Here is a 55594-nt window from a genome sequence, read left to right as displayed (position 1 = left end):
CTATTCCGGCAACGTCGCCTGCCCCCTCGTCGGCCGCATCTCGATGGACCTGATCACCGTCGACATCACCGACCTGCAGGAGGAGACCCCCGATTTCCTCTCGCTGATGAACGAGGTCCAGGGCGTCGACGAGCTTGCCGACAATGCCGGCACCATCGGTTACGAGCTGCTGACCGCGCTCGGCGGCCGCTACATGCGACGCTACGCCGAATAGATGTCCGTGCTGCTGACCCCCCTGGCGAGGATCGGCCGCTCCGTTCTCGGACTTCTCGCGCTGATCGGCCGCGTGGTGATCTTCACCGCCAGCACCTTCTCGCACATGCTGCGCCCGCCCTTCTACGGGCGGGAGCTCCTCTCGGCCTTCATCAACATCGGCTTTCTCTCGCTGCCGGTGGTGGGGCTGACGGCCGTCTTCACGGGCGGCGCGCTCGCGCTTCAGATCTATGCCGGCGGCGCCCGTTTCGACGCCCAGGCCGTGGTGCCGCAGATCGTCGCCATCGGCGTGGTGCGTGAACTGGGCCCCGTCATGGTGGGCCTGATGATCGCCGCCCGGGTGACCTCCTCCGTCGCCGCCGAGATCGCCACCATGAAGGTGACCGAGCAGATCGACGCGCTGGTCACCCTCTCGACCAACCCGATGAAATACCTCACCGTGCCGCGGGTGCTTGCGGCGCTGATCACCGTACCGATCCTCGTCGGCATCGGCGATATCCTCGGCGTCATGGGAGGTTACGTGGTCTCGGTGCATTCGCTGGGCTTCAACCCGGCGGTCTACATCCAGAACACCGTCAACTTCATCGAACCGCTCGACGTCATCTCCTCGCTGGCCAAGGGTGCGGCCTTCGGCGTGATCGCCACGGTCATGGGCTGCTATTCCGGCATGAACTCCGGCCGAGGCGCCCAGGGCGTCGGCCAGGCCACCAAGAGCTCGGTCGAGGCCGCCGCCGTGCTGACCCTGGCCGCCAACTTCCTGCTCACGGGGGTGTTCTTCTCGGTATGATCAGGCTCGACCAGGTAGAAAAGAGCTTCGGCTCCAACCACGTGCTGCGCGGCGTCGACCTCGAGGTCCGCCGCGGCAGCTCGATGGTGATCATCGGCGGCTCGGGCACCGGCAAGTCGGTGCTGCTCAAATGCATCCTCGGCCTCGTGCACCCGGACAGGGGGCAGATCCTCGTCGACGGCAAGGATGCCACCAAGGGCGACCGCGATGCCTTCCTGGCGCGCTTCGGCATGCTCTTCCAGGGCGCCGCCCTCTTCGATTCGCTCACCGTCTGGCAAAATGTCTCCTTCCGGCTGTTGCGCGGCTCGCTCAAGCGGCCCCGCAAGGAGGCGCGCGAGATCGCCATCGAGAAGCTGCGCCGCGTGGGCCTGACGCCCGACGTGGCAGACCGCTTCCCGGCCGAGCTCTCGGGTGGCATGCAGAAACGGGTGGGCCTGGCCCGGGCCATCGCCGCCGACCCCGAGATCATCTTCTTCGACGAGCCCACCACCGGGCTCGATCCGATCATGGCAGGCGTGATCAACGACCTGATCCGCGAGATCGTCACGGAAATGGGCGCGACCGCCATGACCATCACCCACGACATGTCCTCCGTGCGCGCCATCGCCGACGACGTCGCCATGCTGCACCGCGGCAAGATTCGCTGGACCGGCCCGGTGGCACAGATGGACGATTCCGGCGATCCCTACGTGACCCAGTTCATCACCGGCAGCGCCGAAGGTCCGATCGAAGCCGTCCGCTGAAGCCGTTTGGCGCGTCCTGCGGACACGCCAGCCTCCGGCGGGACGTATTTGTCGAAAGATGAAAGGGGGCCGGTGCACCCGGAAGGCCTGATGTCGCTTCAGTTTCCCCGCCTGCTGATCGGGGCGAACCTCTCGCTCCTGCTGCTCTTTCCGCTCTCCTGGGCGGCGCCTCTCGTGCGTGCCGGCCTGCTGCCGCTCTTCGGTCTCTCCGAGATCTCGGTGCTCTCCGGCGTGGCCACGCTCTGGTCTGGCGCCCCCCTGCTCTCGCTCCTCGTGGCACTCTTCGCGCTCATCGCCCCGATGGCCAAGACCATCGCGCTGGCCGCCATCCACTTCGGCCGTGCGCCCGCCGGCTGGCTGGCCTGGATCTCGGCACTCGGGCGGCTGGCCATGGCCGACATCTTCCTGATCGCGCTCTACATCACCCTGGCCAAGGGCATCGGCGTCGGCCGGATCGAGGTGGCCTGGGGCCTCTGGCTCTTCACCTTCTGCGTCCTGGCCTCCCTTGCCTGCTCCGCCCTGACCAAGCGCACCCTCGCCGCCCGGGGCTGACCCGCCCCGTTTCCCTGTTCCAAATATCCCCGCCGGAGGCCGCGGCCCGGAGGGGCGCGAGCAATTCCTTTGACGCCCGCCCGCCCCTCGGGCAGAAAGCGCTCCATGGCAAAACCCGTCACTTCCTTCTCCTGCACCGAATGCGGCGCCAGCTTCTCCAAATGGTCGGGCCGCTGCGAAGCCTGCGGTGCCTGGAACACCATCACCGAGGACGTGCCGCTCTCCAGCGGCCCCAAGGGCAAGACCCTGGGCGCCGTGCGCGGCAAGCGCGTCGCCCTTACCGATCTCTCCGCCAAGGAGGCCCCGCCGCCGCGCACCGCCTCCGGCATGGACGAGCTCGACCGCGTGCTGGGCGGCGGGCTGGTGCCGGCCTCGGCCGTGCTGGTGGGGGGCGATCCGGGCATCGGCAAATCCACCCTGCTGCTGCAAGGCGCCGCGGCCTTTGCCCGCAAGGGTTTGAAAACCTTCTACATCTCCGGCGAAGAGGCCTCGGCCCAGGTGCGCATGCGCGCCCAGCGGCTGGGCCTTGCCGAGGCGCCGGTGCAGCTCGGCGCCGATACCTCGCTGCGCGACATCCTGACCACGCTGGATGACGAGCGCCCCGATCTCGTGATCATCGACTCGATCCAGACCATGTGGTCCGACACCGTAGAGAGCGCCCCCGGCTCGGTCTCCCAGGTCCGCGCCGCGGCCCATGAGCTCACCACCTTCGCCAAGCGCCGCGGCGCCGCCGTCATCCTGGTGGGCCATGTCACCAAGGAGGGCCAGATCGCCGGCCCCCGCGTCGTCGAGCACATGGTCGACACGGTGCTCTATTTCGAGGGCGAGCGCGGCCACCAGTTCCGCATCCTGCGCGCGGTGAAGAACCGCTTCGGCCCCGCGGACGAGATCGGCGTCTTCGAGATGACCGGCGCCGGCCTCGCCGAGGTCTCGAACCCTTCCGCCCTCTTTCTCAGCGAACGCGGCACGCCCAGCCCCGGCTCGGTGGTCTTTGCCGGCATCGAGGGCACCCGCCCCGTCCTGGTCGAGATCCAGGCCCTCGTCGCCCCCACGCCGCATTCCCAGCCGCGCCGCTCGGTGGTGGGCTGGGACGGCTCGCGCCTCGCCATGATCCTCGCCGTGCTCGAGAGCCGCTGCGGCATTCCCTTCGCCGGCCTCGATGTCTATCTCAACGTCGCTGGCGGCATGAAGATCACCGAACCCGCCGCCGACCTGGCGGTGGCCGCCGCCATTCTTTCCGCGCGCGAAGACACCTCGATCCCCGCGGATTGCGTCGTTTTCGGAGAGATTTCGCTCTCCGGCGCCCTGCGTCCAGTGGGCCAGACGGAAAACAGGTTGAAAGAGGCGCAGAAACTTGGTTTTTCGTCGGCCATAGCACCGGCCGGCGGGAAACCCGGCAAGAGCAAGGGGCTGCGGCTGATCCAGATGTCGGATCTGACCAGCTTCGTGGGCGAGATTTTCGGCGCCGGCTAGGCGCCAGGGTAACGGGACAGGCTGAAAGACTTATGGACGGTTTCACTCTCATCGACGGCATCGTGGCCGGCGTCATCTTCCTGTCGGCCATCCTGGCCTACTCGCGCGGCTTCCTGCGCGAGGTGATGGCGATCATCGGCTGGGTCGTCGCGGCGATCGTCGCCTTCATCTTCGCCCCCGCCCTGGTGCCGCTGGTCAAGGAAATCCCCTTCATCGGCGAATTCATCGGCGACAGCTGCGAGCTCTCGGTAATCACCGCCTTCGGGATCATCTTCGCGGTGGCCCTGGCCATCGCCTCGCTCTTCACGCCGCTCTTCTCCTCGGTGGTGCAGCGCTCCGTGGTGGGCGGCATCGACCAGGCCTTCGGCTTCCTCTTCGGCGTCGTCCGCGGCGTGCTGCTGGTCGCCGTGGCCTTCTTCCTCTACTTCACGGTCCTCACCACACAGGACGTGCCCATGGTCGACAACTCGCGTTCCGCCGCGGTCTTCTCCGACATGAGCCAGAAGATCGAGGACGAGGACCCCGAGCGCCTGCTGGGCTGGATTACCACCAAGTACGAAGAGCTCACCAACGCCTGCATGGCACCGACCTGATCTCGGCGGCCTGATCTCGGCGGCCTGATCTGGGCTGCGTGATCTGGACCAACCTGATCGGCGCCCCGGCCCCCTGCAGGACGCCCAACCAAGCCCCCCTCATCCTCCCCGGCCGCGTCCCGCGCGCCGGGTTTTTTCCTGCGCTCCCCCGCGCCCCGTCATCTGGCCACAAATATCCCGGGGGTGAGGGCCGCAGGCCCGAGGGGGCAGAGCCCCCTCGTCTCTCAAACGGACCTGGGGGCAGAGCCCCCTCGTCTCTCAAACGGACCTGGGGGCAGAGCCCCCTCGTCTCTCAAATGGACCTGGGGGCAGAGCCCCCTCGTCTCTTAAATGGCCCCGCGGGCAGAGCCCCTCTTGCTTTGGCTGCAAACGCCCCCCACTGCCTCTCAGGGCATCACCTTCGGGGCGATTTCCGGCGCCCGGCCGGGTCCACCCACGGCGGGATTGCGACAGTCGCCCTTTCCATGTGATCCTTTCGTGACACTCTGCGCCGAAGGGCGTAAGAGGGCCTCGACGGACGTGACCGGATTCGGAGCAACCCCTTGCCCAAGCCCTTAAGCCACCGCCTCTGCCAGACGAACCGCAAGGTTCCCTCGCTGGACCAGGCCCCGCAATTCCTTGCCCATCCCTTCGATGACGACAAGCTGAAAGAGGAATGCGGCATCTTCGGCGTGATCGGCGTCACCGATGCCTCGAACTTCGTGGCCCTCGGGCTGCATGCGCTTCAGCACCGCGGCCAGGAGGCGGGCGGCATCGTCTGCCACCACCCGGACCAGGGCTTCAACTCGGCCCGCCGCTTCGGCTACGTGCGCGACAATTTCACCTCGCAGGACGTCATGCAGACCCTGCCGGGGCCGCTCGCCATCGGCCACGTGCGCTATTCCACCGCCGGGTCAAAGGCCGCCGCCATCCGCGACGTCCAGCCGTTTTTCGGCGAATTTTCCATGGGCGGCGCGGCGATCGCCCATAACGGCAACATCACCAATGCCGAGGCGCTGCGCCGCGAGCTGATCGAGCGCGGTTCGATCTTCCAGAGCTCGTCGGACAGCGAATGCATCATCCACCTGATGGCGCGCTCGCTGCAAAAGGGCATCCCCGAGCGCATGGAGGATGCCCTGCGTCGGGTCGAGGGCGCCTTCTCCGTGGTCGCCATGACCCGGACCAAGCTGATCGGCGTGCGCGACCCGCTGGGCGTGCGCCCGCTGGTGCTCGGCCGGGTGGCCGACGGCTGGTGCCTCAGCTCCGAAACCTGCGCGCTCGACATCATCGGTGCCGAGTTCGTGCGCGAGATCGAGCCGGGCGAGATGGTTGTCATCTCCGACAAGGGTGGCGTCGAGAGCCGGCGCCCCTTCCGCCCGCAGCCGTCCAAGTTCTGCATCTTCGAACATGTCTACTTTTCCCGCCCGGACAGCATCATCGGCGGCAAATCCGTCTATGACACCCGCCGTCGCATCGGCGTGGAACTGGCCAAGGAAGCCCCGGTGGATGCCGACCTGGTCTGCCCCGTGCCCGACAGCGGCACCCCCGCGGCCATCGGCTACAGCCAGGAATCGGGCATCCCCTATGCCATGGGCATCATCCGCAACCAGTACATGGGCCGGACCTTCATCGAGCCGACCGAGCAGATCCGGAACATGGGCGTGCGCCTCAAGCTCAACGTCAACCGCGCCCTGATCAAGGGCAAGCGGGTGATCCTGGTCGACGACTCGGTCGTGCGCGGCACCACCTCGCGCAAGATCAAGGAGATGATTCTCGATGCCGGCGCCAAGGAGGTGCACTTCCGCATCGCCTCGCCGCCCACCGCCTGGCCCTGCTTCTACGGTGTCGACACGCCGCAGCGGGAAAAGCTCCTGGCCGCGACCATGTCCGAAGACGAGATGTGCAAGTATCTCAACGTCGACAGCCTGCGCTTCATCTCCCTCGACGGTCTCTACCGTGCCGCGGGCGAGGCCGCGGGCCGCGACAATGGCTGCCCTCAGTATTGCGACGCTTGTTTCTCCGGCGAATACCCGGTCGAACCCTCCGACATGATCGAGAAGGGCTTCGAACTGAAAGCCGCCGAATAACAGCGTCTTGCACGCCGATGTTCACGTGATGGATCAGGTTTTCCGGCCTGATCCTTCCCCCATTTCGCCGCCGCCACAGGCCGCTCCAGCCAGGGACGCCCGCCCATGTCCATCCTCTCTCTCGATGCCCGCTGGCGGCGTTTCAACGATCCCGATTACCGCAGCCCCCTCGACGGCCGCGCCTTCTCGGGCGTCTACGATCTCGGCTTCGACGCCCCCGATGCCTGGCCCCATGCCCCCCTGTCAGAGGCCGCCCCCGAGCTGATCGAGGTGGGCGATGACCGCCTCTCGGCCGAGCTCTGCCGCATCGGCGAGGACCGTTTCCTGCATGCCATCCTCGCCCTGCCCATCCGCGGCAGCGAGGAGGTGCTCTTCCTGGCGCCCTGGGTGCAGGTCGCCCCCGTCGACCTGCACGCCTATATCGACAGCCTCTCCGGCGCGGCCGCCTTCCCCGAGGCCCCCGGCATGCTCGCCAACCTGCTGCCCGGCTTCGAGGACGAGGGGCTGACCACGCCCCTCGCGCTCCATGCCGGCGGCGCCGGCGAACGCCCGCAGATCGAGCCGCTCGACGGCCCCCTGGCCCGGGCCCGCGCCGAGGGGATCTCCTTCGATACGCTCCTCGACATCTATGCCGCCGCCGGCGACGACATCCGCCCCCATCTCGGCGGCTGAGCGCGTCCCGCGAGCTGCCGCCGATCCCGCTTGCGGTGGCGCCCGGCAGCGGTCACAATCGCCCGATGGACACTCCCCCGCATCCTGGTGCCGCCAGCCCCCATGATCTCTACCTCGCGGACTGCCCGCCGCAGGCGCGCGCGGCCCTTCAGGCCCTGCGCCTGCGCCTGCGCGACCGGCTGCCCGGCGCCGAGGAGGTGATCTCCTACCGGATGCCCGCCTTCCGCACCGCCGGCGGCGCCCTCGTGGCCGGCTATGCCCGCTGGACGGCGCATCTCGCGATCTATCCCTTCTCCGGCGCGATCCTGCCGCAGATGGGGGATCTGCTCGACGGCTGGCCCCACACCCGCAGCGCCCTGCATTTCCAGCCCCGGCGCCCGCTGCCCGACAGCCTGCTGAACCGCCTGGTAGAGCTCCGCCTGGCCGAGATCCGCGCCGCCGAGCTGCGCCATGGCCGGCCCGCCTGAGGGGCGGTCACGGGGCGGCGCGAAACCCTCCGTGCGGGTTGCGCACCCCCTTGACCACTCGCCCCTTTCCCCGCAAGACAGGCCCATGAGTACCGACGCTTCGCCCTCCCGTCCCATCGCCCTGATCACCGGCGCCTCCCGTGGCCTCGGCGCCGCTCTTGCGGTCGAGCTTTCCGCCAGCCATCACGTGGTGGCCGTCGCCCGCACCGTCGGCGCGCTCGAGGAGATCGACGACATGATCCAGGCCCGCGGCGGTTCGGCCACCCTGGCCCCGATGGATGTCACCGTGCCCGAGGCCATGGCCCAGCTCTGCCGTTCGATCCACGATCGCTGGGGCGGTGTCGCGCTCTGGGCGCACACGGCGATCCACGCCGCGCCGCTGACCCCGGCAAGCCACGTCACCGCCAAGGATTTCAACGCCTCGGTGGCCACCAACATCACCGCCATGGGCCATCTCGTGCCCTATGTCGCGCCGCTGCTGGGCCGCGACGGCCTGGCGCTCTTCTTCGATGATCCCGCGGCGCCGGCGGCAAAGTTCATGGCCAGCTACGGCGCCACCAAGGCCGCCCAGATTGCCATGGCGCGGTCCTGGGCCGCCGAAACCGTGCGCACCGGCCCGCATGTGCAGGTGCTCACCCCGCGCCCCATGCCCACGGCCCTGCGCGCGCGCTTCTACCCCGGAGAGGACCGCACCGCCCTCACCCCCTGCGCCGAGGAGGCCACCCGCCTGCTGGCCCTGGCCCGCGCGGCACAGCCCGCCTCCTGACCAGCCACCTGACCGGCCCCCCGTAGCAATTGAAAAGGGCGCAGCACCTCAGCCGTGCCGCGCCCTTTCGCACCCGGGGAGGGTCTCAAACCCCGGTATTTCCGTCGGATCCGCCTGCCGGGGGCCCTTCAGGCTCCCGTATCAGGCTCCCATATCAGGCTCCCGTATCAGGCAGCTGTATCAGGCAGCCGTCTCGGAGGATTGCGCATAGCCGCCGTTATAGTCTTCGCTCTTCCGGCGGATCTGGGAATGCTCCACGATCCGGTCGCGCGCGATGCCACGGAAGTCCTCGATCGAGGCATAGCCCTTGCGTTCCAGGTAAACGCTCAGCTCGCTTGTCAGCTCCTGGATCATCTTGACGCCAACGCCGCCGCTGCCCTTTTCCTCCATCGCGGCGGTGCAGACCTGCAGGTTGCCGGCGCCATGGGCGATGAAGTTGAAGGCCTCGCGGAAGCCCTTGATGCCGCCGATGCCCGAGATCGCCTGATCCGGATAGGCCTTCGACAGCGAGTTCACCTTCTGCAGCGCCTGGTTCAGGATCGCGAGGCCGCCCTGGCCGCCCGAGGTCACCAGCCCATCGACCTCCACCTCGAACTTCAGGGTTTCCGGATCCATCAGCGGCAGCGACGGGAAGGTGTTGCAGAGCGAGATCGCCGAGGCGCCCGCATCATAGGCCACGCCCGCCGCCTCGACAAAGGAAGAGGTCGAGGGCGTCAGCTTGACCCAGACCGGCACGTCCACCACGTCCTTCACCGCCTTCAGCACCGAGCGGATGACCTCTTCGTCGTTGGCCACATGGGCGCCCATGTCCTTGCGGTCCATGTGCGGGCAGGACAGGTTCAGTTCCAGCGCATCGCAGCCCACGCCGATCACGGCGGTGGCCAGCTTCTGCCAGTTCTTCATCTCTTCCTCGCTGCCGGCACCGGCCATGATCGAGGCGATGACGATGCGGTCGGGATAGGTCTCCTTGATCTCCTTGAGATCGGGCAGCCATTGCTCCAGCGGCTGATCCGAGATCAGCTCCCAGTTCCAGGACGAATGCGACACCGTGTCGGGCCGCTTGTTGCGAGAGACATAGGGCGCCTCCTCGCTGGTCCGCTGATAGATGGTCTTCGGCCCGGCGACGTTTTCCACCGGGTGCAGGCCGATCGTCTTGGTGACGACCCCGCCCCAGCCGGCCTCGAAAGCCTTCAGGATCTTGCGTTTGCTCTCCGTCGGCGGCGCAGAGGCCAGAACGAACGGATTCACGAAGTCGAGACCGGTAAAGTGTGTAGTAAGATCAATCGGCATGGCGCATCCCTCCTGCTGTGTCATGTACAGGACCAAATTTTTTTACCAACAAGTCAATAATTTTCGCGAACCCCGCCCCGCGGACCTGCCTGGCAGGGCCGATTATGGCCGCTGATGATTAAGACATGAGCAACAGATGTGCGTTCGCGGCGCCTCGGCCGGCAGGCCACCTCCCGGCACCGCAGGACCGGCCGCGCGCCGCACTGCCCCCTGATCAGCCCCTGATCGGCCCCTGATCGGCCCCGTACCGGCCCGCCGCCGCCTCCCGGCACCGGCACCGCGCCCCATCTCCCCGGCCCCGGCCCGCGCCACCTTGCCCCTGCCGCCCCCCTCGCCTATGCACGGGGGGTGGAGCAGCGGAACAGGGGGCGAACCATGCGCATTCTCATTACCAACGACGACGGCATCAACGCGCGCGGCCTGCGCACGCTCGAGGCCATCGCCGCCGAGATCGCGGGCCCCGACGGCGAGGTCTGGACCGTCGCGCCCGCCTTCGAGCAGTCGGGCGTCGCCCATTGCATCTCCTATGCCCACCCCACGATGATCTCCGAGATGGGCCCGCGCCGTTTCGCGGCCGAGGGCAGCCCGGCCGACTGCGTGCTGGCGGGCGTGCACGACGTGCTCAAGGGCCAGCCGATCGACCTCGTGCTCTCCGGCGTCAACCGCGGCAACAACTCTGGCGAGAACGCCGTCTATTCCGGCACCCTCGGCGGGGCGATGGAGGGCGCGCTGCAGGGCCTGCCCGCCATGGCGCTGTCGCAGTTCTGGGGCCCCGGCAACGCCGATCTCGAGGATCCCTACGAGGCCGCGCTCACCTTCGGCCCCGACGTGGTGCGCGCCGTGCTGGCGCTGCACAATGCCGACGTCCCCGATTACCACACCTTCTACAACATCAACTTCCCCTCGATCCCCGCAGCCGAGGTCAAGGGCCGCCGCGTCGTGCCCCAGGGCTATCGCCACGGCGGGCCGGGCTTTACCGTCCAGCCCCATGTCTCTCCCTCCGGGCGGCGCTTCCTCTGGGCACAGGGCGGCGATCAGCGCCGCGCCTCCACCCCCGGTGGCGACGTGGCCGCGAACCTCGAGGGCTATGTCTCGGTGACGCCGATGCGGGCGGATCTCACCGCCCATGACCTTCTGGACACGCTCAAGAGCATCGAATAAGTCCCGCGCGCGATTGTTCCTTTCCCGCGCGCCCCGTTTCCCGCATCCTTGCGGGAAATCAGGGGGTCCGCCCCCGCCCCGCCGCCGGAACAGGACAGCGCTCAGATGAATCAGGACGAAGACTCCTCGATAGCAGAACGCAAGATGCAGTTTCTCTTCAGCCTCCGCTCCCGCGGGGTCACCGACAAGCGCGTGCTCGAAGCCATGGAAAAGGTCGATCGCGGCCAGTTCATCCGTGGCATCTTCTCCGAGCGTGCCTACGAGGACATGCCCCTGCCCATCGCCTGCGGCCAGACGATCTCGCAACCCTCCGTTGTGGGCCTGATGACCCAGGCGCTCGAGGTCAGCCCCCGCGACAAGGTGATGGAGGTCGGCACCGGCTCCGGCTACCAGGCCGCGATCCTGTCGCACCTGGCGCGGCGGGTCTATACCGTGGACCGCCACACCCGGCTGGTACGCGAGGCAAAGCAGATCTTCGACCGCGAAGGCCTGACCAACATCATCACCTTCGCCGCCGACGGCTCGCACGGGCTGCCCGATCATGCCCCCTTTGATCGCATCCTCGTGACCGCCGCGGCCGAAGACCCCCCGGGGCCGCTCTTGGCTCAGCTCAAGGTCGGCGGTATCATGGTGCTGCCCGTGGGCCAGTCGGATACGGTTCAGAGCCTGATCCGTGTCCGCAAGCTCGCCGAGGGCCTGGAATACGACGAATTGCGCCCCGTCCGCTTCGTGCCGCTTCTCGAGGGCATGGGCAAGGACGGCTGAACCGGCGACCGGTCGCAGAACCGGCGCCTTACCGCCCCCAAACCGCCACCGCGGCCCCGGGGGAGAGGAACGAGGATCGAACAGATGACCGCATCCCTGCGGGGCCTGCCCGCCCGCCAGATCGCCCGCCATACCCGCCGCCGGCCCACCTGCGACAACGCCCGTGGCCTGCCCCGGCGCGCGCCCCTCGTCCGCGTGATCGCCGCCACCAGCCTGCTGGCCATCGCCGCCGGCTGCACCAACGGGCTCGACCCGGACCTGCGCGGCGGCTTCGGCGGCTTCTCCACGGCCGAGGCGGCCCGCTCCGCCACCGCCGCCCGGCCGCAGCCCGACAGCCGCGGCGTCATCTCCTATCCCAGCTACCAGGTCGCCGTGGCGCAGCGCGGCGATACCGTCGCCATGATCGCCCAGCGGGTCGGCGTCTCGCCCGAGGCCCTGGCCTCCAAGAACGGCGTGCAGACCGGCGACATGATGAACGAAGGCGCAGTGCTGGTGATCCCGGGCCGGGTCTCCGAACCTGCCACCTCGAACAGCGATTTCGCCCAGATGGCCGGCAATGCCATCGACCGCGCGCCGGGCGGCGTCTCGGTCAGCACCCTGCCGCCCGCTTCCGGCAGCACCGCCGCCGCGGCGCCCAGCACGCCCGCCGCCCCCGCCGGCCAGGAGCCCATCCGCCACACCGTCAAACGCGGCGAAACCGCCTATACGATCGCCCGCCTCTACGACGTCTCGGTGCGCTCGCTGGCCGACTGGAACGGGCTCGACGGCAATTTCACCCTGCGCGAGGGCCAGACCCTGCTGATCCCCGTTGTGGTGGCCCAGGCCGCCACGCCGGAGGCCTCCGGCACCACCGCGCCGGGCGTCGGCTCGCCCACCCCGGTGCCGCCCTCGGCCTCCGAGCCGCTGCCCGCCGAACAGCCCGCCACCGTGGCCCAGTCCCGCGCCCAGGCGCAGGAGGCCTCGGCCACCATGGCGCCCAACCTCGGCGCCGAACAGCGCCCCTCCTCGGCCCAGATGGGCTATCCGGTGCAGGGCCGCATCGTGCGCGAATACCAGAAGGGAAAGAACGACGGCATCGACCTCGCCGCCAGCAGCGGCGCCCCGGTCAAGGCCGCCTCCTCCGGTACCGTCGCCGCGATCATCCAGGACACCGACAACGAGAGCGTCGTGGTGATCAAGCACGAGGGCAACCTGCTGACGCTCTATTCCAACATCGACGGCATCGTGGTGAAAAAGGGCGACAGCGTCGAACGCGGCCAGCAGATCGCCGTGATCCCGGGCACGGGTGAATCCTACCTGCACTTCGAGGTCCGCAAGGGCCTCGATACCGTGGATCCGATGACCTACCTGCAGTGACAGCCAAAAGTCTTCGCAACAGCCTGGGGCGGCTCCGACGGGCCGCCCCTTTTCGTTGGATCGCGCAGGCGTCACTGCTGCAGGGGGCTCTGCCCCGCCTGCCTGCGGCAGCCTCCCCCGGAGTATTCGAAGAAAGATGAAGAAGAGAAAGGTCACGCCCGGCAGATCAGGCCGCGCGGGCAGTCAAGACGCGCATCGCGGCTCTTTCACCTGGCCGGAAATATCCCCGCCGGAGGCAGGCCCCGAAGGGGCCTTCAGCCGAGCGAAACGCCGTGCCGCCCGGCCAGGTCAGTAAAGAACTGCCAGGCCACGCGCCCCGAGCGCCCGCCCCGCGTTGCCTGCCATTCGATGGCCTCGGCGCGCAGGATCTCCGGATCGACGCTCACGCCATGGGCGGCGCAATAGCCGTCGATCATTTCCAGGTATTCGTCCTGGGTACAGGGATGGAAGCCCAGCCAGAGGCCGAAGCGATCGGAGAGAGAGACCTTCTCCTCCACCGCCTCGCCCGGATTGATCGCCGAGCTGCGCTCGTTCTCGATCATGTCACGCGGCATCAGGTGGCGGCGGTTCGAGGTGGCATAGAAGAGCACGTTTTCCGGCCGTCCGGCGATGCCGCCGTCGAGAACCGCCTTCAGCGACTTGTAGTGCTGGTCATCGTGGCTGAAGCTCAGGTCGTCGCAGAAGAGCAGGAAGCGATGATCGCTGTGCCCCAGCAGCTGCAGCAGCCGCGCCACGCTGGGCAGGTCCTCGCGCTGCAGCTCGACGATCTTCAGCGGCAGCCCCTGGCGCACCACCTCGGCATGGACCGATTTCACCAGGCTGGACTTGCCCATGCCCCGCGCGCCCCAGAGCAGCGCGTTGTTGGCGCCGTGACCGCGGGCGAATTGCAGCGTGTTTGCCAGAAGCGTGTCGCGCGACCGGTCGACGCCCACCAGCAGCCCCATCTCGACCCGCGAGATCCGGGTCACCGGCTCGAGGTATTCCGGCCGGGTGTGCCAGACAAAGGCCTCGGCGCCGTCGAAATCGGGGGCCTCGAGCGGCGCCGGCGCCATGCGCTCCAGCGCCGCCGCGATGCGGTCCAGCGGATCGGTCATTTCTTCCCGTCGGGCCCGGGGCCCTCATCGGCTTCGGCTTCGGCTTCGGCCTCCGCCGCGTCCGCGGCGGCCTCCGGATCGCCCATGTGGCCAGGCCCGTCGATGTCCTCGTCCCAGAGGCCCTCGGCGCGCAGACGTGCCTCGCGTTTCTTCTCGACCCGGCGCACCAGGAATATGGAGATCTCGTAGAGGCCATAGACCACCACGAAGAGGATCACCTGGGTGATGACATCCGGCGGCGTGACCACGGCGGCCAGCACCAGGATGGCGACAACGGCATATTTCCGCATCGCGCCCAGGCCCTCGGCACTCACCAGCCCCGCCTTGCCCATCAGGGTCAGCAGCACCGGCAGCTGGAAGCAGAGGCCGAAGGCGACGATGAACTTGATCGTCAGCTTCAGGTATTCCTGCGCCGAGCCCTGGAAGGCGATCGAGGCGATGCCGCCCGTCTGCACCCCGTCATCGGTCATCAGCGTGCCCGGCTGCTGGAAGCCCAGGAAAAAGTTGAAGGCCATCGGCGTGACGACGTAATAGGCAAAGGCCGCGCCCAGCAGGAACATGAAGGGCGAGGCGATCATGAAGGGCAGGAAGGCGCCGCGCTCGTTCTTGTAGAGCCCGGGGGCCACGAACCGCCACATCTGGTAGGAGATCACCGGGAAGCTGAGGATCAGCCCGCCCATGAGCGAGATCGAGACCGCAACGAAGAACCCTTCCTGCAGCTTGATCAGGATCAGCCCGCAATCCTCGCCCATGGCGCCGCGCGCCCGGCAGAGCGGTTCCGTCAGGAAGTTGAAGATCGGGTTCCAGACGGTGAAACAGATCGCCATGCCGACCACGAAGGCCAGGACCGAGTAGATCAGGCGCGTTCGCAGCTCGGCGAGATGTTCGATCAGCGGCGCGGAGGTATCCTCCAGCTCGTCCGTATCGCTCATGCTCAGCCTTTCTTGGTGGGGGCGGATTTCGCCCGGGTCGCGGTCTTGCCGCGGCCCACGGGGCGATTGACCGGCTTGGCGGCGCGGTGACCCGAGGCCCGGCTGGCCGACGTCTGGCGCGGCTGCTGGGGCATCGGTGCGGGCGCATCGACCGGCACGGCTTGTTCAGTGGTGCGGGCCCTGGCCTCGGCCTCCATCCGCTTCGTGGCGGCCTGGGCGGCGCTTTCCTGGATCTTCCTCGAGGCCTCTGCCCGTTCGGCCGAGAGCTGGCCGGTGGCGCTGTCGGCCTTCGCAGTCCCCGCCGCCGAACTCGTCGTCGTGGCGCTGGCAGACTTGTAGGGCTTCGAGATGTCGGCCGCTTCCCTGACCTTGTCGAGCCCGTATTTCTTCGGGTTCGACAGGCCTTTCAGCGGGTCGGACAGGTTCTTGAAACTATCCGTCGCGTCCTTGACGCCGGACTGGTCGGCCGCTTCTTCCATGGCGCGGGTAAACTCGCGCGCCATGCCCTTGGCCCGTCCCATGAACTGGCCGACATTGCGGAAAAGCCCCGGCAATTCCTTGGGCCCGACCACGATCAGGGCCACGATCCCGATCAGCAGGATCTCCGTCCACCCCATTCCGAACATGGGAGATCAGACCTTGTCTTTCGACTCTTCCGGAGTCACGTCGACTGCGTTCGAGGCTTTTTCGTCCTCGATTTCCTTGCCGCCTTCATCGACGCCCTTCTTGAAGGCGGTGATGCCCTTGCCGACTTCGCCCATCAGCGACGAGATCTTGCCGCGGCCAAACAGCACCAGCACGACGACGGCGATCAGAAGAAGGCCAGGCAGGCCAATATTGTTCAGCATATCAGGTCTCCCCTAGAACGGACGGACGTCTTCCGTCCGGTTGCAGTGCGTATCTAATGGCTCGGAGGCAGGGATGAAAGACCAAAGCGCCCCGCTCCCGATATTTTGCACTTTCATATGTTTCCCTGTTGGAAATATCCCCCCCGGAGGGCCCGGCCGCCACTGGTGGCGCATTCGGCGCGATGCGCCGACCCTTCGGGGAGGATATTTGGCAACAGGGAAACAAGGGCAGATTGCGCCGGCGGCTCAGGACACCGGGAAAACAAAGCAACGGTCGCGCCGGATGGTCAGCCAGAGCGGCTTTCCGGGCCGCGGCAGGAAGACATTCGGCACCGTCGCCTTGAGGATCGAGCCGTCGTGATCCATGCGGAATTCCACCAGGCTCTCGTTGCCCATAAAACGGGCACGTTGCACCACGCCGCGCGCCGGGGTGCCGTGTTCGGGGGTCGGCAGCGGCCCCGAGCCGCTGCGATCGAAGTCGATGCGCAGGTGCTGGGGGCGGATCACGATCTCCACCTCCGCGCCGTCGGGCTGCCCCGGGGCCAGGAACTGGCCGAAGGGCGTGTCGGTCAGCGCCCCCTGCACCCGTCCGCGGATCACGTTGATGTCGCTGAAGAAGGCCACCGCCTCGCGGTCGCGCGGGGCGTTGTAGATATTGTAGGGCGCGCCCTGCTGCACGATGCGGCCGGCGCGCATCAGCGCGATCTCGTCGGCCATGCGCATGGCCTCGTCGGGCTCATGCGTCACCAGCAGCACCGCTGCGCCCTCCTCCTTCAGCACGTCGAGCGTCTGGTCGCGGATCTCGTCGCGCAGCCGGTTGTCGAGGCCCGAGAAGGGTTCGTCCATCAGCATCACCCGCGGCCGCGGGGCCAGGGCGCGTGCCAGCGCCACGCGCTGCTGTTCGCCCCCCGAGAGGTGATGCGGGTAATCGTCGATATAGCGCAGCAGGTCGACGCGCGAGAGCAGTTCCTCGACCCGTGCGCGCTGTGCCGCCTTCGGCCCGCTCAGGCCAAAGGCCACGTTCTGCGCCACCGTCAGGTGCGGGAACAGCGCGAAATCCTGAAACATCAACCCGATATGGCGGCGCTCCGGCGGCACCCGAAACACCGTGTCGCAGATCAGCTTGCCGTCAACGTGGATCTCGCCCGCGTCCTGCATCTCGACGCCCGCGATCATCCTGAGCGTCGTCGACTTGCCACAGCCCGAGGGACCCAGCAGGCAGGTCACCTGCCCCGGCATCACCGTGAGAGAGACATCGCGCACCACCTCCACGCCGCCAAACGCGCGGGTCAGGTTGCGGATCTCCAGGCGCGGCACCGGCGCCTCCGCCCCGCGATCGGCCGTACCGTCACCTGTGGCGGCAGTGGCGGCAGTTGCGGCGGCAGGCGTGCGCTCGCGCGGCCCTCCTGCGGGGGGCGTCCCGTGGCCGGGGGTCTGGGGCATGGCGTTTCCGACAGAAAGACTTGCGTTCCGCCGGATGTAACAGCCCCCGCCCACCCGCGCAATGCGGGCAGGCGGGCTGTGGCGTCACATCGTCGAGTTGAAGGCGCCACCGTCGAGCAGGACGTTCTGGCCGATCATGAAGGCCACGTATTGCGAGCAGAGAAAGGCGCAGGTCTGGCCGAAATGCTCGGGGCTGCCATAGGCATGGGCCGGAATCCCCGCCATCCGCGCCTCGCGCGCCTCTTCCATGGTGATGCCCTTCGCCTTGACCACCCCGCCGTCCAGCGACAGCGCGCGGTCGGTGTCATGGATGCCCGGCAGCAGGTTGTTGATCACCACGCCCTTCGGCGCCACCTGCCGCGCGGTGCCGGCCACGTATCCGGTCAGCCCGGCGCGGGCCGAGTTCGACAGGCCCAGCTGCCCGATCGGCGCCTTGACCGACTGCGAGGTGATGTTCACCACCCGGCCCCAGCCCTGCTCCATCATCCCCGGCAGCTGCGCCTTCATCAGCGCGATCGGCGTCAGCATGTTGGCATCCAGCGCCTTGATGAAATCCTCGCGGTCCCAGTCGGTCCACATGCCCGGGGGCGGCCCGCCGGCATTGGTCACCAGGATGTCCACCTGCCCCGCGGCCTCCAGAACCTCTGCCCGGCCCGCCTCACTGACGATATCGGCGGCCACCGCCGTCACCTCCACGCCATGGGCCGCGCGGATCTCGGCCGCCGTGGCCTCCAGCGCCTCGGCGCCCCGCGCGTTCAGCACCAGGTCCACACCCGCCTCGGCCAGCGCCATGGCACAGCCCTTGCCCAGCCCCTTCGACGAGGCCGTCACCAGCGCCCTCTTGCCGCGAATTCCCAAATCCATCTGTCTCTCCTCTGCCATCCTGCCGGCCGCGCCCGGGGCCTGCCTCGGCACCGGCCCCGCAACCGCGGCGCGGCTGCAACTTTTGCACGCCACCGTCGTAACTGGTTTGTAACCGGCATCAAATAGCGGTTAGAAAAAGATATCTTTCCGGGCTGTCCCGCCCCGCCACGAAGGAATTGGCGCCCCGCCATGGCCAGCGACCCGATCCAGAGCTCCACCGCCGTGCCCGTGCTGCCCTCGGCAGCCTTCCGCGTCGTGCATGGCGTGAACGAGGGCGATTCCCTCTCCCATGCGGCCGAGCTCGAGCCGGGCGACTGCTATGCCCTGGAGGACGGCGCCCGCCCCTGCCCGCTCACCGTCGACATCTACGGCGAGCGCGATGCCCGCGTCGGCCCCGACAGCCGCGCCGGCACGCCGGGCGCGCGGCTTTTCCTCGACAGCTGCCTCACCTTCATGTCGCCCGACGGCGCCACCACCGAGGCCCTCGTGCTGGTCGAGGTTGCCCCCGAGGACAGCCCCGATGCCGGCGCCCTGCTCGACATCTACCTGCTGCCCCTCGTCGCCATGACCCCGCGCACCGATTACGAGCTGGTGGGCATCGACACCGAGAGCGCCTATCGCAAGCTGGCCGAGGTCACCTGCGTCTCCTTCTCGCGCGGCACGATGATCACGCTCGCCGACGGCGCACAGCGCGCCATCGAGGACCTGCAGCTGGGCGACATGGTGCTGACCCGCGATGCCGGCGCCCAGCCGATCCGCTGGATCGGCGAGACGACGATCCGCGCCCATGGCGAGATGGCTCCCATCGTGATCACCGCCGGCGCCCTGTCGAACACCAACGACCTGATCGTCAGCCCCGATCACCGGCTCTTCATCTACCAGCGGCAGGATACCCTGGGGCTCGGCCGCAAGGAGGTGCTGGTGCGCGCCCGCCACCTGGTGAACGGCACCACCGTGCACTGGCTCGAGGGCGGTTTCGTCGATTACTTCCAGCTGCTCTTCGACAGCCATCAGATCATCTATGCCGAGGGGATCGCCGCCGAGACGCTGCTCGTCGATGCCCGCACCCGCGCCGCCCTGCCCATCGAGATCAGCGCCCGCTTCGCGTCCGGCGCCAACCCCTCGCCCTTCCTGCCGCAGGAATTCGAGCTGCGTCCGCGCGACCTGCAGCGCCGCGATGCGCTCGAGCTGCTGCGCTCCGCCTCCCGCAACAGGCCGCGCCGCCCGCAGGGCTGACACCGCAGCTGCAGGTTTGTCCACCTGCCTCCCGGCCCGCTCGGCCCAAAGGCGGTTTCGCGACCGGCCCGGGCACGCCCCCCACCTCCCGGCACCCCCTTTAACGCGCCGTTCACGGCGTGCGCCCTCTTTACCACCTGGTGCGAGTCGTTAACGCAGGACCCCGGGTCAAGTCGCACCGTCGCGATACCGACGTGATACCGACGCGATACCGACGTCGAGAGCGTTGCGTTCAGACATTCCTTACCCCAGCGTACGCTTGCCCTTTTTTCGGGTGGTGGTATACGCCGCCACATGCTGGATTCCGCTTCAAACCGCCCCGAATTGCCGCCCGAAATCGCGCGGCGCCGCACCTTTGCGATCATTTCGCACCCGGATGCGGGCAAGACCACCCTGACCGAGAAGTTCCTTCTCTACGGTGGCGCCATCCAGATGGCTGGTCAGGTGCGGGCAAAGGGCGAGGCGCGGCGCACGCGCTCGGACTTCATGCAGATGGAAAAGGACCGCGGCATCTCCGTCTCGGCCTCTGCAATGTCTTTCGATTTCAAGACCTTCCGCTTCAATCTCGTCGATACACCCGGCCACTCGGACTTCTCCGAGGACACCTATCGCACCCTGACGGCGGTGGATGCGGCGATCATGGTGATCGACGGAGCAAAGGGCGTGGAAAGCCAGACGCAGAAGCTCTTCGAGGTCTGCCGCCTGCGCGATCTGCCGATCCTGACCTTCTGTAACAAGATGGACCGGGAAAGCCGCGATACCTTTGACATCATTGATGAAATTCAGGAAAATCTGGCCATCGACGTGACGCCGGCCTCCTGGCCCATCGGTGTGGGCCGGGATTTCCTCGGCTGCTACGACATGATCAACGACCGGCTCGAGCTGATGGACCGCGCCGACCGGAACAAGGTGGCGGAATCCATTTCGATCAAGGGGTTGGACGATCCCAAGCTTGACGAGCACGTGCCCGCCGAGCTGCTGGAAAAGCTCCGCGAAGAGGTCGAGATGGCCCGCGAGCTGCTGCCCGCCTTCGACCAGCAGGCCCTGCTGGATGGCACGATGACGCCGATCTGGTTCGGCTCTGCGATCAACTCCTTCGGGGTCAAGGAACTGATGGACGGCATCGCCACCTACGGCCCCGAGCCGCAGCCCCAGAGCGCCAGCCCGCGTCAGGTTTCGCCCGAGGAAACAAAGGTTTGCGGCTTCGTCTTCAAGGTGCAGGCCAACATGGACCCCAAGCACCGCGACCGCGTGGCCTTTGTCCGGCTGGCCTCCGGCCACTTCAAGCGCGGCATGAAACTGACCCATGTGCGCACCAAGAAGCCGATGGCAATCTCCAACCCGGTGCTCTTCCTCGCCTCCGACCGCGAACTCGCCGAAGAGGCCTGGGCCGGCGACATCATCGGCATTCCGAACCACGGCCAGCTGCGCATCGGCGATACGTTAACCGAAGGGGAAGCCATTCGTGCTACTGGTATCCCCTCCTTCGCGCCGGAACTGCTGCAAAGCATCCGCGCCACCGACCCGATGAAGGGCAAGCACCTGGAAAAGGCGCTGATGCAATTCGCCGAGGAAGGCGCCGCAAAGGTCTTCAAGCCCGCCATCGGCTCCGGCTTCATCGTCGGCGTCGTCGGCGCGCTTCAGTTCGAGGTGCTGGCAAGCCGGATCGAGCTCGAATACGGCATCCCGGTGCGCTTCGAGCCGTCGCAGTTCACCTCTGCCAGATGGGCCACGGGGGACCGCCAAGCCCTCGATAAGTTTGTGAATACCAACAAACAGCACATCTCCTATGACCATGACGGCGACATCGTCTACCTGACGCGCCTGCAATGGGACATCGACCGGATCGTGCGCGACTTCCCCGAGATCACGCTCTCGGCCACGAAAGAGATGATGGTCTGAGGGGCAGACAGAGAGCGCGCTTGCGCGGGTCCCCCCGCGCGGGCATTCTCGCCCCATGAGCAGCTCTTCGACATACGGCGGGTTCGAACGCGTCATCGCGCAGATGGAAACCCGCCGCGATCCCTTCCGTTTCGGCCCCGGAGAGCACCTCCCGCCCGAAACACTGGCCCTGGCACCGCTGCTGGTTCAGACCATCGGCGAGGTGCCCGAACCCTATGCCTCCTCCGGCTCGACCTTCGCCTACAAGGTGCGGGAACTGCACGAGGAATTCGCCGGGCAGCCGCGGCTTCTCTACCTGCACGGCCTGCTCATCGCCAACCTCAGGCGCCGCGATCAGCCGCCGCAATGCGCGCCGCTCTTCCAGCGGATCTGGGCCGAACATGCCGAGGATCTTCTGGCCGGGCTGAACCCGCGCTGGCTGGTCTCCGCCATCACCACCTTCGGCGATCACGGCACCACCGAGGTGCAGCGCCGCGTCGGCCATGCGCTGTCGGTGCTCTTCTCCACCATGAAGCTCTACGAGACCGAGCGGCTCTTCTCCGGCGCCCCGCCCGATCAACCCTTTGCCGGCAAACGGCAAAAGCAGGAGCTGCCGCTCGAGATGGATCCCTATGCCATCACCACCGGCGGGCTCGACGTGAACATGCTCGGCCGGATCTGGCTCGAGGCCGAGGAAGACCCTGTGATCCGCCCCCTGGCGCATCACCTGCTGACCCGCCTGGACGAGGATCCGCGCTCGGTCTTCCGCCGTTTCCGGATGATGCGCACCGCCCGGCAGGCCCGCCACCCGGTCCCCGACAAGCTCTTTGCGATCAAGCGGATAAAGGACAAGGCTCAGGTCGCCTCGACCCGTGGCATTGCCCGTTCGGCCGCGCCGGACTGGGGCGTCGTCGCCACCGTCCGCGCGCCGCTGGCCCAGATCGCCCGCTTTGCCGCCTATCACCTCACCGAGGGCGCCGCCCGGGTCTCGCTCTATCTCGACGATCCTTCGCCCGAGGCCGCGGCCTTCTTTGCCACAGAGCCGCGTGTGCAAGTCGTGCAATGTGATGCCGCCTACTGGGGCCGCCATTCCACCGGCCGCCCCGAGGCGCATCAGAACCGGCAGATCCGCAACGCCACCCATGCCTATCGCCGCAGCGATCTCGACTGGCTTGTGCATCTCGATGTCGACGAATTCCTGATGCCCCCCGCCCCGATCACCCAGATCCTCGCCCAGGTGCCCGATGCCATCGCCGTGCTTCAGTTCCGCCCGGCCGAGATGCTGGCCGGCGACGGCAGCCATTTCAAGCTGGCGCCGCGCTTTGCCGGCCACGATCGCACCCTGCTGGAGGAGATCTATCCCACCTTCGGGCGCCATCTCCGTGGCGGCTACGTCAGCCACATGGAGGGCAAGCCAATGGCCCGCACCGGCCTGGCCGACGTGCGCCTCGGGCTGCACAACCTGGTGAAAAAGGGCGCGCCGGTGGCCAACCGTGCCGATCTGCTGGACGGCTGGCTCGGCCATGCCCATGTGCCCGACTGGTCCGGCTTCCGCGACAAGCTGAATTTTCGCCTGGAGCAGGGCAGTTACCGCAAGCGCCGCGAGGATTTCGACCTGCACGACATCCTCACCTTCCTGCGCGACGAAGAGGGCGAGGCCGGCCTGCACCGCTTCTTCGGCGAGGTCTGCGCCGACACGCCCGAACTGCGCGCCCGGCTCGAACGCTACGGCATGCTGGTCACCCGCGATCTCGATCTCGATGCCCGCTGCCTGCAGGTCTTCGGCGCCCTGCCCGCGGATCGCGCCGCATGACAGCCCGCTGGGGCATCGTGGCCACCCTGCGTGCCCCGGCGCAGCAGGTGCTCGACTTCGCCGCATGGCACCTCGAGCTCGGTGCGCATCGCCTGTTCCTGCACCTCGACGATCCCGAAGACCCGGTCTTTCCGCTGCTCAAGGCCCATCCCCGGATCCGCCCCACCCGCTGCGATGCCGCCTATTGGCGCCGCCTGGGCGTAAACCGCCCCGCGCGCCACCAGCCGCGCCAGACGGCCAACGCCAGCCGTGCGTACCGCCTTGGAGAGGTCGACTGGCTCGCCCATGTCGACGTCGACGAATTCCTGCTCTGCGAGGGGCCCGTCGCGGCCGCGCTCGACGCCCTGCCCGCCGGGTGCCACGCCCTGCGCCTGCGCCCCGCCGAGGCGCTCGCCCCCGCAGGCGGGCCGCTGGTCAACCTGCGCGCCTTTCCCGCCGACAGCGCCGCCCGCACCCGGGTAACCGCCCGCCTCTATCCCGAGTTCGGCGCCTGGCTGAACGGCGGCATGCTCTCCCATGCAGCGGGCAAGCTCTTCGTCCGCCGCGGCCTGCCAGAGGCCGAGTTCCGCATCCACAACGTCTTTACCCCCCATGGCCGCAACCCCGGAGAGATCGAGAGCACCGCGATCACCCTCGCGCACCTCCACGCCCGCAGCTGGGAGGACTGGCTCGCACATTTCCGCTTCCGCCTCACCCGCGGGGCCTACCGGCAGGAGCTCAAGCCCGCCCGCGGCGCCCCAGACGCGCAGAACCTGCACGCGCTGCTCGCGACCCTCGAGGCGGCCGAGGGCGAGGCCGGCCTGCGCCGCTTCTTCGACGAGGTCTGCGCCGATACGCCCCCCCTGCGCGAGCGCCTGCATGCCGAGGGGCTGCTGCGGACCGCCCGGATGGATTTCGCGGCTCTCCGGGCCCGTCATTTCCCTCAGGCAGGGGCCCTTCCGGCGACGAATTCGCCCGCGATGCGTCCCCCCGGGCCATGATCCCCGGGCAGAGTCCTCTTTAAATCGCCTCAAATGCCCGCCGAGATTGACCTTTTCCCCTTTCTGGTGTAGGTCGCCTCCACCATGGGACGCGGCCGATCTGCCGTCCCGGGGCCAAGAAGGCCCCAAATTTTTCAGACGCTACGGGCCGGAAGTGTCCGTAAACCACGGATGCACATGACCAAGTTTTCTGATCTCAACCTCGACCCGAAGGTTCTCAAGGCCATTGAAGAGGCCGGATATGAATCGCCCACGCCGATCCAGGCAGGTGCGATTCCCCCGGCGCTGGCCGGCAAGGACGTTCTGGGCATCGCGCAGACGGGCACGGGCAAGACCGCCAGCTTCACGCTGCCGATGATCACCCGTCTCGCCAAGGGCCGCGCCCGTGCGCGCATGCCGCGCAGCCTGGTGCTCTGCCCGACGCGCGAACTCGCCGCCCAGGTGGCCGAGAACTTCGACACCTACACCAAGCACATGAAGCTGACCAAGGCGCTGCTGATCGGCGGCGTCAGCTTCAAGGAGCAGGATGCGCTGATCGACCGTGGCGTCGACGTGCTGATCGCCACCCCCGGCCGCCTGCTCGACCATTTCGAGCGCGGCAAGCTGCTGCTGACCGGCGTGCAGATCATGGTGGTGGACGAGGCCGACCGGATGCTCGACATGGGCTTCATTCCCGACATCGAGAAGATCTTCTCGCTCACGCCCTTCACCCGTCAGACGCTGTTCTTCTCGGCCACCATGGCGCCGGAAATCGAACGCATCACCAACACCTTCCTCTCCGCTCCCGAGCGGATCGAGGTTGCGCGTCAAGCCACCACCGGCGAGAACATCGAACAGGGTGTCCTGATGTTCAAAGCCAGCCGCAAGGACCGCGAAGGCAGCGAGAAGCGCCGTATCCTGCGCGAGCTGATCGACAAGGAAGGCGACAGCCTGACCAACGCGATCGTCTTCTGCAACCGCAAGACCGACGTGGACATCACCGCGAAATCGCTGAAGAAATACGGCTATGATGCCGCGCCGATCCATGGCGACCTGGAACAGTCGACCCGCATGAAGACGCTCGACGGTTTCCGCGACGGCTCGCTCAAGATCCTCTGTGCCTCCGACGTGGCAGCCCGCGGTCTCGACGTGCCCTCCGTGTCCCACGTCTTCAACTTCGACGTGCCCAGCCATGCCGAGGACTACGTGCACCGCATCGGCCGCACCGGCCGCGCCGGGCGCAAGGGCAAGGCGATCATGATCTGTGTGCCCCGCGACGAAAAGAACCTGGCCGACATCGAGCGCCTGGTCGGCAACGAGATCCCTCGTCTTGACCTGCCCGAGCGCCTGGCCAAGGCCTCTGCGCCCAAGGCCGAGGCGAGCCCCGAGGCCGAGACCACCGCTGCAGCTGAGGCACCTGCCAAGCGCACCCGGACCCGTTCGCGCCGCAAGCCCGCCGCAGAGGCGGCAGCAGAGCCCGTGACCGGGACCGCAGCCGAGGCCCCCGAGGCCAAGCCTGCAGAGGCCCCGAAGGCCGCCGCCCAGCCCGAAAAGTCAGAGAAGGCCCCGGCGCGTCAGCAGCAGCCCGAGAAAAAGGCCGAAAAGCCGGCAGACAAGCCGCAACAGCAGGCCAAGCCCGCCGCCGAGAAACCCTCCGGCAGCAAGGCCCGCAATTCCCGCGGCGGCAAGCCCCGCGGCAACGACAACAAGGTTGTCGGCATGGGTGATCACCTGCCCAGCTTCATCGCGCTCTCCTTCGAGGAACGCCGCGCCGGTTGATCCGGCGCCGGCTGCCCCCCGATCCGGCGGGGCAGCCAGACCATCTTTCCTAGAATTGTCGACAGAGGGCCCCGTGCCCGTTCAGCAAGCCTTAAGGCGCGCTGCATTACCCCCGTATGCGTAACGGGAGTGACAGCATGGCTGAACTGATCCATCAGGAAACATTGCTCGGGCGCCGCAAGTTCCAGCGCTACGCCCTCGATCGCGACTGCGCGATCATATACCGGGACCTGTCACTGACGGCCCGTCTCACCGACATCTCGCTTGGCGGTGCGGGGCTTCATCTGCCCATGCACATCAACGCCTATCGCGGCCTGGAGAAGCTGGTGCGCTTCCGCCTGCCGGAGATTTGTTCCTTCCGCGCCGACGTGCGCTGGAAGGCCGATCATGACATCGGCCTCCAGTTCGAGCCCGCGGCGCAGAAATCCGCGTCTTTCCAGGCCTTTATTGCAGAGCTTGCCGCCGCTCAGGCAGACAGCCGCGACACGACCACCGTCACCTCGGGCTTCTTGCCGATCTCCGACTGAGAGGAGTTGCGCACGATCCGCCGCAGCGCCTCTTCCAGCTTGTCATCGTCGCGCAGCGTCTTGGCATCGGCCCGGCCCAGGAACTGGCTCAGGTCCTCTTCCAGCACGTCGATCAACGGCGCGTTGCTGGTGCCCTTCTCGGGCAGCCCCATGACGTCGCACCAGGGATCGCCCAGCGGCTCGTCTTCCTCGTCCAGCACCAGCGTCACCACCACATGGCCATTCAGCGCCATGCGGATCCGGTCGCGCACGATCCCGTCCAGCGCGCCGATCTGGACGGAACCGTCCAGGTAGGTGCGGCCGGTCTCGATGTACTCGACCACCTTGGGTGCATCGTTCGACGTCAGGTCCAGCATCATGCCGTTGACGCAGACCAGAGAGGCGCGGCCCTTGACCATGCTCATCTTGGCGTGCTCCCGCAGGTGCCGGTGCTCGCCGTGCATCGGGATTACCATCTGCGGGTTCACCACGTCCTGCATCTTCTCCAGGTCTGGGCGGTTGGCGTGCCCCGACACGTGGTACTTGCCCGAGCTGTCGTCCACCACGTCCACGCCCATCTCTGAGAAGGCGTTGATGATATGGATCACGCCCTTCTCGTTGCCGGGGATGGTCTTGGACGAGAACAGGAAGGTATCGCCTTCCTTCATCTCGATGCCGTGGAACTTGCCGCGTGCCAGCTGGGCCGAGGCCGCACGGCGCTCGCCCTGGCTGCCGGTCACGATCAGCATCAGGTTCTCGCGGGGGATGTCCTTGGCGTCCTCTGGGCTGACCACCTTCGGAAAGGAGTTCAGCACGCCGGTTTCCAGCGAGGCTTCGATCATCCGGCGCATGGCACGGCCCATCAGGCAGATCGACCGCCCCGCCCGTTCACCGGCCTCGGCCAGGGTCTTCACCCGCGCCACGTTGCTGGCAAAGGTCGTCGCCACGAACATGCCGCGCGCCTCGGCGATCAGCTTGGTCACCTCGGGGCCCACTTCCTCTTCGGAGCGGCCCGGGTTGGGCGAGAAGACATTGGTTGAATCGCAGATCATCGCCTTGACGCCGGGCTTCGACACCTCGGCCCAGAGCGCCTCGTCGAAGGCCTCACCCACCAGCGGGTTGTGATCGAGCTTGAAGTCGCCTGTGTGGATCACCCGACCGCCGGGCGTGTCGATGACAAGGCCGCTGCTTTCGGGGATCGAGTGCGAGATCGGCAGGAAGCCCACCTTGAAGGGGCCGGCCTTGACCGTCTCGGGCCAGGCGCTCGCCGTCGTCACCACCTCGTCGCTGAAGCCGTATTCCGAGAGCTTGCCACGGGCGATGTTGGCGGTGAAGGCACGGGCATGGATCACCGGCGCACCGAGACGCTCGTAGAGGTGCCCGACGGCGCCCACGTGGTCCTCGTGCGCATGGGTGATGAACACCGCTTCCAGCCGGTGCTTGTTCTTCACCAGCCAGCTGACATCGGCAAAGATCAGATCCACACCGGGCGTCGTGTCCATGTCCGGAAAGGCCACACCCAGGTCGACGAGGATCAGACGCTCCTCGCCCTCCGGGCCCCAGCCGTAGACATAGGCATTCATCCCGATTTCCCCGGCACCGCCAAGGGGTAGATAGATCAGCCGGTCATTGCTCATGAAGGTCCCAAACTCTCGTTGTAATCATAGATGATCCTGAGGCCATGGATGGTCAGGAACTCATCGAAATGGTCGAACAGCGTATCGCCTTGCTGGAACAGAGGCGCAAGCCCCCCGGTCGAGATTATCCGCATCGGACGCTCATATTCGGCCTGTATACGGTCACAGATCCCCCGTACCAACCCGACATAGCCCCAGAAGACCCCGCTTTGCATGCAGGCGACCGTGTTCGTGCCGATCACCTTCTGGGGTTTCGTGACGTCCACATGCGGCAGCGCGGCCGCGGCCTCGTGCAGCGCCTGCAACGACAGGTTCACCCCGGGCGCGATCACCCCGCCCACATAGCAGCCGTCCTGATCGACCACGTCGAAGGTGGTGGCGGTGCCGAAATCCACCACGATCAGGTCGCCGCCATAGCGGTCGAAGGCCCCGGCGGTATTCACCAGCCGGTCTGGCCCGACCTGCGTGCCCTCGTCCACCCGCGGCTCGTGCGGCAGGGCGCATTCGGGTTTGCCCACCACGTAGGGGCGGCAGTTGAAGTAGCGGTCGCTCAGGACCCGCAGGTTGAACACGACCCGCGGCACGGTCGAGCTGATGATCACCGCATCTATGTCGAGCGGGATCTTGTGGTGGGCCAGCAGCGTCGACAGCCAGACGTAGTACTGGTCCGCGGTCCGCTGGTGTTCCGTGGAACAGCGCAGCGTGCACAGGAACTCGGTCCCGTCCCAGATCGAGAAGACGGTATTCGTGTTCCCGCAATCAATCGCAAGAAGCATGGGTTCTCCTCCCCCGCGCCAAAGGTCCCGGGGCTATGCTCTCAGAAAAAGACTTCGGCGGCGGCGATCGTGTGCCGCACACCGTCAACCTTCAGGACCAGGTGGCCCGCTTCGTTCACCGTCTCGAAGGTGCCCGTCAGGCTCTGGTCCCCGAACCGCGCGGTGATCTCGCTGCCCAGGTGGGCGGCGCGGCTCAGCCAGGCCTTGCGGATCGGTTCGAACCCGAAGGTGCGAAAGGTCACCTCGTGCGCGGCGTAATGCGAGGCAAGCGCGTCAAGGAACTCCTCCGGCCGCACCAGCGCCCCGGTCTCCTGGGCCAGGCTCACCGGGCGCAGGGCACCGGGCTCGACCTCGTCGGCCCCCGGCGCCTCGGCCAGGTTCACGCCCACGCCGATCGACACCCCGGCGATCCGGCCCTTGCGCGACAAGGTCTCGAGCAGGATCCCCGCAACCTTGCCGCCGTTCAGCAGCACGTCGTTGGGCCATTTCAGCGCATAGGGATCTGTGCGGCCGGTCAGCGCGATGAAGGTGTCATGCAGCGCAAGCGCCGTGACAAAGCTGCGCAGGGCCATGTGGTCGGCACGTTCCGACAGGGGCAGCGCCAGGGTGGCGGCGAAATTGCCCTTCGGATTGCACCAGGGCCGCCCGCGGCGGCCCCGTCCCTTCGTCTGGTTCAGCGCCAGAACCCAGAGGGGTTCGGCCAGGGTCTCGAACCGCCGCGCGACTTCGTCTAGGGTGCTGTCCGTCTCGGCCAGCACTTCGCGTGCATAGCCGCCGGGCCAGTCCTCGGGCATGCGCTCCGACACCGGTTCAGTTCACCAGCGTCTGGGCCGCGGACAGCGCCATGCTTTCGACACCGAACAGGTTGATCGACCCCAGCAGCACCAGTGCCGCCGACCCCATCAGGAAGGTCCAGAGGATCGGGCTCTTCGGCGCGATCAGCGGGTCGCTGTTTTCGGCAAAGTACATGAAGTACACGATGCGCAGGTAGTAGAACGCCCCGATGACCGATGCCAGAACACCCATGATCGCCAGCCAGAGCATCCCGCCCTCGACGGCAGCGCTCAGCACGTAGAGTTTCCCGAAGAAGCCCAGGAACGGCGGCACGCCGGCCAGGCTGAACATCAGGAACAGCACCGCGAGGCCCCGACCGGGGTTCTTCTCCGAGTACATCTTCAGTGCCGCGATATCCGTCACCGGTTGGCCGTCCTTCTCCATTGACAGGATGAAGGCAAAGGTACCGACGTTCATGGTCACGTAGATGGCCATGTAGATCAGCATCGCCTGCACCCCAAAGGTGGTGCCGGCGGCCAGGCCCATCAGCGCATAGCCCATGTGGGCGATCGAGGAATAGGCCATCAGGCGTTTGATGTTGGTCTGGCCGATGGCCGCGACAGAGCCCAGGAACATCGACAGGACCGAGATGCAGCCGATGATCTGCTGCCAGTCGCCGACGACGCCACCGAAGGCCTCGAAGAGCACGCGGGCGATCATCGCCATGGCCGCGACCTTGGGCGCGGTGGCAAAGAAGGCCGTGATCGGCGTCGGGGCGCCTTCATAGACGTCCGGCGTCCACATGTGGAACGGCACGGCCGAGATCTTGAACGCCATGCCCGAGATCATGAAGACGATGCCGAAGAGCAGGCCCAGCGAGGCATGTCCCTCGCCCGCGGCCTGGATGATGCCGCTGAAGAGCGTGGTGCCCGAGAAGCCGTAGACCAGCGAGGCGCCATAGAGCACCAGGCCCGAGGAGAGCGAACCCAGCACGAAGTACTTCAGGCCGGCTTCCGTCGACTTGATGCTGTCGCGCCGGATCGCGGCGACCACGTAGAGCGCCAGGGATTGCAGTTCGAGACCCATGTAGAGCGTGATCAGGCCACCGGCCGAGACCATCACCATCATGCCGACGACCGCCAGGGCCACCAGCACCGGGTATTCGAAATTGAGGATGTTGCGGCGGGCCATGTATTCCTGGCCCATCACCAGCACGGCTGCCGCCGAGAACAGGATGGTCACATCACAGAACCGCGCGAAACCGTCCGCGATGAACATGCCACCGAAGGCCGCTTCCGGCGTGTCCCGCACGGCGATCCAGAACCCCACGATCACGAAGAGTGCCGCGGTGCTCCAGACCAGAGGCCCTGCCGCCTTGTCCTTGCCCGTGTAAACCGCCACGACCAACGCCAGCATGGCGTAGATGGCCAGGACGATTTCCGGCAGGATTACGTTCAGATCAGCCTGAATCATCAGGAAGCCTCCAGATCAGTGCGTCGTGGCCTTGATGGCTTGCGGCTCGCTGATGCGACCCGCCTCCACCAGGGCGTTTTCGTGGTTTTCGATCAGGACCTCCACGGTCGGGCCGACGATGTCGGTCACGAACGAGGGATAGACCCCGAGGAACAGCGTCATGGCGACCAGCGGCGCAAAGATCAGTCTCTCGCGCAGCGACAGGTCCTTCAGGCCCTTCAGGCTCTCCTTGATCAGGTCGCCCATGACGACCCGGCGATAGAGGAAGAGCGCATAGCCGGCCGACAGGATGATGCCGGTGGCGGCAAAGGCCGCGATCCAGGTATTGACGCGGAAGATACCGATCATCGTCAGGAATTCACCGATGAAGCCCGAGGTACCGGGTAGCCCGATGTTGGCCATGGTGAAGAACATGAAGATCAGCGCGTAGACCGGCATCCGGTTCACCAGGCCGCCAAAGGCGGTGATTTCGCGGGTGTGGGTCCGGTCGTAGATCACGCCGACTGCAAGGAAGAGACCTGCCGAGATGAAGCCGTGGCTGATCATCTGGAACATGGCACCGTCGACGCCCTGCTGGTTGGCGGCAAAGATACCCATGGTGACAAAGCCCATGTGCGCGACCGAGGAATAGGCGATCAGCTTCTTGATGTCGGTCTGCACGAGCGCCACCAGCGAGGTATAGACGATCGCGATCACGCTGAGCCACAGCACGAAGGGCGTAAGCACGTCTGCCCCCACGGGGAACATCGGGAAACTGAAGCGCAGGAAGCCATAGCCCCCCATCTTCAGCAGGATGGCCGCAAGGTCGACAGAGCCCGCCGTCGGCGCCTGCACGTGGGCGTCAGGCAGCCAGGTATGTACCGGCCACATCGGCGTCTTCACGGCAAAACTCAGGAAGAAACCGAAGAACAGCATCGTCTGAAGGCCGCCGTTGACGTTCAGGCCGAACACCGTGATCGGATCCGAGCTGAAGTCGTAGTTCAGCAGCGCCACGATGTCGGTGGTACCGGCATGCAGGTAGATCACGATCATCGAGACCAGCATCATCACCGACCCGAGGAAGGTGTAGATGAAGAACTTGAAGGTCGCGTAGATCCGGTTCGGACCGCCCCAGATGCCGATGATCAGGAACATCGGGATCAGGCCAGCTTCGAAGAAGACATAGAACAGGACCATGTCCAGGGCCATGAACACGCCGAGCATCAGCGTTTCGAGGACCAGGAAGCAGATCATGTACTCCTTCACCCGCCGTTCGGCGTGCCAGGTCGCCGCGATCGTGATCGGCATGACGAAGGTCGTCAGCATCACGAAGAGGATCGAGATACCGTCGACACCCATCTTGTAATGCAGGCCCAGCAGCCATTCGTGTTCCTCGATCATCTGCAGGCCGGGGTTCGTCCTGTCGAATTGAAAGAGGATGAAGAGCGAGACAAGGAAGGTCAGGGACGTCGCGAGCAACGCCACCCACTTGGCGTTCTTTTGCGCCGCCTTGTCTTCGCCCCTCAGGAAGATCGCCAGGATCACCGCCGCAATGGCCGGCATGAAGGTGACGATGGAGAGTAGGTTGTTCATTATTCTGCCCCTCCGGTGAGCGTCATCCAGGTTACGAAGACTGCGATGCCGATCACCATCGCGAATGCATAGGTGAAGATGTAGCCGTTCTGCCAGCGGCCCGCGAGCCGCGTCAGGCGGGGAACGAAATCAAGCGCGACGCGGTCGATTGTCCCGTCGATGACCGTGCCGTCACCGCCTTTCCAGAACACCCGTCCGAGTGCGAAGGCAGGCCGGACGAAGAGGAAGTTGTAGAGCTCGTCGAAGTACCACTTGTTCAGCAGGAAGAGATACAGCGGACGGTTCGCATCGGCGATCCGCTTCGGCAGGGTGGTGCTCTTGATGTACATCACCCAGGCCGCGGCAAAGCCCAGGACCATCGCGATGAAGGGGCTGATCTTCACCCAGACCGGCGCGTGGTGCGCCTCGTCCATGACCTCGTTGCCGGGGCCCATGAAGATGGCGCCCTGCGGGGCAAGGCCCGTCTCGGCGTCATGTTCCGCGACGAAGGACGGTGCGGCGGGCGTGCCGTGATCGTCGGCGGCAGCGGTCTCGGTGCTCTCCACCGAATGCTCGCCTGCGGCCACGTGGGTTTCCGGGATCCCGAAGAACTCCAGCACCTGCTCGTGGTTGCCGAAGAAGTCGTTGTACCACAGCATCCCCGAGAAGATCGCGCCCAGGCTCAGCACGCCCAGCGGGATCAGCATCACCTTCGGGCTCTCGTGGGCGTGGTCGTGGGTGTGCTTGTCACCGCGCGGCTTGCCGTGGAACGTCATGAAGATGAGGCGCCAGGAGTAGAAGGAGGTGAACAGCGCCGCGATGACCAGCATCCAGAAGGCATAGCCGCCGCTGGTGCCCGCCCAGGAGCTCTCGATGATCGCATCCTTCGACAGGAAACCGGCGAAACCGATGTTGGTCAGCGGGATACCCACGCCGGTGATGGCGAGCGTGCCCATGATCATGGCCCAGTAGGTCATCGGCAGTTTCTTCCGCAGGCCGCCATAGTTCCGCATGTCCTGCTCGTGGTGCATCCCGTGGATGACCGAACCGGCGCAGAGGAACAGCAGCGCCTTGAAGAAGGCGTGCGTGAAGAGGTGGAACATGGCCGCGGAGTAGACGCCGACGCCTGCCGCCACGAACATGTAGCCCAGCTGCGAACAGGTCGAATAGGCGATCACGCGCTTGATGTCGTTCTGCACCAGGCCCACGGTGGCGGCAAAGAAGGCCGTCGTCGCACCGAGGAAGGTGATGAAGGCCAGCGTGTCGGGCGCATATTCCATCAGCGGCGACATGCGGCAGACCAGGAAGACCCCGGCGGTCACCATGGTGGCGGCGTGGATCAGGGCCGAGACCGGGGTCGGGCCTTCCATGGCGTCCGGCAGCCAGGTGTGCAGGAACAGCTGTGCCGATTTGCCCATCGCGCCGATGAACAGCATGAAGGCGATCAGGTTGGCCGCGTTCCAGTCGCGCCACAGGAAGTGCAGCTCGGTGTCACCGATGGTCGGTGCGGCCGCGAAGATCTCGTTGAAGTTCACGCTGTCGGTCAGGAAGAACAGGCCGAAGATCCCCAGCAGGAAGCCGAAGTCGCCGACCCGGTTCACCACCATGGCCTTGATGGCCGCGGCGCCCGCCGTGGGCTTCTTGTAGTAGAAGCCGATCAGCAGGTAGGACGCGAGGCCCACGCCTTCCCAGCCGAAGAACATCTGCACCAGGTTGTCCGCGGTGACCAGCATCAGCATCATGAAGGTGAAGAGCGACAGGTAAGCCCAGAAGCGGGGACGATATTCCTCGTCCTCCTTGAAGGCGTGGTCGTTGGCCATGTAGCCGAAGCTGTAGAGGTGCACGAGCGAGGAGACCGTGGTGACCACGATCAGCATGATCGAGGTCAGGCGGTCCAGCCGGATGCCCCATTCGATCGAGAGCGACCCGCTCTCGATCCAGCGCATGATCGGCACATAGGTCGTCTCTTCCGGCGTGTTGAAGAACACGATCCAGCTCAGCAGGCAGGCCAGGAACAGCAGCCCGGTGGTCAGGTACTGTGCCCCTTTCACCGAGATGATCTTCCAGCCGAAGCCCGCGATCAGGGCGCCGATCAGCGGCGCGAATAGGATGATCGATACCATGGGCTCAGCCTTTCATCACGTTGACGTCTTCCACGGCGATCGTGCCGCGGTTGCGGAAGAAGCAGACGAGAATGGCCAGCCCGATCGCCGCTTCCGCCGCGGCGACCGTCAGAACGAACAGGGTAAAGACCTGCCCGGTCAGATCACCGAGGAAGCTGGAGAAGGCGACGAGATTGATATTCACCGCCAGCAGCATCAGCTCGATGCTCATCAGCAGGATGATCACGTTCTTTCGGTTCAAAAAGAGCCCGAATATCCCGATGACGAACAGCACGGCCGCCACTGTCAGGTAATGTTCGATTCCGATCATGTCCCTCGGTTCCTTTGGTCCCCGGCACCGGGTTTGCCCGGCGCTGGTTTGGTCTTGTCTCGCCGCGTCCCGCATGGGCGCGGCCGGTCAGGGTTTCAGAGCTCGATCAGAGCCCCTGCCCCGGTTTCACGTCCTTCAGTTCCATCGACTTGGCCGGGTCGCGCCACATCTGGTGCAGCACGTTCTGCCGTTTGATGTCCTTGCGGTGGCGCAGCGTCAGAACGATGGCCCCGATCATCGCCACCAGCAGCACAAGGCCGGCGAGCTGGAACGCGAGGAAGTATTGCGTGTAGATGATCTCGCCGAGCGCCACGGTGTTCTGCACATCCGTCGGCGTCACCGATTGCCGCGCCGCCATGGCGGTGTCGGCTTCCACCCAGCTGCCATAGGCCAGGCCCAGCTGCATCAGCAGGACGATGCCGATCAGCAGGCCAATGGGCAGATATTTTGCCATTCCCGCCTTCAGTTCGGCAAAGTCGACGTCGAGCATCATCACCACGAAGAGGAAGAGCACCGCAACGGCGCCCACGTAGACGATGATCAGCAGCATCGCGACGAATTCCGCCCCCAGCAGGACAAACAGACCGGCTGCGGAAAGAAAGGTCAGGATCAGCCACAGAACCGAGTGCACGGGGTTCCGGGAGATCACCGTGAACAGCCCTCCTGCAAGCACGCAGAGCGCGAACAGGTAGAAGGAAAAGGCGGCGACGGTCATGTCTCATCATCCTCTTGTTCGTCCATGACTTCCTGGGCCAGCGTGGCCGCACGGGTCATGGCGGGTATGCCGGCGAACATCGACATCTGGGCGATGGCCTCGGCGATTTCCTGTTTCGTGGCCCCTGCTTCCAGCAGGTGGCGCACGGTGATGCGCAGCTGGCTGTCGGCCTGTGCGCCCTGCATTGTCAGACCCGCGAGGGTCAGGAACAGCCGCGTCTTGCTGTCCAGTCCGTCCTTGTTGAAGCCCTTGCCAAAGGCGAGCTCCATCCATTCCTTGGGCATGGTCGGCCAGAGCGCCTCGAAACCTTTCGGGGTGAAGTTCTCCAGCGCGGGGTTCATGGCCTTTGCCATGTCCTGCGCATGCTGGATCATCAGCTCGAAGGGGGTCTTGGCGTCTGTCATCCCCGGCGCCTCCCGGCCAGGCGGGTTGCCCCGCGGTTATGCCCAGTGGAACGGATCATCGGTACGGTGCGTCCAGTTCCAGGTTGCGGGCGATCTCGGCTTCCCAGCGGGCGCCGTTGTCCAGCAGCTTCTGCTTGTCATAGAAAAGCTCTTCGCGGGTCTCGGTCGCGAATTCGAAGTTCGGCCCCTCGACGATGGCATCCACCGGGCAGGCTTCCTGGCAGAAACCGCAGTAGATGCATTTCGTCATATCGATGTCATAGCGCGTGGTGCGGCGGCTGCCGTCCTCGCGCGGTTCGGCATCGATGGTGATGGCCTGCGCCGGACAGATCGCCTCGCAGAGCTTGCAGGCGATGCAGCGCTCTTCCCCGTTGGGATAGCGGCGCAGCGCGTGCTCACCACGGAAACGCGGCGAGAGCGGGCCCTTCTCGTGGGGATAGTTCAGCGTGGCCTTCGGCTTGAAGAAGTACTTCAGGCCGAGCTTGAAGCCCTTGAAGAAGTCCACCATGAAAAAATACTTGGTGGCGCGGGTATAGTCGATGCCCTGAGGTTCGGTTTGCAATGCCATCTCGGGTCAGCCTCCAATCGCCCAGCGAGCCCAGAAGGCCCCCAGGACTTCGTATTTCGCAAGGAACGCCACGAACACCACCCAGATCAGGGACATCGGCAGGAACACTTTCCAACCGATGCGCATCAGCTGGTCGTAGCGGTAACGGGGCACGACGGCCTTCACCATGGCGAAGATGAAGAACACCAGAAGGCATTTGCCGAAGAACCACAGGAAGCCGTCGGGCAGCCCCGGGATCGGCGACAGCCAGCCACCGAAGAACAGCGTCGTCATCAGCGCGCACATCAGCACGATGGCCACGTATTCGCCGATCATGAACAGCAGGAACGGGGTCGAGCTGTATTCCACCTGATAGCCCGCAACCAGTTCCGATTCAGCTTCCGGAAGGTCGAAGGGCGGGCGGTTGGTTTCCGCCAGGGCCGAGATCAGGAACAGGAAGACCATCGGCAGGTGCGGCAGCCAGTACCAGCTGAAGATGCCATAGCCGGTGTCCTGGGCGCGGACGATCTCGCTGAAGTTCATCGAGCCGGTCGAGATGACCACGCCGATGATGATCAGGCCGAGCGAGACCTCGTAGGAGATCATCTGTGCCGCCGAGCGAAGCGAGCCCAGGAAGGGATACTTCGAGTTCGAGGCCCAGCCGCCCATGATCACGCCGTAGACCTCGAGAGAGGAAATGGCGAAGACATAGAGGATCGCGACGTTGATGTCCGCCAGGACCCAGCCGTCGTTGAAGGGGATCACCGCCCAGGCCACCATGGCCAGCACGAAGCTGAGCATCGGCGCCAGGAAGAAGACGAACTTGTCGGCCCCCGCGGGCACGACCACTTCCTTGGTGATGTATTTCGCAAAGTCAGCAAAGGACTGGAGCAGGCCGAATACGCCGACCACGTTCGGGCCACGGCGCAGCTGGACGGCCGCCCAGATCTTGCGGTCCCCGTAGAGCAGGAAGGCCAGCGCCACCAGCAGCGGTACCACGATCAGCAGGACCTGCCCGATGATCAGCAGGACGATGCCAACAGGGTTAGAGGTGAAAAAGTCTGCCATGTGTCCTCACACCGTCGGTATTCCGTTATCCGCGCATTGCGCGGCCACGACATCTGCTTCAATCAGACGTTTGCCTTGGGGCCGGGCTTTCGAGACGGTATAAACCGCATCTGCTTCCCAGTGGCCAGAGCGTTCGTACACATTTGTACGCAGATGTCTTGCAAATCCGTAGCCCCGGATCAGCGTGTATTGCGCAGCCGCGCAATCCGCATATTCCGAGACGTCTTCCGCGTCCCGCGCCCCCCGGAGAGAGACCCGGAAATTCACCAGATCACTATCCAGAAGGCGGGTTTCGATTCCCTCGTAGTGGATGACCGGGGCGGTCTCCTCGGGGGTCTCCGGCACGGCCGTCTCCGCCACGGATTGCGCCATCGCGCCCCCCGTCAGCAGAGCGGTCACGCCCGCGGCCCCTATGATCGCCCCGGCCTTCATCATTCCGCCGCCATCGGCGCCGCGGCACGTTCCGCGGCCATCCGCGACAGCTCCGCCATCACTTCCGACGCGCGCGCGATCGGGTTGGTCAGGTAGAAGTCCTTGATCGGATAGACAAAGGTTCCGTTGCCGGCCTTGATGACCTCCAGCGGCGTCCATTCGTTCTCGGGCACCTGGTCGATCTTGGCCAGGTGCGGCACGTCGATGATCAGCTTGGTGCGCAGCTGCGCCAGGCTGTCAAAGGGCAGCACCGCGTCCAGCTCCGCGGACAGCGCCCGCAGGATCGCCCAGTTCTCCTTGGCCTCGCCCGGCGCATAGCCGGCGCGCATGGCCAGCTGCGGACGGCCCTCGGTGTTCACGAACAGGCCGTTCTCTTCGGTGTAGGCCGCGCCCGGCAGGATCACGTCGGCGCGGTGCGCGCCGCGGTCGCCATGGCTGCCCTGGTAGATCACAAAGGCACCGTCGTCGATGGTCACCTCGTCGGCGCCCATGTTGTAGATCACGTCGGCGCCCTCGGTGGCGGCCTTCATGCCGCCCTCGGTCACCGCGCCCACGTCCATCGCCCCCACGCGGCTGGCCGCGGTGTGCAGGATCATCAGCTTAGAGTTGGTGCGCTCGGCGATCTTCATCGCCATGGCCAGCACTGCCTCGCCGTCGGCCTCGCGGATCGCGCCCTGCCCCACGATCACCATCGAGGGCTTCTCGGTCACTTCACCGAATTCCTGGTTGCTGATCCGTTCAAGCACGTCGCGGCCGTTGCCGTCGTGGCCGTAGTCATAGGTCAGGTCGACCGCATCGCCGATCAGGCCCACCTTGGCGCCCTTCAGCCAGGCCTTGCGGATCCGCGCGTTCAGCACCGGCGCCTCGACGGCGGGGTTGGTGCCGATCAGCTGGAAGTACTCGGTGCTGTCGATGTCCTCGATCGTCGCCGTACCCACATAGGCAGACCGGTTGCCGGCCGGCAGCCGCGCGCCGTCGGTGCGGCATTCGACCGAACCGCCCAGCCCTTCGATCAGCTGCTTCAGCGCATAGGTCGTCTCCACCGAAACCAGGTCGCCGATCAGGCCCACCGGCTTCTTTGCCCCCTTTAGCGCGCCGGCGGCCTTGGCCATGGCCTCACCCCAGCTTGCCGGGCGCAGGCGGCCGTTCTCGCGGACGTAGGGACGGTCCAGGCGCTGACGGCGCAGGCCGTCCCAGACAAAGCGCGTCTTGTCGCTGATCCATTCCTCGTTCACGCCGTCGTGGTTGCGCGGCATGATCCGCATCACCTGGCGGCCCTTGGTATCCACCCGGATGTTGCTGCCGAGCGCGTCCATCACGTCGATGGTCTCGGTCTTGGTCAGTTCCCAGGGACGGGCGGTAAAGCTGTAGGGCTTCGACACCAGCGCGCCCACCGGGCACAGGTCGATGATGTTGCCCTGCAGGTTCGAGTTCAGCGTCTGGTTCAGATAGGAGGTGATCTCCGCATCCTCGCCGCGGCCGGTCTGGCCCATCTGGGTGATGCCCGCCACCTCGGTGGTAAAGCGCACGCAGCGGGTGCAGCTGATGCAGCGGGTCATGTGCGTATCGACCAGCGGCCCCAGATCGAGATCGTCGCTCGCCCGCTTGGCCTCGCGATAGCGGCTGAAATCAACGCCATAGGCCATGGCCTGGTCCTGCAGGTCGCATTCGCCGCCCTGGTCGCAGATCGGGCAGTCCAGCGGGTGGTTGATCAGCAGGAATTCCATGACGCCCTCGCGGGCCTTCTTGACCATGGGAGAGTTCGTCTTGATCACCGGCGGTGCGCCTTCCGGCCCGGGGCGAAGGTCCTTGACCTGCATCGCGCAGCTGGCCGCCGGCTTCGGCGGGCCGCCAACCACCTCGACCAGGCACATGCGGCAGTTGCCGGCGATCGACAGGCGCTCGTGGTAACAGAAGCGCGGCACCTCGATCCCGGCCTGCTCGCACGCCTGGATCAGCGTCATGGCCGGGTCTACCTCGATCTCGTTATCGTCGATGATGATCTTGCGAAGGTCAGACATGGGTGCTCACTTTGCTCTCAGAAGGACGCCGATCTGGCTGCCTCTGTCGATCTCGTGCATGCCGAGCGTACAGAGGTCAGCCACCTTTTCGGGGTCCAGACCTTGGGATTTCATGTAACTCTCGCCCAGGGCGCGGATGCGGTCCTTTTCGGCGCGGCTGTCCACATAGGCTTTGATCTGGGCATAGGAGTATCCCATCTCCTGTGCCCGGATCCGCAGCTTGTTCAGAAACAGCAGGCCCTTGGCGGTGCGGGGGTCGATCGTGGGGCATTTCTCCCCGATCTCGTAGGCAATGCCGACCCACAGCATGTTGTCGTCGATGCTCGACACCTCGCGCAGCGGCGGCAGGTCCTTGTTGTCCGCGGCGTTGGCCGGCAGGGCGCTCAACGCGGTGGCGCTCAGGGCCAGGGCGGCCAGGGTGCAGCGAATGGCGGAATGTTTCATGGTCGCGAACTCCGGTTGCGACGCGGGGCGGCAGGCGTGCTGCCCCGTCATCGCGCCCAGCCTGCGGTTGCGTGCCTGCGGTGACAAATCACGTTGGCGCTGACCCGTGCAAACAGGTGCCCTGCCGCCGACGGTCCTGCCGTGGCGGGCCGTGGCCCCCTGCCCGCGCGTCGCCGCGCCCTCGTGATCCATCCGCATCAGCGCCATCCCAGGCAGCTCCCGCTCATGATCAGGTTTCCGTTGTCGACGGCCATCATCGCGTCGGGGTTGCTCGGCCCCCGCAGCCAGTTGATGCCGCTCTCGCCGTAGTTCGCGATGCAGTAGCGCGTGGCGGCATATTCGCCGGCCTTGCGGGCCCCCGTCATGCCCTTGCCGGCCGCGTCCTTCACCGAGACGGTGAATTGCTGCGGGTCGGCGTCGTTCTTGCTGACCCGGCTGGAATAGGACTGGCCGTCAAAGACTTCCTTGTTGCGGTTCGGCAGGCCCATGCCGCCGGAACAGCCCGCCACGAGTGCCAGGGCCACACCGGCCAGCATCAGGCGCGCGGCCCCGGGGATATGAGAGGTGATCTTCCGCACCGTCCCTTACTCCGCCGCCGTCAGGATGGTGGTCGAACGGCCGGTCTTCTGGCGCTTGATGCGGTCCTCGATCTCGTCGCGGAAATGACGCACCAGGCCCTGGATCGGCCAGGCTGCGGCATCGCCGAGCGCACAGATCGTGTGGCCTTCCACCTGCTTGGTCACCGAGAGCAGCATGTCGATTTCCTCGACCTCCGCCTCGCCGGTCACCAGCCGGTCCATCACGCGCATCATCCAGCCGGTGCCTTCGCGGCAGGGCGTGCACTGGCCACAGCTCTCGTGCTTGAAGAATTTCGACAGGCGCCAGACGGCCTTCACCACGTCCACGGAATTGTCCATGACGATCATGCAGCCGGTGCCGAAGGACGACTGGTTCTCGCGCATCCAGTCGAAGTCGAAGATCGCGTCTTCCAGCTTCTCCTTCGGCAGCACCGGGCAGGAGGCCCCGCCGGGGATGATGGCCTTCAGGTTGTCCCAGCCGCCGCGGATCCCGCCGCCGTGCTTCTCGATGATCTCGCGCACGGGCAGCGACATCTGCTCCTCGAAGACGCAGGGCGTGTTCACGTGGCCGGTCAGCGCCATCAGCTTGGTGCCGGCGTTGTTCGGCCGCCCGAAGGAGCTGAACCATTCCGGGCCGCGGCGCAGGATCGTCGGCGCGACGGCGATGGATTCCACGTTGTTCACCGTGGTCGGGCAGCCATAGAGGCCGGCACCGGCGGGGAACGGCGGCTTCATCCGGGGCATGCCCTTCTTGCCTTCCAGGCTCTCCAGCAGCGCGGTTTCCTCGCCGCAGATGTAGGCGCCGGCGCCGTGGTGCAGGAACAGGTCGAAATCCCAGCCCGAGCCGCAGGCGTTCTTGCCGATCAGCCCGGCGTCATAGGCCTCGTTGATGGCGTTCTGCAGGGCTTCGCGTTCGCGGATGTATTCGCCGCGCACATAGATATAGCTGGCGTGGGCGCCCATGGCGAAGCTGGCGATCAGGGCCCCTTCGATCAGCGTGTGCGGATCGTGGCGCATGATCTCGCGGTCCTTGCAGGTCGCGGGCTCGGATTCGTCGGCGTTGATCACCAGGTAATGCGGACGGCCATCGTCGCCCTTGGGCATGAAAGACCATTTCAAACCGGTCGGGAACCCTGCCCCGCCACGGCCGCGCAGGCCCGAGGCCTTCATCTGGTCGATGATCCAGTCACGTCCGTTTTCCAGGATCTTGGCGGTGCCATCCCAGTGGCCACGCGCCTGCGCGCCTTTCAGCGAGCGGTCGTTCATGCCGTAGAGATTGGTAAAGATGCGATCTTCGTCTTTGAGCATGTCTTACCCTTTGTCATCCCGGCGCGCGCGCCAGATTTGCAATGTCACCACCAGCGCCCAGACAAAGGCGGCGATGGCGGCAAAATCGAACAGGAAAGCATAGCGGTCCGGCAACCCCAGCTTTCCACCAAGAATCTGGACGCCCATCCACAGGATCATGGTTGCCGCGATCACCACCGCGACGAGGCGGCTCTTGCGCGCCAGGGCCATGTCCATGTTCCGGTCGTCCGTCATCGTCATTCCTTGTCGTCCCCGCCTTCGGCAAGGCGCCCCGCTTCGAGGGCCTGCGCCTGGGCGACCCATTCGTCCCGGCTCACCCGGCCCTTCAGGCCGGTCAGGTTCTCATCGGCCCAGGCCACTTCGGCCTCGGTCCATTTCGCGATCTGCGAGACGTGGAAGATACCCATCCCGTTCAGCAGCTCTTCCGCCTTGGGGCCGATCCCCTTGATCTGCTTCAGATCGTCGGGGCCGGCCTTGCGCGGCTGTTTCATCACCCGCGGCTTGCGCGGCTTCAGCGGCTCGGCGTCGGGCGCCTCCTCGGCGGCTTCTGCCTCGGCAACCGGCGCTTCCCGGGCCGCCTCGGGCTCTTTCACCGGCTCGGCAACCACGGTTTCAGGCGCCGCTGCGGTCTCTTCCACCGGCTCGGCGGCGGTCACGGTCGCTTCCCCGCCCGGTGCCGCCGCGGGCGCTTGCATCGCCCCGGCGCTCTGGGTGCGGGCGGTCATCACCGGACCCGTCTTCACGTCGGCCAGGCAGATGAAGCGCAGCATCAGCACGGTGACCAGGCCGCCCAGGATCAGACCGAAGAGAAGCCCCCAGAAGACACCCATGGTCCCGCCCAGGCCGATGATCAGCGCCAGCGTGATCACCCCGCCTGCGGCCAGGCATGTCGTCCTGCAGAGATCGCCGCTCTTCGTCATTCCGTCCCGTTCTTCGTCCTGTCCCTCCGGAGCACTGCCGCGCTCCGGTCATGTCCCCGTCGCCCGGCGGGCTTACTTGCCCTTGGCCCAGGGCGTCAGGATCGGCACTTCGGTGCCGTCGATCCGTTTCACCGTGTCACCGATCGTCACCGCCAGGTCGACGCTGGCATTGTGCTCCATCCGGCCCTCTACCCACTGGGTCAGCACGTTCGGGCCGCCCTTGGCCTCCGAGGAGAAGCGCCCGATCTGCGAGCCCGGCACCGGCACTTCGCCGGCGGCCAGCTTGTCGAGCAGCGCCGAGAGCGTCTCGACGGTCAGGTCCTCGTAGTAATCCTTGCCGATCTGGGCCATCGGCGCGTTGGCGCAGGCGCCCAGGCATTCCACCTCTTCCCAGGTGAACTTGCCGTCCGCGCTCAGGGTATGCGGCTTCTCGGCGATCTTTTCCTTGCAGACGCCGATCAGGTCCTCGGCGCCGCAGATCATGCAGGTGGTGGTGCCGCAGATCTGGATGTGGGCAACGCTGCCGGTCGGCTCCAGCTGGAACATGAAGTAGAAGGTCGCCACTTCCAGCGCGCGGATATAGGCCATGCCCAGCAGGTCGGCCACGTATTCGATCGCCGGTTTCGTCAGCCAGCCTTCCTGCTCCTGCGCCCGCCACAGCACCGGGATGATCGCAGAGGCCTGACGCCCTTCCGGATATTTCGAGATCTGGGCCTCGGCCCATTTCAGGTTGGTCTCGGTGAAAGCAAAGCTTTCGGGCTGTTCGTGGTGAAGGCGTCTAAGCATCGGCTCAGGTCCCGTCCTTTGTCACTGCTGGCACCGGGCGAACCCCGTGCTGGCCCGATCCGGGCCCGTTGTCATCTCTTTGTGCGGCCTCGCCGCCGGTCTTGCTGCGGCGCTCGCCGCCGGCAGGGTCCCGTTGGCGCCATCCGCGCCGGCCCGGGCCTGCCCTGCCCTGTCACACCTGACAGGGCCCCGTGGTCAGGCGGATCCCGCCACCCGGCAGCCGCTCGGCGTTGTCATGCGCCAGCTCGTATTGCAGCAGCTGCGTCACCTGCTCGCGGCTCAGCCCGGTCTGAAGCTCGACGGGCTGGAAATCCCGTTCCGTCGTCATCTGACAGCCGACCGAGGCCACGGCGTATTCGAACTTGCCCAGGCTGTCCGCCGGCAGGTCCTGCGGCAGGCCCGTGGTGCAGGCCGAGAGCACCAGCGCCGCGGCGGCGCCAAGGGCGCCCGCCCGGCGATACTGTCCCGTCGCGCCCGCCATCAGCGGTCGACCTCGCCGAACACGATGTCGAGCGAGCCGAGAATGGCGGCCACGTCGGCCAGCTGGTGGCCGCTGCACATCGCGTCCATCGACTGCAGGTGCGCAAAGCCCGGCGCCCGCAGCTTGGCCCGGTAGGGTTTGTTGGTGCCGTCCGCCTTCATGTAGACGCCGAATTCGCCCTTCGGTGCCTCGACGCAGGCGTAAACCTCGCCGGCCGGCACGTGGAACCCTTCGGTATAGAGCTTGAAGTGGTGGATCAGGCTCTCCATCGAGGTCTTCATGTCGCCGCGTTTCGGCGGGGTGATCTTGCCGCGCGCCATCACGTCGCCGGGGGTTTCCCGCAGCTTGACGATGGCCTGGCGGATGATCTTGGTGCTCTCGTACATTTCCTGCATGCGCACCAGGTAACGGTCATAGCAGTCGCCGTTCTTGCCCACCGGGATCTGGAAATCGAACTCGTCGTAGCACTCGTAGGGCTGCGACCGCCGCAGGTCCCAGGCCAGGCCGGAGCCGCGCACCATCACGCCGGAATAGCCGCGCTGCTGGATATCCTCCTCGGTGACGATCCCGATGTTCACGTTGCGCTGCTTGAAGATCCGGTTTTCGGTCAGCAGCGTGTGCAGGTCGTCGACGAAGGCCGGGAAGCCGATGGCCCATTCCTCGATATCGTCGATCAGCTTGTCGGTCAGGTCCTGGTGCACGCCGCCGGGCCGGAAATAGGCCGCGTGAAGGCGCGCGCCCGAGGCCCGCTCGCAGAAGATCATGATCGTCTCGCGGTGCTCGAAGCCCCAGAGCGGCGGCGTCAGCGCGCCCACGTCCATGGCCTGCGTGCAGACGTTCATCAGGTGGTTCATGATCCGGCCCAGCTCGCAGAAGAGCACGCGGATCAGGCTGGCCCGTTTCGGGATCACCGTGCCGGTCAGCTTCTCGATGGCCAGGCACCAGGCGTGCTCCTGGTTCATCGGCGACACGTATTCCAGCCGGTCCAGATAGGGCAGGTTCTGCAGGTAGGTCCGGCTCTCCATGAGCTTTTCCGTCCCGCGGTGCAGCAGGCCGATATGCGGGTCGCAGCGTTCCACGATCTCGCCGTCCAGCTCCAGCACCAGGCGCAGCACGCCGTGGGCCGCAGGGTGCTGCGGACCGAAGTTGATGTTGAAGTTGCGGATCTTCTGCTCGCCGGTCAGGGCGTCTTCGAAGCCTTTCGCGCCGTCCATCACTTGGCCTCCGTCTTTTCGTCACCCGGCAGGATGTACTCGGCACCCTCCCACGGCGACATGAAATCGAACTGGCGGTATTCCTGCACCAGCTTCACCGGCTCGTAGACGACGCGCTTCATCACCTCGTCATAGCGCACCTCGGTATAGCCCGTGGTGGGGAAGTCCTTGCGCAACGGATGGCCCTGGAAACCATAGTCGGTCAGGATGCGGCGCAGGTCGGGGTGACCGCTGAAGATGATGCCGAACATGTCGAACACCTCGCGCTCGAACCAGTTGGCCGAGGGGTGCACGGAAACGATCGAGGGCACCATCTCGTCTTCACGGGCGGCGACCCGCAGGCGGATGCGCTGGTTCTGGTACATCGACAGGAAGTGATAGACCACGTCGAAGCGCTTGGCGCGCTCGGGGTAATCCACCGCCGTCACGTCCACCAGGGTCGAGAACTTGCAGTTCGCGTCGCTGCGCAGGAACTCGACGAAGCCCAGGATGTTGGGCAGGGCCACGTCGATGTTCAGCTCGCCGAAGCTGACATCCCAGGACATCACGCAATCGGGGCGCTTGGCTTCGATCAGCGCTCCCAGCTCGTTCAGGGAGGCTTCCATTTCTTTCAGGGCTTCGCTCATGTTCTGTCCTCTGCCCTCAGCGTACCAGGGTGCCGGTGCGGCGGATCTTGCGGGCAAGCTGCATGATCCCGTAGAGCAGCGCCTCGGCCGTCGGCGGGCAGCCGGGCACGTAGATGTCCACCGGCACGATGCGGTCGCAGCCACGCACCACGGAATAGCTGTAGTGATAGTAGCCGCCGCCGTTGGCGCAGGAGCCCATCGAGATCACGTAGCGCGGTTCCGGCATCTGGTCGTAGACCTTGCGCAGCGCCGGGGCCATCTTGTTGGTCAGCGTGCCGGCCACGATCATCACGTCGGCCTGGCGCGGAGAGGCCCGCGGGGCGATCCCGAAGCGCTCGGCGTCATAGCGCGGCATCGAGGTGTGCATCATCTCGACGGCACAGCAGGCCAGGCCGAAGGTCATCCAGTGGAGCGAGCCGGTGCGCGCCCAGGTGATCAGGTCCTCGGCGGTGGTCAGCAGAAAGCCCTTGTCCTGCAGCTCGCGGTTCAGCGCCTGGGTGGCAACCTCGTTGTCGCCGCCGGCGGTGTTGGCTCCGGTCATCACTCCCATTCCAGGGCTCCTTTCTTCCACTCGTAGGCAAAGCCGATCGTCAGCACGCCCAGGAACACCATCATCGACCAGAAGCCGATGTTGGACAGGTCCTTGAACGCCACGGCCCAGGGAAACAGGAAGGCGATCTCGAGGTCGAAGATGATGAAGAGGATCGAGACCAGGTAGAAACGAACGTCGAATTTCATCCGCGCATCGTCGAAGGCGTTGAAGCCGCATTCGTAAGCACTGACTTTTTCCGGGTCGGGGTTGCGGACGGCAACGATCACGGCAGCAAGGATCAGGATCAGTCCAAGGGCGATCGCTACGACCAGAAAGATGAGAATGGGAAGGTATTCCCGCAGCATCTCTTCCACGAATGGCTCCTTTCATGGGCGGCGGGGGTCACGGGGACCCACAAGGCTGTGAAGGGTTTACTCCCGCCCCCCGTCAGGGTCAACCGAGCGGGGCGGTTTTCAGGCCGCTGTTTCTTCCATGAAGAGACTTAGTAAACAATTGGATACCACAGGCCTGCACGCATAGAGTGTGGTTAATGCTGCCCTGCCGCATGGTCGCCATACCCGAGGGAATCAGTCGGAAATTTCCGACGGAATCAGTCAGGAACGCCGCTTCCTTCGCGTCAGCGCAAATGCGACGTGTCAGCGCGCCCCCGAAAAACGCGGCTCCCCGGTGCTCCACAGGCGAAATTTCCCCCTGCGCCAGAATATCGCACCGACATCCATAAGATGACTCCCACGCATACGTATACATGGGGGTGATACATCTTTTACGCGACCTGGTTCACCGCGAAAAAATCGTCGCCGGGGCAAGATCACCGGTCCGCGAAAGCCCCCCTTCGCCGCCCTCCCGACAGGCCCGGTTTCAGCTCTGCCAGCGCGGCTTTTCGCGGGCAAAGAAGGCCGCGATACCCTCTCCTGCCTCCTCCCCTTCCCAGCAGCGCACCAGCTCCTTCACCGAATACATAACCCCGTCCTCGCCATCGAGGCGCTCCAGCGCCCCGATCAGCGCCTTGGCGCGGGCCACGGCCTCGGGCGCGGTCTCCAGGTAGGGTGCCACTTCGGCCGCCACCGCCGCGTCCAGCGCCGCGTCCAGCGCCGCGGTGATCGCGGCCTCGATTTCGGCCTGTGCGACCTCCGAAGCCGCCCCGGACCGCCCTGATTCCGAATCCCCCGCGCCGCCGGCGGCCACCTCCTCTGCCGCCTCCCGTCCCGCCACTTTTGCCAGCAGGTTCAGCGCCACCGCCTCCTCGGCGCCGAACCGGCGCCCCGAGAAGAACACCCGCCGCGCCTTGGCCGCGCCCATGCGCGCCACCACGTAGGGGCCGATGGTCGCCGGGATCAGGCCCAGGCGCACCTCGGTCAGCGCCATGCTGACCCGCGGCGTGCCCACCGCCACGTCGCAGACCGCGACCATGCCCACGCCGCCACCAAGGCAATTGCCCTGCACCCGCCCGATCAGCGGCTTCGGCAGGTCGTTCAGCGCCTTCAGCATCATCGCCAGCTTCGTTGCCTCCTCGGCGCGCTGTGCCGCATCCGCCGCCATCTGTTCGCGCATCCAGCCCAGGTCGCCGCCGGCACAGAAGGTCCGGCCCTTCGCGGCCAGCACCACCACCCGCACCGACGGATCCGCGCCCAGGCCCTGGGCCGCCTCGGTCAGCTCCGCGATCATCCGCGCGCTCAGGGCATTGTGCTTCTCCGCCCGGTCCAGCCAGAGCGTCGCCACGCCGCGGGCGTCGCGCTCGATGGAAATCGTCTCCCAGATGCTCTCGCTCATCTTTCCCTCAATTCTCCCCCGCGGCTTTGCAAACTGCCCTGCCGCGATTTGCATATGGATCAGGCCGGCTCGGCCCGCATCATCCGCGCCATCCCTGCCGCGCGCAGCACCACCTCGCGGTCGAGGCCCGTGGCATAGCCCAGGGCCTCCAGCCGCTCCATCACCGCCTCGGTGGCCACGTTGCCCTTGGCCCCCGGCGCATAGGGACAGCCGCCCAGGCCGCCCACCGCCGCGTCAAAGATCCTCAGACCCTTTTCCAGCGACACCTCTATATTCTCCAGAGCCCGGCCCGCGGTGTCATGGTAATGCCCCACCAGCGCCGCCGCCGACAGCTCCTGCAGCACCGCGTCCAGCATGGCGCCCACGCGCTCGGGCGTGCCCTGCCCGATGGTGTCGCCCAGCGAAATCTCGAAACAGCCCATGTCGCGCAGCGCCGCCGCCACCCGGGCCACGGCCCCCGGCGCCACCGCGCCGTCATAGGGGCAATCGGTGACACAGCTGATATAGCCGCGCACCGGCACGCCGGCCGCGCGCGCGGCGGCGACCACCGGCGCGAAACGCTCAAGGCTCTCTTCTATGCTGGCGTTGATATTGGCGCGGCTGAACCCCTCGCTCGCCGCCCCGAACACCGCCACCTCGTCGGCGCCCGCGGCCAGCGCATCCTGCAGCCCGCGCATGTTGGGTGTCAGCGCGGTGTATTTCACCCCGGGCCTGCGGGAGATCCCCGCCAGCACCTCGGCACTGCCCGCCATCTGCGGCACCCATTTCGGGCTCACAAAGCTCGCCGCCTCGATCCGGGCAAAGCCCGCCGCGCTCAGGCAGTCGATCAGCGCCACCTTCTCCGATACCGGAATCGCGCGCTTTTCGTTCTGCAGCCCGTCGCGGGGCCCCACCTCGAAGATCTCTACATGTTCACTCATCTCTCCCCCCTTTCACGGCCTCAGGCGGCCGGCTTCTCCGGCGCCGGATAGAAGGCCTCGGCCAGCACGCCCGTGCCCGGGTCCGGCAGCGCCCGGCGAAAGCCCTCGCGCGCCGTGATCCGCTCGAACCAGGCCGCGGTTTCCGGAAACCCGTCCAGCGTGGTGAAATGCAGCGCCATCCACACCGCCTGCCCCACCGCCACGTCAGCGGCGGAAAAGCCGCTGGTCAGCAGGTGGTCGCGGTTCTCCACCGGGGTCGAGAGCCGCCCCTCGATCGCCGCGAAACACTTGCCCAGCCGCGCCGCCTCCAGCCGCATCACCGTCTCCGAGCGCATCCAGGGCTCGCGCAGCACGATGTGATGCTGGGTCAGGTTGGCGCAGTGCTGGCTGATCGTCTCGGCAAAGTGCAGCCAGACCAGCCAGTCGGGCCGGTCCAGGTCGCCCATGCCCCGCCCCAGCCCCCGCTCCGGGAACTTCTCGCAGAGGATCTCGGTGATCGCCCCGCTCTCGAAATGGCACTCGCCGTCCATCTCCAGCGCCGGCACCCGGCCCGCGGGCGAGCGCGACAGGTACTCCGGTTCCCTCAGCGAGGCGTCGAAGGCATGGATCGACAGCTCGAAGGGCACGTCCAGCTCGTTCAGCAGCCAGAGCACCCGCATCGAACGGCTGCCGGCGCAGTGATGCAGGGTCATCATGCCGCTTCCACCTCCTCGCCCTCCAGGCGGATCAGCACGGCGCCGGCTTCCACCTGGGCGCCCTCCGTGGTCAGAACTTCGGCAATCATGCCGTCTCGCGGGGCGGTCAACGCATGTTCCATCTTCATGGCTTCAAGGATAGCGAGCCTTTCGCCCGCGGCAACCGCCTGCCCCGCTTCCGCGAAGACAGCCCGCACCAGCCCCGGCATCGGCGCCTCGATCAGATCGCCGCCCGCACCGCCCTCCGCCGCGCACTCCAGCGCATCAACCGGCTCGAACGTCAGGCCGTAACCGGCAAAGAGCGTGATCACCCCGCCCTCCGCATGAACCTCCGGCACCTTCTGCCCGTCCAGCCGCCATTCCCCGCTCCAGCGCGCCACCACCTCCTGGTCGCCCACCGTCACCACGTGGCCCGCGCCGTCGCTGGCCACCCGCACCGTGATCTCCTCCCCGGCGTGGCGCAGCACCACGTGGCGCACCATCGGCACCCAGAGCGTGAAGCCCGCCTGCGGCCCCGGCGCCGCGTCCAGCCCCAGCGCCACCAGCGCGGCCCAGGCCACCTCGCCCGCCTCCGCCACCGGCGCGGCGCTCAGCGCCTCGATGTCGCGCCCGATCAGCCCGGTATCCACCTCGCCGCGGGCAAACCCCTCGTGCCCGGCCAGCGCGCCCAGGAACGCCAGGTTCGTCACCGTCCCCGCCACCTGCGTCTCGCGCAGCGCCCGCTCCAGCTTCTTCAGCGCGATCGCCCGCGTCGGGCCATGCACGATCACCTTGGCGATCATCGGATCGTAATGCGGGCTGATCACGTCGCCCGTCCGCACCCCGGTATGGGCGCGGCAGCCTTCGGCAAACCGCAGCCTGGCCAGCCGACCCGTCGCGGGCAGGAACCCCTTCGGCACGTCCTCCGCATAAAGCCGCGCCTCGAAGGCATGGCCCGTCAGCTCCAGATCCTCCTGCGCCGCCGGCAGCGGCTCTCCGGCCGCCACCCGCAGCTGCCATTCCACCAGGTCCACGCCGGTCACGCATTCCGTCACCGGGTGTTCCACCTGCAGGCGGGTGTTCATCTCCATGAACCAGAAGCCATCGGGGCGCAGCCCGTCGGATCCGTCCACGATGAATTCGATCGTGCCCGCCCCGGCGTACCCGATGGCCTCGGCGGCGCGCACGGCGGCCTGTCCCATGGCGGCGCGCATCTCCTCGGTCATCCCCGGCGCGGGCGCCTCCTCGATCACCTTCTGGTGCCGGCGCTGCAGCGAACAGTCGCGCTCGAAGAGATGCACCGCCCGCGTGCCGTCGCCAAAGACCTGCACCTCGATGTGCCGGGGCTGCTGGATGTATTTCTCGATCAGCACCGCCGGGTTGCCAAAGGCATTCTGCCCCTCGCTCTGCGCGCTCTTCAGCGCCTCGGCAAAATCCTCCGCCCGTTCGACCAGCCGCATGCCCTTGCCGCCGCCCCCCGCCACGGCCTTGATCAGCACCGGATAGCCGATCTCGCCCGCCGCATTGGCCAGCGTCTCCACGTCCTGCGCCGCGCCGTGATAGCCCGGCACCACCGGCACGCCGGCCTCCTCCATCAGCGCCTTGGCCGCATCCTTCAGCCCCATGGCCCGGATCGCCTTGGCCGAGGGCCCGATGAAGGTCAGCCCCGCCGCCTCCACCGCCTCGACGAACTCCGGGTTCTCCGACAGAAAGCCATATCCTGGGTGAATCGCCTGCGCACCGCTGGCCAGCGCCGCCTCGATCACCGCGTCGATGCGCAGGTAACTCTCTGCCGGGCTGGCGCCGCCGATGGGCACCACCACGTCGGCCAGCGCCACGTGGCGCGCCTCTGTATCCGGGTCCGAACAGATCGCCACCGTCCGCAGCCCCATGGCCCGCGCGCTCTCGATCACCCGACAGGCAATCTCGCCCCGGTTCGCAATCAGGATCGTGTCGAACATCTCTCCCCTCCCTCTCTTCCTTATCTACAGCTTTCTACAGGGCCGCCCGCAGGATCCCCGCGCTGCCCGCATCAAATGCCACCAGCGTCACGGCATAGCCCGTGCGCCCGCTCAGCCAGTCGCGCAGGGTGGCCACGGCAATCGCCGCCGCCGCCTCTGCCGGATAGCCGTAAACCCCGGTCGAAATCGCCGGAAAGGCCACCGTCCTGTCGCCCGCGCCCTCGGCCAGCTCCATCGCGTTGCGGTAACAGGCGGCCAGCAGATCCGCCTCGCCCCTGCCGCCGCCCTGCCAGACCGGCCCCACCACGTGGATCACGTGGCGCGCCTTCAGATCGTATCCCGCCGTCATCCGGGCCTCGCCCGTCGGGCAACCGCCCAGCCCCCGGCATTCCTCCAGCAGCCCCGGCCCCGCCGCGCGGTGAATGGCGCCATCCACGCCGCCCCCGCCCAGCAGCGTCACATTGGCCGCGTTCACGATGGCATCCACGGCCAGCGTGGTGATATCGCCCTGCCAGACCTCGAGCCTATTCATCACCGCCCCCGCGATAGCTGCGATAGCGGTGGCGATAGATCAGGTTCGGCCTGTCGCCCTCCAGCAGGTAGAGCACGATCAGCATCAGCAGGATGATCTCCACCACCACGCCGACACCCCCGGTGCCGATGAAACTGACATTGCCCAGCATCGAGACCGCGCTCATCGCCGTCACGAGGAAGACCGCCCAGGGCACGCGAAAGGCCAGCCCCGCCGCGCAGAGCAGCGGCAGCAGCATCGCGACGGCAAAGCCCGCCGTCGGCACCCCGCCCCATTCCACGGCCTGCATCACCCTCAGCCCCGTCATCGCCAGGTAATAGCCCACGATGGCCCAGAGGATCAGGTTCAGCCGCCCCTGCGGGTGGTTGCGCGCCATTTCGGGCGTCACGTGGATCCATTGCGCGCCGGTCACCGGGTCGCGCCCGCCGGGGGTGAACACGCCCTCCTCGGGCATCTGCTTCTGTCTCGTCATCTCGGGGCTCATGTCAGGGATCCTCTCCATCCCCCGCTTAGCACGGCCTCGGCCTGCGTCACCATCTCGGCCAGGATATCCGCCGCCGGGCGCAGGTCGCGGATCAGCCCGATGACCTCGCCCACCACCGGTGCCGCAACCTCCGCATCGCCGCGCGCCAGCGCCTCGGCCCATTCCGCCTTGGCCGCCGCACTCTGCGCCAGCGCCTCAAGCCGCTCTTCCCAGCGCTCGGAAAAGGCGTTGCGCAGCCCCCTCAGGTCGAACTCCTCGGGCCAGTTCAGCCCCCGCGCCACATCCACCGCATGGCCGCGATAGGTATCGTCGCCCCCGGCGGCCAGCGCCGCGCGCCATTGCCCCTCGGTCACAAGCGCCTCTTCCGCGGCCCAGAACCGCGTGCCGCATACCACGCCCTCGGCCCCCAGCATCAGCGCCGCCGCAAGGCCGCGCCCGTCGGCGATGCCGCCGGCGGCCAGCAGCGCCACCTCCGGCGCCTCCCGGCCCAGCAGATCGGCCAGCTCCGGCACCAGGGTCATCGTCGCCCGCCGCGCGCCATGGCCGCCCGCCTCGGTGCCCTGCGCCACGATCACCTCCGCCCCCGCCGCGATGGCCGCGCGCGCATGGGCCAGGCTCTGCACCTGGCAGATCAGCCTCGCCCCTGCCGCGCGGATCGCCCCGGCAAAGGGCGCCGGATCTCCGAACGACAGGAACACCGCGCGCGGTTTCCGCTCGAGCGCCGCCTGCAGCACGCCGGGGTTTTCCTCCAGCGCCCAGGTGATGAAGCCCACGCCCACATCCCCATTGCCCGCCTCGCGCGCCTGCGCCGCGATCCATGCCGCGTCGCCGTACCCGCCTCCGATCAGGCCAAGGCCGCCCGCGCCGCTCACCGCTGCGGCCAGCCGCCCGCCCGCCACCCGCGCCATGGGCGCCAGGACGATCGGATGCTCGATGCCAAGGAGCTCTGTGGCACGGGTCCGGATCATGGATTTTCGCACAGCCTCCCCATGGGCGCACAACGAAAGCCGCACCGACGTGATACCGACGCAATACCGACGTAATACCGACGTTGGGATTGGCTCATTTCAATACCTTGCAAATTTGCACAACGGCGCGGATCCTACATCCGGAACAGGCCGAAATTCGTGTCCTCTATGGGCGCATTCAGGCTCGCCGAAAGGCTCAGCGACAGCACCTCGCGGCTCTTTCTGGGGTCGACAATCCCGTCATCCCAAAGCCTTGCAGAGGCATAGAGCGGATGGCTCTGCCGCTCGAACATCTCGATCGTCGGCCGCTTGAACTCCGCCTCTTCCTCGGCGCTCCAGGACCCGCCCTTGCGCTCGATCCCGTCGCGTTTCACCGTCGCCAGCACCCCCGCCGCCTGCTCTCCGCCCATGACCGAAATCCGCGAATTCGGCCAGGACCACATGAAGCGCGGGCCATAAGCTCTTCCTGCCATTCCATAATTTCCAGCGCCGAAAGAGCCCCCCACCAGCATGGTGATCTTGGGCACCGCGGTGGTCGACACCGCCGTCACCATCTTGGCGCCGTGGCGCGCGATGCCCTCGTTCTCGTACTTGCGGCCCACCATGAAGCCGGTGATGTTCTGCAGGAAGACCAGCGGGATCTTGCGCTGGCTGCACAGTTCCACGAAATGCGCGCCCTTCTGCGCCGCCTCGCTGAACAGCACGCCATTGTTGGCGACTATGCCCACCGGCCAGCCGTCGACATGGGCAAAGCCCGTCACCAGCGTTTCGCCAAAGCGTTGCTTGAATTCATCAAATCGCGATCCGTCCACCAGCCGGGCAATCACCTCGCGAATGTCATAGGGCGTCTTCAGATCTCCCGGCACCACCCCGATGATCTCCTCCGGATCATAGGCCGGCGCCTCCGGCGACAGGCGCGCGGGCCCGTTCGGCCTCTGCCGGTTCAGCCCCGCCACCGCGCGCCGCGCCAGCGCCAGCGCATGGGCGTCGTCCTCGGCCAGGTAATCCGCCACCCCCGACAGGCGCGTGTGCACGTCGCCGCCGCCAAGGTCTTCTGCTGTCACGATTTCTCCGGTCGCGGCCTTCACCAGAGGCGGCCCTGCCAGAAAGATCGTGCCCTGTTCGCGCACGATGATCGTCACGTCCGACATGGCCGGCACATAGGCCCCGCCGGCGGTGCAGCTGCCCATCACCACGGCAATCTGCGCGATGCCCTTGGCCGACATCCGCGCCTGGTTGTAGAAGATCCGGCCAAAGTGGTCCCGGTCCGGAAACACCTCGTCCT

The 55594-nt window shown here is 66.5% G+C and carries 57 protein-coding genes and 1 pseudogene (2 of these 58 running past the window's edge); 19 read left to right on the top strand and 39 right to left on the bottom strand.

The genetic code is table 11. The annotated features are described in order from the left end of the window. The 10 genes from alr to AC0WR5_RS07220 form a co-directional block, all read left to right on the top strand. Nucleotides 1–214: the 3' portion of an alanine racemase gene (gene alr, locus AC0WR5_RS07265; protein WP_475867878.1), read on the top strand. 830 nt of this gene lie to the left of the window's left edge; 214 of the gene's 1044 nt are visible here — the last part of the coding sequence; its start codon lies off the left edge, out of view; its stop codon occupies nt 212–214. Then, complete coding sequence (locus AC0WR5_RS07260) at nt 215–1000, top strand: MlaE family ABC transporter permease (RefSeq protein WP_475867877.1); 786 nt, start codon at nt 215–217, stop codon at nt 998–1000. Beyond that, complete coding sequence (locus AC0WR5_RS07255) at nt 997–1743, top strand: ABC transporter ATP-binding protein (protein WP_475867876.1); 747 nt, start codon at nt 997–999, stop codon at nt 1741–1743. Before AC0WR5_RS07260 ends, AC0WR5_RS07255 begins: the two co-directional genes overlap by 4 nt. A 90-nt stretch (nt 1744–1833) precedes the next feature. Then, a complete protein-coding gene (locus tag AC0WR5_RS07250) occupies nt 1834–2295 on the top strand; it encodes a paraquat-inducible protein A (protein WP_475867875.1) in 462 nt (153 codons plus the stop codon). A 105-nt stretch (nt 2296–2400) separates the two neighbouring features. Further along, on the top strand, nt 2401–3768 hold the full coding sequence (gene radA, locus AC0WR5_RS07245; RefSeq protein WP_475867874.1) for a DNA repair protein RadA: 1368 nt from the start codon (nt 2401–2403) through the stop codon (nt 3766–3768). A gap of 32 nt (nt 3769–3800) precedes the next feature. Then, the gene (locus tag AC0WR5_RS07240; protein WP_475867873.1) at nt 3801–4361 is read left to right on the top strand and encodes a CvpA family protein; all 561 of its coding nucleotides are present in this window, start codon (nt 3801–3803) and stop codon (nt 4359–4361) included. A 596-nt stretch (nt 4362–4957) separates the two neighbouring features. After that, nucleotides 4958–6427, top strand: coding sequence for an amidophosphoribosyltransferase (gene purF, locus AC0WR5_RS07235; RefSeq protein WP_475868931.1), 1470 nt, complete (start codon nt 4958–4960; stop codon nt 6425–6427). A gap of 105 nt (nt 6428–6532) precedes the next feature. Further along, a complete protein-coding gene (locus AC0WR5_RS07230; protein ID WP_475867872.1) occupies nt 6533–7099 on the top strand; it encodes a DUF2199 domain-containing protein in 567 nt (188 codons plus the stop codon). 65 nt (nt 7100–7164) lie between these two features. After that, nucleotides 7165–7566, top strand: coding sequence for an iron chaperone (locus tag AC0WR5_RS07225; RefSeq protein ID WP_475867871.1), 402 nt, complete (start codon nt 7165–7167; stop codon nt 7564–7566). A gap of 85 nt (nt 7567–7651) precedes the next feature. Next, entirely contained in the window at nt 7652–8332 is a 681-nt protein-coding gene (locus AC0WR5_RS07220; RefSeq protein ID WP_475867870.1) for an SDR family NAD(P)-dependent oxidoreductase, read from the top strand. 180 nt (nt 8333–8512) lie between these two features. On the opposite strand, the gene AC0WR5_RS07215 is transcribed toward AC0WR5_RS07220, so the two are convergent. After that, entirely contained in the window at nt 8513–9622 is a 1110-nt protein-coding gene (locus AC0WR5_RS07215; protein WP_475867869.1) for a tRNA-dihydrouridine synthase, read from the bottom strand. Between the two features lie 375 nt (nt 9623–9997). On the opposite strand from AC0WR5_RS07215, the gene surE reads away from it, so the two are divergent. The 3 genes from surE to AC0WR5_RS07200 all read left to right on the top strand — a co-directional run bounded on the left by surE (nt 9998) and on the right by AC0WR5_RS07200 (nt 12904). Next, nucleotides 9998–10783 (top strand): 5'/3'-nucleotidase SurE, encoded by a 786-nt coding sequence (surE, locus tag AC0WR5_RS07210; RefSeq protein WP_475867868.1) that lies wholly within the window; start codon nt 9998–10000, stop codon nt 10781–10783. 105 nt (nt 10784–10888) lie between these two features. Next, nucleotides 10889–11548 (top strand): protein-L-isoaspartate(D-aspartate) O-methyltransferase, encoded by a 660-nt coding sequence (locus AC0WR5_RS07205; RefSeq protein WP_475867867.1) that lies wholly within the window; start codon nt 10889–10891, stop codon nt 11546–11548. A gap of 84 nt (nt 11549–11632) precedes the next feature. Continuing rightward, nucleotides 11633–12904 carry a LysM peptidoglycan-binding domain-containing protein gene (locus AC0WR5_RS07200; RefSeq protein ID WP_475867866.1) on the top strand — a complete coding sequence of 424 codons (1272 nt, stop codon included), beginning with the start codon at nt 11633–11635 and terminating at the stop codon, nt 12902–12904. 254 nt (nt 12905–13158) lie between these two features. On the opposite strand, the gene AC0WR5_RS07195 is transcribed toward AC0WR5_RS07200, so the two are convergent. From AC0WR5_RS07195 to AC0WR5_RS07170, 6 genes are all read right to left on the bottom strand, one after another. After that, entirely contained in the window at nt 13159–13998 is an 840-nt protein-coding gene (locus tag AC0WR5_RS07195) for an ATP-binding protein (protein ID WP_475867865.1), read from the bottom strand. After that, complete coding sequence (gene tatC / locus AC0WR5_RS07190) at nt 13995–14930, bottom strand: twin-arginine translocase subunit TatC (protein WP_475867864.1); 936 nt, start codon at nt 14928–14930, stop codon at nt 13995–13997. Before tatC ends, AC0WR5_RS07195 begins: the two co-directional genes overlap by 4 nt. A 2-nt stretch (nt 14931–14932) precedes the next feature. Next, complete coding sequence (tatB, locus tag AC0WR5_RS07185) at nt 14933–15556, bottom strand: Sec-independent protein translocase protein TatB (RefSeq protein ID WP_475867863.1); 624 nt, start codon at nt 15554–15556, stop codon at nt 14933–14935. Nucleotides 15557–15562: 6 nt separating this feature from the next. Next, on the bottom strand, nt 15563–15778 hold the full coding sequence (locus AC0WR5_RS07180) for a twin-arginine translocase TatA/TatE family subunit (RefSeq protein ID WP_475867862.1): 216 nt from the start codon (nt 15776–15778) through the stop codon (nt 15563–15565). A 246-nt stretch (nt 15779–16024) separates the two neighbouring features. Further along, nucleotides 16025–17086: an ABC transporter ATP-binding protein gene (locus AC0WR5_RS07175; RefSeq protein ID WP_475868929.1), complete on the bottom strand. Its 1062-nt coding sequence runs from the start codon at nt 17084–17086 to the stop codon at nt 16025–16027. A gap of 219 nt (nt 17087–17305) precedes the next feature. Further along, a complete protein-coding gene (locus tag AC0WR5_RS07170; protein ID WP_475867861.1) occupies nt 17306–18085 on the bottom strand; it encodes an SDR family oxidoreductase in 780 nt (259 codons plus the stop codon). A 189-nt stretch (nt 18086–18274) separates the two neighbouring features. On the opposite strand from AC0WR5_RS07170, the gene AC0WR5_RS07165 reads away from it, so the two are divergent. The 6 genes from AC0WR5_RS07165 to AC0WR5_RS07140 all read left to right on the top strand — a co-directional run bounded on the left by AC0WR5_RS07165 (nt 18275) and on the right by AC0WR5_RS07140 (nt 26280). Then, complete coding sequence (locus AC0WR5_RS07165) at nt 18275–19321, top strand: Hint domain-containing protein (protein ID WP_475867860.1); 1047 nt, start codon at nt 18275–18277, stop codon at nt 19319–19321. Between the two features lie 294 nt (nt 19322–19615). Further along, nucleotides 19616–21223: a peptide chain release factor 3 gene (locus AC0WR5_RS07160; RefSeq protein ID WP_475867859.1), complete on the top strand. Its 1608-nt coding sequence runs from the start codon at nt 19616–19618 to the stop codon at nt 21221–21223. A gap of 55 nt (nt 21224–21278) precedes the next feature. After that, on the top strand, nt 21279–23015 hold the full coding sequence (locus AC0WR5_RS07155) for a glycosyltransferase family 2 protein (protein WP_475867858.1): 1737 nt from the start codon (nt 21279–21281) through the stop codon (nt 23013–23015). After that, a complete protein-coding gene (locus AC0WR5_RS07150; protein WP_475867857.1) occupies nt 23012–23995 on the top strand; it encodes a glycosyltransferase family 2 protein in 984 nt (327 codons plus the stop codon). Before AC0WR5_RS07155 ends, AC0WR5_RS07150 begins: the two co-directional genes overlap by 4 nt. A 177-nt stretch (nt 23996–24172) precedes the next feature. After that, the gene (locus tag AC0WR5_RS07145; RefSeq protein WP_475867856.1) at nt 24173–25753 is read left to right on the top strand and encodes a DEAD/DEAH box helicase; all 1581 of its coding nucleotides are present in this window, start codon (nt 24173–24175) and stop codon (nt 25751–25753) included. 137 nt (nt 25754–25890) lie between these two features. Further along, nucleotides 25891–26280 (top strand): PilZ domain-containing protein, encoded by a 390-nt coding sequence (locus tag AC0WR5_RS07140; RefSeq protein WP_475867855.1) that lies wholly within the window; start codon nt 25891–25893, stop codon nt 26278–26280. On the opposite strand, the gene AC0WR5_RS07135 is transcribed toward AC0WR5_RS07140, so the two are convergent. From AC0WR5_RS07135 to AC0WR5_RS06980, 32 genes and pseudogenes are all read right to left on the bottom strand, one after another. Beyond that, complete coding sequence (locus AC0WR5_RS07135; RefSeq protein WP_475867854.1) at nt 26220–27896, bottom strand: ribonuclease J; 1677 nt, start codon at nt 27894–27896, stop codon at nt 26220–26222. The two genes, AC0WR5_RS07140 and AC0WR5_RS07135, sit on opposite strands and share 61 nt — an antisense overlap. Then, nucleotides 27893–28672 carry a type III pantothenate kinase gene (locus tag AC0WR5_RS07130; RefSeq protein ID WP_475867853.1) on the bottom strand — a complete coding sequence of 260 codons (780 nt, stop codon included), beginning with the start codon at nt 28670–28672 and terminating at the stop codon, nt 27893–27895. Before AC0WR5_RS07130 ends, AC0WR5_RS07135 begins: the two co-directional genes overlap by 4 nt. A gap of 41 nt (nt 28673–28713) precedes the next feature. After that, nucleotides 28714–29466 carry a biotin--[acetyl-CoA-carboxylase] ligase gene (locus AC0WR5_RS07125; RefSeq protein ID WP_475867852.1) on the bottom strand — a complete coding sequence of 251 codons (753 nt, stop codon included), beginning with the start codon at nt 29464–29466 and terminating at the stop codon, nt 28714–28716. A 16-nt stretch (nt 29467–29482) separates the two neighbouring features. Then, nucleotides 29483–30919: an NADH-quinone oxidoreductase subunit NuoN gene (gene nuoN, locus AC0WR5_RS07120; protein ID WP_475867851.1), complete on the bottom strand. Its 1437-nt coding sequence runs from the start codon at nt 30917–30919 to the stop codon at nt 29483–29485. A 15-nt stretch (nt 30920–30934) separates the two neighbouring features. Further along, the gene (locus AC0WR5_RS07115; RefSeq protein ID WP_475867850.1) at nt 30935–32491 is read right to left on the bottom strand and encodes an NADH-quinone oxidoreductase subunit M; all 1557 of its coding nucleotides are present in this window, start codon (nt 32489–32491) and stop codon (nt 30935–30937) included. Next, nucleotides 32491–34593, bottom strand: coding sequence for an NADH-quinone oxidoreductase subunit L (gene nuoL / locus AC0WR5_RS07110; RefSeq protein ID WP_475867849.1), 2103 nt, complete (start codon nt 34591–34593; stop codon nt 32491–32493). Before nuoL ends, AC0WR5_RS07115 begins: the two co-directional genes overlap by 1 nt. Nucleotides 34594–34597: 4 nt before the next feature. Beyond that, nucleotides 34598–34903, bottom strand: coding sequence for an NADH-quinone oxidoreductase subunit NuoK (gene nuoK / locus AC0WR5_RS07105; RefSeq protein ID WP_475867848.1), 306 nt, complete (start codon nt 34901–34903; stop codon nt 34598–34600). 106 nt (nt 34904–35009) lie between these two features. Continuing rightward, a complete protein-coding gene (locus tag AC0WR5_RS07100) occupies nt 35010–35618 on the bottom strand; it encodes an NADH-quinone oxidoreductase subunit J (protein ID WP_475867847.1) in 609 nt (202 codons plus the stop codon). Continuing rightward, complete coding sequence (locus AC0WR5_RS07095) at nt 35615–36022, bottom strand: carboxymuconolactone decarboxylase family protein (protein ID WP_475867846.1); 408 nt, start codon at nt 36020–36022, stop codon at nt 35615–35617. The genes AC0WR5_RS07100 and AC0WR5_RS07095 overlap by 4 nt, the downstream gene beginning before the upstream one ends. 55 nt (nt 36023–36077) lie before the next feature. Next, nucleotides 36078–36590: an NADH-quinone oxidoreductase subunit NuoI gene (nuoI, locus tag AC0WR5_RS07090; protein ID WP_475867845.1), complete on the bottom strand. Its 513-nt coding sequence runs from the start codon at nt 36588–36590 to the stop codon at nt 36078–36080. 6 nt (nt 36591–36596) lie between these two features. After that, complete coding sequence (nuoH, locus tag AC0WR5_RS07085) at nt 36597–37637, bottom strand: NADH-quinone oxidoreductase subunit NuoH (protein WP_475867844.1); 1041 nt, start codon at nt 37635–37637, stop codon at nt 36597–36599. 6 nt (nt 37638–37643) lie between these two features. After that, on the bottom strand, nt 37644–38009 hold the full coding sequence (locus tag AC0WR5_RS07080; RefSeq protein WP_475868927.1) for a hypothetical protein: 366 nt from the start codon (nt 38007–38009) through the stop codon (nt 37644–37646). A 59-nt stretch (nt 38010–38068) separates the two neighbouring features. Continuing rightward, nucleotides 38069–40090, bottom strand: a complete 2022-nt coding sequence (gene nuoG, locus AC0WR5_RS07075) for an NADH-quinone oxidoreductase subunit NuoG (protein ID WP_475867843.1) — start codon at nt 40088–40090, stop codon at nt 38069–38071. Nucleotides 40091–40096: 6 nt separating this feature from the next. Next, nucleotides 40097–40534 carry a DUF5333 domain-containing protein gene (locus AC0WR5_RS07070; RefSeq protein ID WP_475867842.1) on the bottom strand — a complete coding sequence of 146 codons (438 nt, stop codon included), beginning with the start codon at nt 40532–40534 and terminating at the stop codon, nt 40097–40099. Nucleotides 40535–40731: 197 nt separating this feature from the next. After that, complete coding sequence (locus AC0WR5_RS07065; RefSeq protein WP_475867841.1) at nt 40732–41112, bottom strand: hypothetical protein; 381 nt, start codon at nt 41110–41112, stop codon at nt 40732–40734. A 6-nt stretch (nt 41113–41118) separates the two neighbouring features. Further along, nucleotides 41119–42420, bottom strand: coding sequence for an NADH-quinone oxidoreductase subunit NuoF (gene nuoF / locus AC0WR5_RS07060; protein ID WP_475867840.1), 1302 nt, complete (start codon nt 42418–42420; stop codon nt 41119–41121). A gap of 3 nt (nt 42421–42423) precedes the next feature. Further along, nucleotides 42424–42660, bottom strand: a complete 237-nt coding sequence (locus tag AC0WR5_RS07055; protein WP_475867839.1) for a DUF5337 domain-containing protein — start codon at nt 42658–42660, stop codon at nt 42424–42426. Further along, a complete protein-coding gene (locus AC0WR5_RS07050; protein WP_475867838.1) occupies nt 42657–43340 on the bottom strand; it encodes a hypothetical protein in 684 nt (227 codons plus the stop codon). The genes AC0WR5_RS07055 and AC0WR5_RS07050 overlap by 4 nt, the downstream gene beginning before the upstream one ends. 87 nt (nt 43341–43427) lie before the next feature. Further along, nucleotides 43428–44126 (bottom strand): annotated as a pseudogene (nuoE, locus tag AC0WR5_RS07045) (NADH-quinone oxidoreductase subunit NuoE); the annotation flags it as partial. 172 nt (nt 44127–44298) lie between these two features. Further along, on the bottom strand, nt 44299–44607 hold the full coding sequence (locus tag AC0WR5_RS07040) for a hypothetical protein (RefSeq protein WP_475867837.1): 309 nt from the start codon (nt 44605–44607) through the stop codon (nt 44299–44301). Continuing rightward, nucleotides 44607–45821 (bottom strand): NADH-quinone oxidoreductase subunit D, encoded by a 1215-nt coding sequence (locus AC0WR5_RS07035; protein ID WP_475867836.1) that lies wholly within the window; start codon nt 45819–45821, stop codon nt 44607–44609. Before AC0WR5_RS07035 ends, AC0WR5_RS07040 begins: the two co-directional genes overlap by 1 nt. Beyond that, complete coding sequence (locus tag AC0WR5_RS07030) at nt 45821–46426, bottom strand: NADH-quinone oxidoreductase subunit C (RefSeq protein ID WP_475868925.1); 606 nt, start codon at nt 46424–46426, stop codon at nt 45821–45823. The genes AC0WR5_RS07035 and AC0WR5_RS07030 overlap by 1 nt, the downstream gene beginning before the upstream one ends. A 37-nt stretch (nt 46427–46463) precedes the next feature. Then, complete coding sequence (locus AC0WR5_RS07025) at nt 46464–46988, bottom strand: NuoB/complex I 20 kDa subunit family protein (RefSeq protein ID WP_475868923.1); 525 nt, start codon at nt 46986–46988, stop codon at nt 46464–46466. Then, nucleotides 46988–47353, bottom strand: coding sequence for an NADH-quinone oxidoreductase subunit A (locus AC0WR5_RS07020; protein WP_475867835.1), 366 nt, complete (start codon nt 47351–47353; stop codon nt 46988–46990). The genes AC0WR5_RS07025 and AC0WR5_RS07020 overlap by 1 nt, the downstream gene beginning before the upstream one ends. Nucleotides 47354–47858: 505 nt before the next feature. Beyond that, complete coding sequence (locus tag AC0WR5_RS07015) at nt 47859–48758, bottom strand: enoyl-CoA hydratase-related protein (protein ID WP_475868921.1); 900 nt, start codon at nt 48756–48758, stop codon at nt 47859–47861. Between the two features lie 71 nt (nt 48759–48829). Next, entirely contained in the window at nt 48830–49690 is an 861-nt protein-coding gene (locus tag AC0WR5_RS07010) for a hydroxymethylglutaryl-CoA lyase (protein WP_475867834.1), read from the bottom strand. Between the two features lie 20 nt (nt 49691–49710). Further along, nucleotides 49711–50385: a glutathione S-transferase family protein gene (locus tag AC0WR5_RS07005; protein WP_475867833.1), complete on the bottom strand. Its 675-nt coding sequence runs from the start codon at nt 50383–50385 to the stop codon at nt 49711–49713. Next, nucleotides 50382–52325: an acetyl/propionyl/methylcrotonyl-CoA carboxylase subunit alpha gene (locus AC0WR5_RS07000; RefSeq protein ID WP_475867832.1), complete on the bottom strand. Its 1944-nt coding sequence runs from the start codon at nt 52323–52325 to the stop codon at nt 50382–50384. Before AC0WR5_RS07000 ends, AC0WR5_RS07005 begins: the two co-directional genes overlap by 4 nt. A gap of 34 nt (nt 52326–52359) precedes the next feature. Continuing rightward, nucleotides 52360–52857 carry an O-acetyl-ADP-ribose deacetylase gene (locus tag AC0WR5_RS06995; RefSeq protein ID WP_475867831.1) on the bottom strand — a complete coding sequence of 166 codons (498 nt, stop codon included), beginning with the start codon at nt 52855–52857 and terminating at the stop codon, nt 52360–52362. Then, the gene (locus AC0WR5_RS06990; protein WP_475867830.1) at nt 52850–53341 is read right to left on the bottom strand and encodes a hypothetical protein; all 492 of its coding nucleotides are present in this window, start codon (nt 53339–53341) and stop codon (nt 52850–52852) included. Before AC0WR5_RS06990 ends, AC0WR5_RS06995 begins: the two co-directional genes overlap by 8 nt. After that, on the bottom strand, nt 53338–54309 hold the full coding sequence (locus tag AC0WR5_RS06985; protein WP_475867829.1) for an NAD(P)H-dependent flavin oxidoreductase: 972 nt from the start codon (nt 54307–54309) through the stop codon (nt 53338–53340). The genes AC0WR5_RS06990 and AC0WR5_RS06985 overlap by 4 nt, the downstream gene beginning before the upstream one ends. Before the next feature lie 134 nt (nt 54310–54443). Next, nucleotides 54444–55594, bottom strand: the 3' portion of a protein-coding gene (locus tag AC0WR5_RS06980) for a carboxyl transferase domain-containing protein (protein WP_475867828.1). 454 nt of this gene lie beyond the right edge of the window; only the last 1151 of its 1605 coding nucleotides appear in the window; the start codon falls outside the window, past its right edge; its stop codon occupies nt 54444–54446.

This window comes from Pseudooceanicola sp. DL12, assembly GCF_056270665.1.
This window is presented reverse-complemented; position numbering and strand designations above follow the sequence as displayed.

Bases quoted from the DNA above. Each gene is read 5' to 3' on its own strand.
- nuoK (WP_475867848.1), bottom strand. From the start codon at position 34,903: ATGATCGGAATCGAACATTACCTGACAGTGGCGGCCGTGCTGTTCGTC.
- AC0WR5_RS07250 (WP_475867875.1), top strand. From the start codon at position 1,834: ATGTCGCTTCAGTTTCCCCGCCTGCTGATCGGGGCGAACCTCTCGCTC.
- AC0WR5_RS07180 (WP_475867862.1), bottom strand. From the start codon at position 15,778: ATGCTGAACAATATTGGCCTGCCTGGCCTTCTTCTGATCGCCGTCGTC.
- AC0WR5_RS07230 (WP_475867872.1), top strand. From the start codon at position 6,533: ATGTCCATCCTCTCTCTCGATGCCCGCTGGCGGCGTTTCAACGATCCC.
- AC0WR5_RS07160 (WP_475867859.1), top strand. From the start codon at position 19,616: ATGCTGGATTCCGCTTCAAACCGCCCCGAATTGCCGCCCGAAATCGCG.
- AC0WR5_RS07035 (WP_475867836.1), bottom strand. From the start codon at position 45,821: ATGGACGGCGCGAAAGGCTTCGAAGACGCCCTGACCGGCGAGCAGAAG.
- AC0WR5_RS07010 (WP_475867834.1), bottom strand. From the start codon at position 49,690: ATGAGTGAACATGTAGAGATCTTCGAGGTGGGGCCCCGCGACGGGCTG.
- AC0WR5_RS07070 (WP_475867842.1), bottom strand. From the start codon at position 40,534: ATGAAACATTCCGCCATTCGCTGCACCCTGGCCGCCCTGGCCCTGAGC.
- AC0WR5_RS07170 (WP_475867861.1), bottom strand. From the start codon at position 18,085: ATGGATTTGGGAATTCGCGGCAAGAGGGCGCTGGTGACGGCCTCGTCG.
- AC0WR5_RS07130 (WP_475867853.1), bottom strand. From the start codon at position 28,672: ATGCTTCTTGCGATTGATTGCGGGAACACGAATACCGTCTTCTCGATC.
- AC0WR5_RS07155 (WP_475867858.1), top strand. From the start codon at position 21,279: ATGAGCAGCTCTTCGACATACGGCGGGTTCGAACGCGTCATCGCGCAG.
- AC0WR5_RS07115 (WP_475867850.1), bottom strand. From the start codon at position 32,491: ATGAACAACCTACTCTCCATCGTCACCTTCATGCCGGCCATTGCGGCG.
- AC0WR5_RS07225 (WP_475867871.1), top strand. From the start codon at position 7,165: ATGGACACTCCCCCGCATCCTGGTGCCGCCAGCCCCCATGATCTCTAC.
- nuoF (WP_475867840.1), bottom strand. From the start codon at position 42,420: ATGCTCAAAGACGAAGATCGCATCTTTACCAATCTCTACGGCATGAAC.
- AC0WR5_RS07055 (WP_475867839.1), bottom strand. From the start codon at position 42,660: ATGACGATGACGGACGACCGGAACATGGACATGGCCCTGGCGCGCAAG.
- AC0WR5_RS06995 (WP_475867831.1), bottom strand. From the start codon at position 52,857: ATGAATAGGCTCGAGGTCTGGCAGGGCGATATCACCACGCTGGCCGTG.
- AC0WR5_RS07000 (WP_475867832.1), bottom strand. From the start codon at position 52,325: ATGTTCGACACGATCCTGATTGCGAACCGGGGCGAGATTGCCTGTCGG.
- AC0WR5_RS07195 (WP_475867865.1), bottom strand. From the start codon at position 13,998: ATGACCGATCCGCTGGACCGCATCGCGGCGGCGCTGGAGCGCATGGCG.
- AC0WR5_RS07165 (WP_475867860.1), top strand. From the start codon at position 18,275: ATGGCCAGCGACCCGATCCAGAGCTCCACCGCCGTGCCCGTGCTGCCC.
- AC0WR5_RS07135 (WP_475867854.1), bottom strand. From the start codon at position 27,896: ATGAGCAATGACCGGCTGATCTATCTACCCCTTGGCGGTGCCGGGGAA.
- AC0WR5_RS07125 (WP_475867852.1), bottom strand. From the start codon at position 29,466: ATGCCCGAGGACTGGCCCGGCGGCTATGCACGCGAAGTGCTGGCCGAG.
- nuoN (WP_475867851.1), bottom strand. From the start codon at position 30,919: ATGATTCAGGCTGATCTGAACGTAATCCTGCCGGAAATCGTCCTGGCC.
- AC0WR5_RS07150 (WP_475867857.1), top strand. From the start codon at position 23,012: ATGACAGCCCGCTGGGGCATCGTGGCCACCCTGCGTGCCCCGGCGCAG.
- AC0WR5_RS07200 (WP_475867866.1), top strand. From the start codon at position 11,633: ATGACCGCATCCCTGCGGGGCCTGCCCGCCCGCCAGATCGCCCGCCAT.
- radA (WP_475867874.1), top strand. From the start codon at position 2,401: ATGGCAAAACCCGTCACTTCCTTCTCCTGCACCGAATGCGGCGCCAGC.
- AC0WR5_RS07100 (WP_475867847.1), bottom strand. From the start codon at position 35,618: ATGACCGTCGCCGCCTTTTCCTTCTACCTGTTCGCGCTCTGCGTGCTT.
- tatB (WP_475867863.1), bottom strand. From the start codon at position 15,556: ATGTTCGGAATGGGGTGGACGGAGATCCTGCTGATCGGGATCGTGGCC.
- nuoH (WP_475867844.1), bottom strand. From the start codon at position 37,637: ATGGCAGACTTTTTCACCTCTAACCCTGTTGGCATCGTCCTGCTGATC.
- AC0WR5_RS07030 (WP_475868925.1), bottom strand. From the start codon at position 46,426: ATGGAAGCCTCCCTGAACGAGCTGGGAGCGCTGATCGAAGCCAAGCGC.
- AC0WR5_RS07145 (WP_475867856.1), top strand. From the start codon at position 24,173: ATGACCAAGTTTTCTGATCTCAACCTCGACCCGAAGGTTCTCAAGGCC.
- nuoL (WP_475867849.1), bottom strand. From the start codon at position 34,593: ATGGTATCGATCATCCTATTCGCGCCGCTGATCGGCGCCCTGATCGCG.
- AC0WR5_RS07260 (WP_475867877.1), top strand. From the start codon at position 215: ATGTCCGTGCTGCTGACCCCCCTGGCGAGGATCGGCCGCTCCGTTCTC.
- AC0WR5_RS06990 (WP_475867830.1), bottom strand. From the start codon at position 53,341: ATGAGCCCCGAGATGACGAGACAGAAGCAGATGCCCGAGGAGGGCGTG.
- AC0WR5_RS07040 (WP_475867837.1), bottom strand. From the start codon at position 44,607: ATGGCGGGCGCGACGGGACAGTATCGCCGGGCGGGCGCCCTTGGCGCC.
- AC0WR5_RS07140 (WP_475867855.1), top strand. From the start codon at position 25,891: ATGGCTGAACTGATCCATCAGGAAACATTGCTCGGGCGCCGCAAGTTC.
- AC0WR5_RS07025 (WP_475868923.1), bottom strand. From the start codon at position 46,988: ATGACCGGAGCCAACACCGCCGGCGGCGACAACGAGGTTGCCACCCAG.
- AC0WR5_RS07205 (WP_475867867.1), top strand. From the start codon at position 10,889: ATGAATCAGGACGAAGACTCCTCGATAGCAGAACGCAAGATGCAGTTT.
- AC0WR5_RS07220 (WP_475867870.1), top strand. From the start codon at position 7,652: ATGAGTACCGACGCTTCGCCCTCCCGTCCCATCGCCCTGATCACCGGC.
- AC0WR5_RS07215 (WP_475867869.1), bottom strand. From the start codon at position 9,622: ATGCCGATTGATCTTACTACACACTTTACCGGTCTCGACTTCGTGAAT.
- AC0WR5_RS07050 (WP_475867838.1), bottom strand. From the start codon at position 43,340: ATGACGAAGAGCGGCGATCTCTGCAGGACGACATGCCTGGCCGCAGGC.
- surE (WP_475867868.1), top strand. From the start codon at position 9,998: ATGCGCATTCTCATTACCAACGACGACGGCATCAACGCGCGCGGCCTG.
- AC0WR5_RS07095 (WP_475867846.1), bottom strand. From the start codon at position 36,022: ATGACAGACGCCAAGACCCCCTTCGAGCTGATGATCCAGCATGCGCAG.
- AC0WR5_RS07080 (WP_475868927.1), bottom strand. From the start codon at position 38,009: ATGGCGCAATCCGTGGCGGAGACGGCCGTGCCGGAGACCCCCGAGGAG.
- AC0WR5_RS06985 (WP_475867829.1), bottom strand. From the start codon at position 54,309: ATGATCCGGACCCGTGCCACAGAGCTCCTTGGCATCGAGCATCCGATC.
- nuoI (WP_475867845.1), bottom strand. From the start codon at position 36,590: ATGGCATTGCAAACCGAACCTCAGGGCATCGACTATACCCGCGCCACC.
- AC0WR5_RS07255 (WP_475867876.1), top strand. From the start codon at position 997: ATGATCAGGCTCGACCAGGTAGAAAAGAGCTTCGGCTCCAACCACGTG.
- nuoG (WP_475867843.1), bottom strand. From the start codon at position 40,090: ATGTCTGACCTTCGCAAGATCATCATCGACGATAACGAGATCGAGGTA.
- tatC (WP_475867864.1), bottom strand. From the start codon at position 14,930: ATGAGCGATACGGACGAGCTGGAGGATACCTCCGCGCCGCTGATCGAA.
- AC0WR5_RS07240 (WP_475867873.1), top strand. From the start codon at position 3,801: ATGGACGGTTTCACTCTCATCGACGGCATCGTGGCCGGCGTCATCTTC.
- AC0WR5_RS07005 (WP_475867833.1), bottom strand. From the start codon at position 50,385: ATGATGACCCTGCATCACTGCGCCGGCAGCCGTTCGATGCGGGTGCTC.